Genomic DNA, 56,669 nt, shown 5'->3' with positions numbered 1-56,669 from the left:
TTTGCATTTTTAACAAAATTGTTTTGAGAAATACGCTGTGTTTCTTCTCCTTAAATTAGATGAAAATTACCCCACATTAATTATTGAGGAACTACAAATGCCTTTAGCATTATTGGCGCTTACACTCAGCGCATTCGCTATAGGAACAACTGAGTTTGTAATTGTTGGCTTAGTACCAACTATTGCAGCAGACTTAGGTGTTTCACTACCATCAGCAGGCTTATTAGTCAGCTTATACGCACTCGGTGTCGCTATTGGAGCGCCAGTGCTAACAGCATTAACCGGTCGTTGGAATCGTAAATCTGTTTTATTAGTTTTAATGGCTTTATTTGTCGCAGGTAACCTACTTGCTTGGCAAGCCCCAAGTTATGAAACCCTAATAGTAGCCCGAATCCTAACAGGATTGGCTCATGGTGTGTTTTTCTCTATTGGTTCAACCATTGCAACGAGCTTAGTTGCTAAAGAAAAAGAAGCCAGCGCAATCGCAATCATGTTTACGGGCTTAACCGTAGCCTTAGTGACCGGTGTGCCTTTAGGTACGTGGATTGGGCAAGAGCTGGGCTGGAGAGCAACATTTTTAATCGTTTCTATATTGGGCTTAATCGCACTTATTGGTAGCGCGATTCTTGTACCATCAAACTTAAAAAAAGCGGTACCGGCAAAAATCTCAGAGCAACTAAAAGTGCTAACACAGCCTAGATTACTTTTAGTTTACGCTATTACAGCTGTTGGCTACGGCGGCACTTTCGTAGCCTTTACCTATTTAGCCCCAATTTTAGAGCAGGTTTCTGGTTTCGAATCCAGTTCAATTGGCTTAATTATGCTTGTTTATGGAGTTTCAGTAGCAATAGGCAATATTTGGGGTGGAAAACTAGCTGACCGCATGGGACCAGTAAAAGCGTTAACAGGTATTTTTAGCGCACTCGCTATCATTCTTTTTGTATTTACATTTACGGCAGGCAATCAAATTGGCGCTGTTTTAACACTACTTATCTGGGGCGCCTTCGCTTTTGGTAACGTACCAGGTCTGCAAGTCTATGTTGTGCAGCTAGCACAAAAACATACGCCTAATGCTGTAGATGTTGCATCAGGTTTAAATATAGCGGCCTTTAATGTCGGTATTGCAATTGGCTCAATCATTGGCGGTGTTGTTGTAGAAGACATGGAGTTAATGGACACCCCTTGGGTGGGCGCATCAATTGTTATATTTGCCATTGTATTAACACGACTATCGGGTTTTCTAGATTCACGCGAACAAGTGAAAGCTATTTAAATTTAATCCCGAATTTTTTCTTCGAAAGAGGCTGATTATGACTATTGATAAATTAAAAAACTTGGGCTTTTCAATTGGTGTTGAACTGCCACTAGACAATGACTGGTCAAGAGATGGCCAACAAAAACGTATTAAAGAAGGCAAGCCTTTTGGTGTACCTGATATGTCACAGCATAAAGAGCGCATTATATTAGCCGATGAGCTTGGCTTTAGTACTGCATGGGTAAGAGACGTGCCACTGTACGACCCTAACTTTGGCGATGCTGCACAAGTATTTGAAGCGTTTACATACTTAGGCTACCTAGCGGGTATTACAAACAATATTTTACTAGGTACTGCGGCTATTGTTCTGCCATTAAGACAGCCTTGGCTTGTGAGAAAATCAGCGAACACAATGGCTGAGCTAAGCAGCAACCGCTTAATTTTAGGTGTAGCAAGTGGTGATAGACCCTCAGAATATCCTTTATTTAATGTTGATTACGCCGCTCGTGGCCAGCTTTTTAGAGAAGCTATTGAGGTGTTAAAGGATGAGTCTGACTCTAAATTACAATCAGGGCAAAAAATATACCCTCAAGTAGCGCAATACCCTATTTACGCCGCAGGCCTTGCACAACAATCGCCGCAATTTATAGGTGAAAACCTCGATGGATGGTTAGCGTATCCAGGTACACCTGACGATCATGTAAAACGTGTAGCTCTATGGCGAAGCGTTGCAGGTGACAAACCTTATGTAAGCTTTATTCATTTAGATTTTGTAGACAACCCAGACGCCCCCATTGAGAGACACCACTTTGGGGTTAGGACCGGAGTCAATGGCTTAATAAAAGAGCTAAACAGCATGAAGGCTGCTGGCGTAGATCATATTGGCCTTCATTTTAGACGCAATGAAATAAATATCGAACAAAGCATGGAAGACATAGCAAAAAATGTCTTACCCGTTTTTCATAAATAAAGGATAACTAATGAACATAAATTTAAACACTATGCCCAAATTAGGTATGGGTACTTTTCGCTTAGAAGACGAAGTGGCTTACAACTCTGTAAAAATGGCGTTAGAAGTTGGGTATAAGCATATAGATACTGCACAAATTTATGGCAACGAAGCGCAAGTAGGCCAAGCTATTAGCGACAGCGGCATACCTAGAGCCGATATTTTTATTACTACAAAAGTATGGAATGCTAACTTAAACAAAGCATCATTCATTGATAGTGTTAAAGAAAGCCTAAGTAAACTGCAAACTGATTATGTAGATTTGTTATTGATACACTGGCCATCTCCAGAGAACGATGAACCGATGGAAGAATATTTAGGTGAGCTAGTTAAAGCTAAAGAGCTAGGCCTTGCTAAAAATATTGGCGTATCAAATTTCACTATTGATTTGCTTAAACAGGCTATGGCTATTTTGCCTAACGGTGAAATTTTTACTAACCAAGTAGAAGTACACCCTTACTTAACAAACGAGTCATTACGCGAATTTTGCAGTGAAAATAACATTCATGTGACAGGTTATATGCCATTTGCTGTTGGTAAAGTTCTCAAAGATAAAACCATCATTGAGATTGCCAATAGTCATAATAAGGCGCCTTCTGAGGTTGTTATTGCGTGGGCACTTGCGAATGGATTAACAACGATTCCTTCATCAACTAAAAGAAGTAATCTGATTACAAATTTAGCTGGCCCTGATTTAACACTTAGTGCTAAAGAAATAACCGCAATTGATCAATTAAATAAAAACGATCGCCAAGCATCACCTGACTTTTCTCCACAGTGGGATAACTAAAATGAACAGCTGCGATTTAGCGTGGCAGTTTGAAGAGGCAGGCTCACCCCTGCTTCTATCTTCAATTGCGCCACCTTTAAACATAAACGAAAATGAAATTGTTGTTTTAAATAAAGCAATGGGTATAAACCCTGTTGATTGGAAATTTATAAAAGCCAATCCACTAGCTTGGCCGCCCGGTTTTACACCCGGTGTGGATGGCGCTGGAATTGTTATTGAAACAGGCGCAAGCGTACCTAAAGAGTTTATAGGCAGCTCGGTTTGTTATCATCAATCGCTGCTTTTACCTGGCAGTTTTGCAACATACACAGTGTTAAAATTTCAACGAGTAATGAGACTCCCGCAAAGCTTTTCTTTATCTAAAGCTGCAAGCTTACCGTGCCCCATGCTCACTGCAATACAGGCATTTAATAAATTGCCAAGCATGCAAAATAAAAAGGTGTTGGTCTCTGGTTTTGGTGCAGTCACCAAAATCCTTATACAGCTGCTTCATAAAAATGGTGTTAAAATCGATTTACTCAGCCCAAGTGCGAATAAAACAGAGGCCTTATCACTTGGTGTAAATAAAGTGCTGAGGGAGCAAAGCCGATGTCAGCAACAATACCACGCCGTATTCGATGCTAAAGGCCAACAAAGTGCTACTAAACTTGCAAGCTACCTTAAAGCTAATGGCCACTTAGTCTGTATTCAGGATAGAATTGAGGAACCGCTGTTTCCTGCATTTACCAACTCAATCTCTTATCATGAAGTTGCTCTTGGCTCTTTGCACAGTTATGGCGATGAGCAAGACTGGGCTGAACTCATAAAAGAGGGTGAGGCATTAATAAGCCAGTTAGATAACCAAACTCTAATCACTGATACACCTAAAGTATTTCCATTTGAAAAACTTAATGAGGCACTTACTTTTAGTGAACAATCAAACGCTAAAACCGTAGTTAGCCAAAGTGCGTTATAACGCTTGTTTATGGAGATCGCTTTTAATCGCGAACTCCATAAATCACATCCAAACTAAGCCTAGTAATTTAAACTTTTTTATTCGCTTTCACATTTTGCGCTTGTTCAAATATTTCTTTATATACTTCATCGCGGCTAATTGGTGGGAATTTAAATTTAGCGAGTATTAAAATCAGCTCTACTTTTAAAGCTGATTTAATATCGTCGCGGTGGTTCCAATCTACAAATTTTACCTTGTCGTCTACAATTACTTTTACCGCTTGGGCAAGCTCAATGAGCTTATCTTCGGGGTAGTCAAAGTCGTACTTAACCGCTAACATTTTTAGGGCGTCGTAAAAGCCTTTTTCTTCAATATCAATACCTAGCTCATCGCCGGCGTTCATTTCGTCGCGTACGCTGTAAATCATATCAACCATGCTTTCTATTAAGTTTAAAGCTGCTTTACAAAAACAACTGAGTATTAAGCCTCTCTTTAAGAAAGTTAATGAAAGAGCTAACACGACTAGACACTACGGAATTCTTGTAATACACAGCGTTAATTGATTGCATAGACTCAATTGTCACATCAGCAAAAAGTTGAACTAATTCTGAGTTTTGTCTTTCTGTTGCTGTCATAAAATCTGACAAACAAGCAATACCAACTCCTTCTAGTGCAAGTTTTTTTACTGTTTCTCCGCTTGAGGCTTTTATACTAGTGTTCACATGAAATAGCTTTTTTTCGGAATCTAATATAAGCCAGTAGTTTAATTTTTCTAGATTGCTGAAACCAATTAGAGAATGGTTTTTTAAATCCTGGATTGAGGTTGGTACACCATGCCGGCTAAGGTAATTTGGGCTTGCTAAAATGCGTATTTGACTTTTGGCTATAAGCGCAGCGTGCAGTGTCGAATCTTGTAACTCACCAATACGAATTGCGACATCAGTGCGCTTTTCTAAAAGATCTATTACTTGATCATTATTGTTGAGCTCTAATTGTATGTGGGGATATTTGTGAACGAACTCTTTAATTAGAGGTGCGATAACATTTAGCATAAATGGTGTTGCTGCATCTACACGTAACCTACCTGAAGGCATCCCTTTTTTTAAAGCCAACATTTCTTCAGCCTCATTGATATCATCGAGGATTTTTCTAACTTTTTCTAGATAGGCTTGTCCTTCAATCGTTAGCTCCATTTTGCGTGTTGTTCTACTTATCAATGTTGTACCTAACTTTTCTTCAAGCCTAGATAAACTCCGGCTTACTGCAGAAACTGTTAAGTCTAACTTATCAGCGGCGTGACTAATGGTTCCACAATCAATTACCGCAACAAAGGTATTTAATTCGTCTAAAGTAGCTTTCATTGTTGATAATAATTCAAATATAATTTTACTTACTGTGCCTTAATGTAAATAAAATTACCAGCTAATATGTATGTCTTATTTATACTAAATAACTATACGAGGTAATGATTATGGCAGTACCATCTTTCGGAGTGGGTACATTTAGGTTAACAGGTGATGTTGTTATTGAATCAGTAAGCAATGCGATAGAGCTTGGCTACAGGGCTATTGACACAGCCCAAATATATCAGAATGAAAGTGATATTGGTAAAGCACTAAAACGTGCAGATATAAATAGGAGTGACTTATATATAACTACTAAAGTGTGGGTAGACAATTACGAAAGAGATAAGCTGATTCAAAGTGTCAAAGAGAGCATTACAAAACTCGGGGTTGAATATCTGGATCTTGTTCTTATTCATTGGCCAGCACCTACAAGCAACGTTGCAATTGAAGAGTACCTCTTAGCCTTAGCTGAAGCTAAACGTTTAGGATTAACAAAAGAAATTGGCGTATCAAATTTTACTATTGAACTTATCGATAAAGCTGTTGATATTTTGGGCGCAGAAAATATTGCTACAAACCAAATAGAACTAAGCCCTTACTTACAGAATAATAAGCTCGTAGATCATATGAAAACTTTAGGTATAAAGGTTACTTCATACATGACACTGGCATATGGCAGTGTATTAAATGACTCTACTATTAATGACTTAGCATCAGAGTTACAAATCACCCCCGCTCAGCTTACATTAGCTTGGGCATTACATAAGGGTTATGCCGTTATTCCATCTTCCACAAAACGAGAGAATTTAGCGAGTAACTTGCAGGCGCTGAAAATTGTTTTGGATGAGAAAACGGTTCAGCTCATTGATAACTTGGAAAGAGATGGCCGACTAGTTAACCCAGAAGGGCTAGCACCAGAGTGGGATATATAAGATGCAAAAAATTAAAACTCTTTCATTATCAATTTTAGTCAGTTTTAATGCTTTGGCTAATGATTGGACTTCCTCAGAATTTGGCCAGAACGATGAAATTGGAGCTGCTAATTTATTAACTTCAAGTTTAGTAAAGCAAGCGGTAGATCTCGTTAGCACTGGTAAAGTTTACTCTTTAGCTGTTCCCGTTAGTAAAGATTTACCCGCTTTTAGACATAGATCTTTCAATCTTTACAATGTACAACCTGAAGGTCAAGCAGGTAAAACATTGGGTGTAAATAAATTTACATTTAATGATGAGCTTGTAAATGGATGGACTGGAATTGGGACTCAGCTAAACGGTATTGGCCATATAGGTATTGATAATGTTTACTATAATGGTAATAAAGCTGAAGATTTTGTCACTGTTGAAGGTGTAACTAAATTAGGTATAGAAAAAGTACCACCTATAGTAACGCGAGGAGTCGTTTTAGATATGACATCTCACTTTAATACCCCGGTGGTTGATGGAGGTACTGTCATTACAGTTAAAGATATTAAAGCGGTACTAGCCAAGCAGAAGATAACTATCAATGAAGGCGATGTTGTTTTATTTAATACCGGATGGTTAAACCTTATTGGCAAAGATAATAAAAAATTTTTAGAGACTGAGCCTGGTATCGATATGGAAGCAGCTGCTTGGCTAGCTAATAAGAAGATTGTAGCGTTTGGTGGTGATACTTGGGCTTCTGAGGTTTACCCTAACCCTAAGGGGCTAGAATTTCCTGTCAATCAGTTCATGTTAGCTAAGAAAGGGATTTATAACCTTGAATTGATAGATACAAGAGAGCTACTAAAAGACGGTATTTTCGAATTTTTATTCGTACTTGGTCATCCTCTATATAAAGGATCGACCCAAGTTAATATAAACCCAATCGCTATAAGGTGAAATATATGTCAAAATTCTTTGCAGAAAAGTTCGTTACTGTCTCATATGACGGTTTAGTTGCTACAAATAAATATAATACTGATGCCTCTCAAGTTGAATATGAGATTATTGAAGGACCAGGTAAGGGCTCAAAGGGAAAATCTTCATGTGAGTGGAACGAGGTATCTGAAGGCGTATATTTAATCTCGTGGCAAGAAGATTCGGGAGCCACAGTGGTTCATTTAGATGACTTTAAAAAGGGTACATCAATGACTTTTTTCTCAACGGCTAATAATGAGTTTTATAGGCTTAAAGGTACACTCGTAGTGAAAGATAATGGCTTATCGAGCTAAGCTCGATAAGGACACATATTCTATTTAGATACTATGATTTTACCGAAGCTAAATAAACAGCCACATCTATTGATGTGGCTGTTTATTAATATTTTTTATATTTACTTTAACCTAGATGGCTAGCTATAGCTTCCATTCATTAAACTTTTAACCCTAAAATGTATGTCATCAATTGCTAACTATGGCTAGATTAAAAACAATGACAATTATTTTCTTTAAGGAATCTCTATCTTAAATTTGAGATATGTAGTTAAAAGTATACGTGCTAGCGTACCAGTAGCTATAAAAGCTAAATTCTATATTAAACGGTGCCATTACAATGCTAGATCTAAAGCAACTTCATTATTTTATAACTGTGGCAGAATTAGAACATGTCGGCAAAGCCGCAGAAGTGCTGTTCATATCTCAGTCCCCATTAAGCAGACAAATATCTCAATTAGAAGATAGACTTGGCTTAATATTATTCGAAAGAAAAGCAAAGCGAATAATTCTGACAACAGACGGACATACTTTCCTTAAAGAGGCAAAAGCTCTTTTAACACATGCTACTCGTTTAGAGTCACTAGGAAAACGGTTGGGAAAAGGTGAAGAGGGTGGACTATGTATCGGGTACGTTAATAGCGCAATGTTCTCAAATATATTGCCGTCTAAGCTTCGAGAGTTAAGAAAAACGAAACCGAAAATTCATACAGCTTTATACCACTTGAAAAGTGACAAGCAATTCGAAGGGTTGATTCAAAGAAGTCTTGATATTGCAATTGTAGATGAGCTGTTAGAAAAACATACCACTATTAAATTTTCAAAAATTTATGAAGATCCAATGGTACTTGTTGTTGCTGACGACCATCATTTTACCAAAAAAGAAACTATTACCGAGGTAGATCTAAGCGAGGAGCTTTGGCTGACAGTAAAAGGTCCGTACAAAAAAGGCTTTATCAATGAGTGCGCTAAGAAAGGGTTTTCTCCTAATATCTTGATCGAAGTAGATGATCCTGTCAGTGCCCTTGGCTTGGTTGCTGCTGGCAATGGGATTACAATGATTCAGGAGAGCTTGAAACAACAACTACCAAAGAATGTAGTAACTATTAAACTCAATGCACTAAATTTCTCTATTACTCTATGGGTCGCTTGGCATGCTGAAATACTGAGACCGATAGTAAGAGAATTTAGAGAGCAACTAATGAGTTAGCTATACCGTACAACCTTAGCCTTCAACTATTGAAACATTAAAAACCCCAATACAAGATGAATGTACTGGGGTTAGTGATTTCTTAGACGAAATTATTGCTTAACTCCTTTAGACCGTCTGAATATATAGTAGTAAACAGTTCAATCACATCAGAATCTTTTACGCTGTCGTCAGCCATGAATGAACCAAACCACGTTACTTGGCAGCTTTTATCATCTATAGCTTTTACACTTATAGTTGAAAGGTAGCTACTCACTGGCAATGGCGCGTTAATAATTGAATAGCTGTAAAACGTTTTATCTTCGCTAAAGCCTTCTAACCTTTCAATGATTTTATCACCTTTATGGCTTTGCAATGTTCGAACTCTACCACCTTCAGAAAGCTTACTTTCCCGAATGAACGGTAACCAATCTGGCAGGCTATTAAATCCACCAATTAGCTCCCATACATCGTTAGAGGGAGCTATTATTACAGTTTGAGCTTGAGCTTTTAGCATGTCGTTCTCCCTACTTAGTTGGTGTTGGAGCGAGTTCAGAAATAACACCCTCACGCTTTAATTCAAGCCATAGTTCATGAGGCACTTTTTCTTCTAAGGCTGAGATATCTTCAGCAATTCTAGAAGGTTTACTTGCACCAGGAATAACTGAGCTAACCGCATCATTGGCTAATACAAACTGGAGTGCTACAGCTTTAATACTGACCGAAAATTTCTCGCAAACTGCTTTTATTTTAGCTACTTTGTTAACAATATGAGTAGGAGCTTTTTGATATTCGAAATTAGACCCCCCTGCTAAAATGCCGGAGCTATATGGACCTCCGACAATAATATCAACTTTTTGTGCTGCGGCTTTAGGCATCAGACGTTGTAGTGCCAATTCATGATCTAACAGTGTATACCTTCCTGCTAGTAAAAATGCATCAGGTTTATCTTCTTCAAGATTTAAAGCAAGTTCAATTGGTTCAACTTTATTTACACCTAAACCCCAAGATTTAATAACACCTTCTTTTTTTAAATCAGCTAATACTTTAAATGCCCCATTTCTGGCCTCTTCAAATTTAGCTAACCAATTGTCGCCATAAAAGTCTTGTGCAATATCATGTACATAGACAATATCTAAGCTATCTGTGTCTAATCGTTTTAAGCTATCTTCAATAGATCTTAAAGTTGCACTAGCAGTATAATCATTAACAACTCTATTCTTCCTTCCATGCTCAAATAAAGCGCCTTTTTCACCGAACTCTTGAGACTCAACCTCCTCATCGAGGATAATACGACCAACCTTTGAACTTAATGTATATTCATCACGATTATAGTTTTTAAGCACTTGTCCCAATCTTATTTCTGCTAAACCAGCGCCATAAAATGGTGCTGTATCGAAATAACGGATACCCTGATTCCAAGCTTCTGTTATAGTGGCTAATGCCTCTTCCTCCGGTATATTTCTAAACATATTGCCTAAAGGAGCAGTTCCAAAACCTAACTTTTGATTTTCTAACAATTTACTTTTCATACTTAAACCTAATTTATTACTAAGAAGTAAGGCGATCATACAGCTCCCCAATTTGGTGTCTAAGACTTAATTGGCGCTAGTTGAGTCCTTACTTGCATTAATTAAATAGGGTCCATAGGAAAGTAGAGATGATCAGACGACGGACTAATATATTTTGTAGGATCCCTATTTACCGTAGATAGTGTAAATTAAGACTTGCTCTTTTATTCCACCTAACCAGAACTTAGGTTATACAGTTTATTTTACTATTTCGAACTTTCGACCTGTGAGCATATGTTCAGGATCTAATGCATTTGGGTTGTATGATGAGCTTTTGATTACCCCATAAATTTCAATATCTTTAATGTCTTGTTTAAAAGGATTTTTTGATTTTAGTTTTTCCTTATCATTAAAAAAATCAAACTTGTCATAAGCAGTAATAAAATGTTTATTTTCAAGATACTCATTACAACTTAGTGCTAATTTTAAAGCCTCCAACAGTAGATGTTTAAGAGCTCGATTCTCACCTCGACATGCAGCAAACAACGCTATTGTGGTATTTTTACTTTCAAGCTTAGGAGGTACATCAAATGGCATTTTCTTAGCTAACCCCATCAAATATTGGCGAAAGTACTTGCTGTCATTTTTTAGGCTAAAGTATTCAAGTTTTCTTTTTCTAACTAAGCGAGAAGCCCATTGAGGTTCTTCAGCTATTTTTGCAGCCCAAGGCATACCAACCAGTACTATTGGCACTTTGGCTTCTTCACTAATAAACTTTAACCCATTTGCAATTTGTTGTCGTTCTTGTACGCTTTTAAACTCTATTAACTCCTGAAACTCATTAATGATGAGTAGCTCTACTTGAGCTTTAATTATGTCAAACTATGGTTGTATTATGTCAAACTATGGTTGCAGCGACACTTTAACCTTTAACCTAAACCATCGCGGCTTTTACATATACATCAAAGCGGTTCTTTTTAGTTTTGATTTGCATGCTTGGAGTTTTATCATTTAAAAATGGTGCGTAATCGGGGCGTTTAACCACCACACGTTTGCTGGCAAGGGGGTAGGCAAACTCGAGTAAATCATCGGCGTCGGTATCGCCACCTACTAATTCTTGGAATACGCGCATTTCTTTTTTAACCAATGCTGATTTTTCACGGTGCGGAAACATAGGATCTAAATACACTACATCGGGCACGCTGTCACATTGAGCAAGTAAGGTATGGCTTGAGCCAAATATTAAGCTCATATTTTGCTGCATCCATGGGCCAATTTCACTATCGTTATAAGCACGTTGTAAACCGTCATATAACAGCGCGGCAACCACGGGGTGGCGCTCATGCAAAATCACTTTACAGCCTAGCGAGGCTAAAACAAAACCATCACGTCCAAGCCCTGCGGTTGCATCGAGTACCACTGGCGTTGCGCCCTTATTAAGACCAACGGCTTTAGCAATTGATTGCCCTTTACCACCACCAAATTTACGCCTATGTGCAACAGCACCAGTTACAAAGTCTACGTTAATTGCACCTAGTTTAGGCTCATCAGTTTTATATAGGCTTAGTCCTTTATCATCGTAATGCAAACTAAAGCCACGGCTTTGCTCCGCCCATTGAGCAAGCCCAAAGCGTGTTTCTAACTCATTCAAATATGGCCGACACTCTTTAAACGCACACTGTATAACCACTTCACACTCCGATGATAAATTTCACCGCTATTATACCCAAACAGCAGCAATATACGAAGTTCGCAAGGTGTATAGTTTAAAACAACTCAATATCGTTATTTTCACTCTCAGATTCTGGCTGCGCTTGTTGTTTACTTAGTTGTGTTTGAGTAATTAAGTCATCACGCTGTTGAGTAGTTGTTTTTAGTTGGTGCTTAATAAACGCTAAATCATTAGTGGTTGCAACCAGCTGCTGTGATGTATGGCTAAGCTGAGTTATTTGCTCATTAAGCTGCGAAGCTGGTAAGTCATTTTGTGTTTGCATTAACGATTGGAGTTGCTCGAGCTGCTCTGTAAGCTGGCTAATCGCATTCGTTTGCATGGCGTTTTGATTTTTAAGCTGGGCAACAATATCTTTAAAAGCAAGGGTTAGCTCATTGTCGCGCATTAGTCGATATTGGTGCTGCTGTATAGTAACTACTTTTTCGTTAGTTACTTCTAAAATATGCGGAAATAAATCTTTATAGCGACCATACAGTGATGGCGTATCTATTGGCATATTTTTAATTAACAGTGAAATATTAGGGTAATTAATAATAGTACTATGACCAATATCAACAAAGCGCTCTGCATTTTTATGCTGCATGAGTAGCTCTTGCTCTAATGGGCATACGCCCGTCTCTTGGCTATAAAACACTCCCTGGTTATTTTGCCAAAAAACAACCACGACATTGAGGTGTAATGGCGTAAAAAAGCCTAAAAAGTATTCACTTAATAGTTCTAAGTTATCAGCATGGTAGCTTTGACAAACAAAGCGCATAATGCGCCCCATGTCACCGGTTTCAATCATCGCCATTTCAGCTGTTTTATTGGCCTTTGCTATATCATACTGCAGTGCTGCGCATTGCTTGCGGTACTGGTAAAGAATTTTAATACGTGCCATCAGCTCCTGTGCGTTAAAAGGCTTTAAAATGTAGTCTGCCCCGCCAACACTGAAGCCTTTAATACGTTCAGCCTGCCCTACTTTGGATGATAAAAACATCACGGGGATATCTGTTGTGGCTTTATTTTGTTTAATACTTTGGCAGACTTCATAACCAGACATTCCTGGCATTTCAACATCAAGCAAAATAATATCAGGGTTATATTTATTTGCTTGTCTTATGCCATCTTCACCATTTTTGGCATGGAGCACTTTACAAAACCCAGCTAAAGACTCTTCAATAATATGGTGCATTAATTTATCGTCATCAATTGCCAGTATTAACTTTGCCATGCGTTAGTCCCTTTTAGTACTTTGTTCAAAGCATAGTACGCTATGTTGAAACTACTAAAATTTATTCAAAATATTCTTTAACAACACTGTGTTTTAGGCAATAAAAAAGCGCCACTGGGGCGCTTTTGTAATTATATTTTAATCCGCAAAGGTCAATAGACCCTAAGCGGCAATGCCACTGTGGCGCAGTAGTGCATCTACACTTGGCTCGCGACCACGGAAGTTTTTAAACAGTGCCATTGGCTCTTCGCTGCCGCCTTTTTCAAGAATGTGCTGCATAAACGCTTGGCCAGTTTGTGGATTAAAAATTCCTTCCTCTTCAAATTTAGAATAGGCGTCTGCCGAAAGTACTTCAGCCCATTTGTACGAGTAATAACCTGCACTATAACCGCCCGCAAAAATATGACTAAAGCCATGCTGAAAACGATTAAACGCTGGCGGCTTAATGACTGAAGTACGACTGCGTACATCATCAAGCACAGCTTGAATGTTACATGGTTTGTCTGCCACGTAATCGTGGTGGATTTTAAAATCAAATAACGAGAACTCAAGTTGTCTTAACATTTGCATACCTGAGTTATAATTTTTAGCCGCAAGTAGTTTATCAAGCAACTCTTTAGGTAGTGGCTCACCGGTTTCGAAGTGACCTGAGATAAAGCTAAGCGCTTCTTCCTCGTAACACCAGTTTTCTAAAAACTGGCTTGGCAACTCAACAGCATCCCACGCTACCCCATTAATACCGGCAACGGGGGCTGCATCTACTTGGGTAAGCATATGATGAATACCGTGACCAAACTCATGAAACAGTGTGGTTACTTCATTATGGGTAAATAACGCCGGCTTATCGCCAATCGCTTTATTAAAATTACACACCAGGTAAGCAACTGGTGTTTGAAGTTCACCATTAGCGCGCACTTTACGACCCATACAGTCATCCATCCACGCACCACCACGCTTGTGATCACGCGCATACAAATCTAAGTAAAAACGACCACGTAAAGTGTTATTGCTATCGTAAATTTCAAAAAAGCGTACATCTTTATGGTAGCTATCAAAATCAGCGACTTCTTTTACAGTAATACCAAATAGGCGATTAACCGTTTCAAATAAGCCACTGAGTACTTTATTTGCTGGGAAGTACGGGCGAAGAACTTCATCTGAAATCGCGTACTTTTCTTGCTTTAGTTTTTCACTATAATAACCAAAATCCCACGCCTGCAGTTCACTAATACCATGCTTTTGCTCTGCATATTGTTGCAGCTCTTTAAGTTCTTGCTCTGCTTGTGGTTTAGACTTAGCGGCTAAGTCTTCTAAAAATGAGAATACCTGCGCGGGTGATTCTGCCATTTTTGTAGCCAACGATTTTTCAGCGTAGTTATTAAAGCCAAGTAATTGTGCTAACTCATGACGCAGTGCCAACTCTTCACTCATGATCGCAGAGTTATCAAACTCTCCCGCATTAGGGCCTTGATCGGATGCACGGGTAGAAAACGCGGTGTATGTTTCTTTGCGAAGTTCACGATTATCTGCATAGGTCATAATCGGCAAATATGAAGGGAAATCTAGGGTAAATACCCAGCCGTCTAAGTCTTTACTTTTTGCCGTATCGGCCGCTAATGCAAGCGCTGATTCTGGTAAACCAGCCAATTGGCTTTCATCGGTAATATGCTTATGCCATGCAAGCGTGGCATCCATCACATTATTACCAAATTTTGAGGCCAGCTCTGATAAACGCGCACTAATTTCACCGTAGCGTTTTTGTTGCTCAGGATTTAACGCAATACCTGAAAGCTTAAAGTCACGTAATGCGTTAGTAATGGTTTTTTGCTGGGCAGTAGTGAGTGTTTTAAATTCGTCACTGTTATAAAGTGCGTTGTAAGCCTCATACAAACCTTGGTGCTGACCAACAAAAGTAGAGTATTCAGAAATAAGCGGTAAACATTGCTCGTAGGCTTCGCGAAGTTCATCATTGTTCATTACTGAGTTCAAATGCGATACCGGTGAAAACAATCGCGATAGTTTATCGTCAGCTTCTTCAAGGGGTAATACTAAATCTTCCCATGTGTATGATTGCTTTGCTAATACATCATTAATTGCACTGCGACAGTGCTCAATACCTTTTTTTAGTGCCGGGACAACATGCTCTGGCTTTATTTTTGAAAAAGGCGGTAAACCTTCAAGCCCGATTAGGGGATTAGTATGTGCATTGGTCATAGTGATTCTCGGTTTATGCAAAATATAAAAATTTAAGTTGGGGCAAAATACGTAAATACAAGGGCAAACCTGCTTTACTAGTTAACGAGTGCGTATCTGTAAATGATCACCTAGCAGCTTGATCTGAAATAGCATATCTTTCGTTTGATGAAGGATGTTTGATAGATTTTAGCAGCCCCGAACAAGTGACTTGCTCATCGCATATGCTATCATCGGCACAGAAAAGTTAAATTAATATTTAGAGGATTAAACATGGCTCAGCATTTTGATTACATTGCAATTGGTGGCGGTAGTGGTGGTATTGCATCAGCTAACCGTGCAGCAATGCGTGGCGCAAAAGTAGCATTAATTGAAGCTAAACACATGGGTGGCACCTGCGTAAACGTAGGGTGTGTTCCTAAAAAAGTAATGTGGCATGGCGCTCAAGTTGCTGAAGCAATTAATCTTTATGCTCCTGATTACGGTTTTGATGTTGAAGTTAAAGGCTTTGACTGGTCAAAGCTAGTAGAAAGCCGTGAAGCCTATATTGGCCGCATTCACAAAGGCTATGATAATGGTTTAGCTAAAAATGGCGTAACTGTGATCAAAGGCTTTGCAAAATTTGTGGATAGTAAAACCGTTGAAGTAAATGGTGAGCATTACACTGCTGATCACATTTTAGTTGCTGTAGGCGGACGCCCTACTATTCCTAACATTCCAGGTGCTGAACACGGTATTGATTCAAACGGCTTTTTTGAGCTGAACGAACAACCTAAGCGTGTTGCCGTTGTTGGTGCCGGTTACATTGCCGTAGAAATTGCAGGTGTGCTACACAGCCTAGGGACACAAACCCATTTATTTGTTCGTAAGAGCAAGCCGCTGCGCACCTTTGACCCATACATTATCGACACACTGGTTGATATTATGGCAAAAGAAGGCCCTACTCTGCACACTGAGTGTTCGCCAAAAGAGGTGGTAAAAGAGGCTGATGGCAGCTTAACTATTCATTTTGAAAACGGTTACAGCGAAAATGTTGATCAGGTTATTTGGGCGATTGGTCGTACACCTACAACCGATAAAATTAACCTTGCTGCAGCAGGCGTAGAAGTAAACGAAAGCGGCTATGTAAAAGTAGATGAATACCAAAACACCACGGCTAAAAATGTATACGCTGTGGGTGATATTATCGAAAATGGTATTGAGCTTACACCAGTTGCTGTAAAAGCGGGTCGTACTCTATCGGAGCGTTTATTTAATAAAGAATTGCCGAACGATTTAAAAATGGACTACAGCCTAGTACCAACCGTGGTATTTAGCCATCCACCTATCGGCACCATTGGCTTAACTGAACAAGAGGCGATTTCTCAGTACGGCGAAGAAAATGTAAAAGTATATAAATCAAGCTTTGCGGCTATGTACACCGCAGTTACTCAGCATCGCCAAGCATGTAACATGATGCTTGTGTGTGCAGGCGATGATGAAAAAGTTGTGGGCTTACACGGTATCGGTTTCACCGTTGATGAAATGATTCAGGGCTTTGCTGTCGCCATGAAAATGGGCGCGACTAAAGCCGATTTTGATGCGGTTGTAGCACTTCACCCGACGGGTTCGGAAGAGTTTGTTACCATGAGATAAGCTCGAGGTTCGAGAAAATAAAAAAACCTTGCGGTTAACATCGCAAGGTTTTTTTATTTTAAATGACCAACTTTACGCGGGGTAAACCCGCTGCTAGGTAATTTCAACTCGTAGCCCGTCGCCCGCTAACCTTCGTATTTTAAGCTAAATGCTCTCGGGCTAAATATTCTAACGATTGCATTTCTTGCAGGCGACTAATACAGCGTTTAAATTCAAAGTTTAAATTGCCTTGTGTGTACAGCTCAGTAATGGGTTTTTCTGCAGAGATAATTAAGGTAACGTTACGCTCATAAAACTCATCTACCAACGCAATAAAACGCCTTGCTGCATCATCATTATTTTGTCCAAGCTGTTTTACGTTTGATAAAATCACCGTGTTATATAATCGGCTTATTTCCATGTAATCCACTTGGCTACGCGCGGTTTCACACAGTTCGCTAAATTCAAACATAACGATGCAATCAGACACCTTGCGGGTTTTGATCATCCGCCCTTCTATTTCAATTGGGGTGTCTACTTTACCGGCCTCAGGGGAGAGCTTATCAAAGTATTCAAATAGGTTTTTATCAGCTTGATCATCAAGCGGGCTGTGAAAAATTTCTGCTTGTTCCAGTGTACGTAACCGGTAATCAACACCGGAATCTACATTAACTATTTCAGTATGCTTATTCACTAAGGCAATAGCCGGTAAAAAACGAGCGCGTTGTAAGCCATTACGGTATAAATCATCAGGTATAATATTAGAGGTTGCAACTAACACAATACCACGTGCAAATAGCGCTTCCATTAAACCACCGAGCAGCATGGCATCGGTAATGTCTTGTACAAAAAACTCATCAAAACAAATTATGTCTGTTTCTGCTTTAAAAATATCGGCAACTGTTTCTAATGGGTTTGCTGTGTTGTTTAACTTTTTAAGCTCGTCGTGTACTCGGTGCATAAAACGGTGAAAATGCACTCGCATTTTTCTATCGCCCGGCAAAGCTTCGTAAAAAGTATCAACTAGGTAAGTTTTACCTCGGCCTACGCCACCCCAAAAGTACAATCCTTTTATAGGTGCGGGTTCAGCTTTATTAAAAAGCTTTGCAAAAAAGCCTTTAGATTGTGGTTTTGCTTGTGTTAAATCGTCGTATAAACGCTGTAAATGACGAACTGCATTTTCTTGTGCTGCGTCATGTACAAAGTCATCGCGTTGAAGGTCTTGCTGGTATGTTTGCCAAGGAGTCATATCTATTTACAGTTAAAACACAGTTTAATTTGTAAAGCATATTAACACGCATCAATACTCAGGGTATATTAGACTTAGTATGAATTATTATTGAACTAAATTTTTTTAGTTATTTTCGCATAGAGGTGAATTTATGGGTACATTTACATGGGTAGGTTTAGTGATAGTGGTTGCTATTGCTGCATTTTTCGTTGGTGCCTTTGTCACTAAAAAACAATTTAAACAAGATGAGTTAGAGCAACAAGCAGAGCAAGCTAAGCATTCGCTTGAGCAGTATCGTCAAGATGTTGCCGACCATTTAGCGAACACTGGTAAGTTAGTAAACAAAATGAAAGAAAACTACGACCAGTTATTAAGCCATGTTGAAGAAACCAATCAACTATTACTTGAAGACAGAAATAAAGCCCCTGCTGAACCGTTTTTCTCTAAAGAAACCACAGAGCAATTACAAGCGTCATTAAAAGAGCGTAGTTCGGATCGCTCAAACGCCGATGCTCAACCAGCTGATTATGTGTCGGGTAAATCAGGATTATTTGCTGGTGATGTGAATACTTCTAAAGCATCTTGATGAACTTTTTTTTGACCCCATAGTCTTTAGATATAACAGCTTTGTTGTTTTATCTTATTGATATACTTTTTTGAGGCTGCTTATTGCAGCCTTTTGCTTTTTAAGTGGAGTAAACCCTGACTATGAAAATGAAATTATCACTTATCAGTGCTGCTATTTTATCTACTAGCTTATTACTAAGTCCAGCCGCTTCGTTTGCTAAATTGCCGGTTGCCGTTAATGGTCAACAATTACCAACACTTGCCCCTATGCTTGAGCAAATTACCCCAGGTGTAGTGAGTATTCAGGTTTCAGGCTCTAAAGAGGTTCGCCGACGCGGTGACCCGCTCGATTTCTTTTTTGGCAACCCGCAGCCACGTAGCCAAAAGCGCCAGTTTAGTGGTTTAGGCTCAGGAGTTATTATTGATGCTGACAAAGGTTATGTCGTTACTAACAACCATGTAGTGCAAGACGCTGAAAAAATGGTGGTCACCCTTGAAGATGGCCGCGAATATGAAGCAACAAAAATTGGTAGCGATAAAGAGTCTGATATTGCGCTACTACAAATAGACGCAGATGAATTAACCGCAGTAAAGCTAGCTAACTCAGATGACTTACGTGTCGGTGATTTTGCCGTCGCAATTGGTAACCCTTTTGGTTTAAGCCACACGGTTACCTCAGGTATTGTTAGCGCATTAGGCCGCAGTGGCTTAAATATTGAGGGTTACGAAGATTTCATTCAAACCGATGCCGCGATAAACCAAGGTAACTCAGGTGGGGCTTTAGTTAATTTAAACGGTGAGCTGATTGGTATTAATACCGCTATTTTAGGTGCATCAGGCGGAAATGTGGGGATTGGCTTTGCTATTCCGTCAAATATGATGAAAAACCTAATTGATCAAATTGTAGAGCATGGTGAAGTACGCCGTGGTTCGTTAGGTATTTCAGGCCGCCCTCTTGATGCAGGCCTTGCTAAAGCACAGCAGCTTGATGTTAAACAAGGGGCTTATGTTATGCAGGTAATGGATGACACCGCAGCCAGCAAAGCCGGTATTAAAGCAGGCGATGTGATTATTAGTATTAATGGTAGTGAAATTAGTGGCTTCCATGAACTACGCAGTAAAATTGCCACCTTAGGTGAGGGTCGTGAAGTACAGTTGGGGATTTACCGTGACGGTAAAGTTAAAAATGTGGAAGTAACCCTAGATGGTGCATCAGGCATTACCGCTGCGGGCGAAGAGTTACACCCAGCATTCCAAGGTGCAACGCTTGAAAACGTGAAGAAGAACAAAATGAAAGGGATTGAGGTGACCTCTGTAGACCCTCGTTCGCCATCAGCACGGGTTGGCCTTGAAGAAGGCGATGTTATTGTGCAAGTAAACCGTCAACGAGTAGAAAGCATTCGCGACATGAACAAAATTATCGAAGATATTCAAGGTAATATTGTGTTAGGTGTGAAACGCGGACGTGAATCTATTTTTGTATTAATTCAGTAATAATACAATAAAAGTAACAGCGGCACTTGCCGCTGTTATTTTTTTTGTGCCATCATAAAGGGATTGCTCACTAACAATAAGAATACCGTGCTAAAACTTCTAAAATTTGTACTTCCTCCTCTATTTGCCGGTTTAGGCATTGCTTTTTTAGTGGTTTTTTTTAGCCCTAACATGCGCACTGCATTGCTACCTAACGTGCCGCTACCCAGTGCAATGACTGCAAGTCATTTGAGCTTTTCTGACGCAGTTAAGCGCGCAGCGCCATCGGTTGTCACCATTTTTTCAGAAAGCATTTCTAAAGAGCCACGCTATAAACGCCAAAATACGGTGCAAGAGCTTGGTTCTGGGGTGATCATGTCACCTGACGGTTATATTTTGACTAATTACCATGTGATCAATAATGCCGATCAAATACTAGTTATTCTTACTGACGGCAGACGTTTTTTTGATGTGCAACTCATTGGCTTTGATACTATTACCGACTTAGCATTATTAAAAATAAATGCCAATCACCTGCCTGTTATACCCGTTAACGATAACTACAGTTCGAGTGTAGGCGATTTAGTATTAGCCATCGGAAACCCACTTAACTTAGGGCAAACCATTACTCAGGGGATCATTAGCGCCACCGGTAAGCAAAAAATTACCGACAGTCCTTACAATAACTTACTGCAAATGGACGCTGCTATTAACGTAGGTAACTCTGGTGGTGCACTGGTAAATTCTAATGGCGATTTAGTAGGGATCACCTCTGCCCAGTTTAAAACCCGTGAAAACTTAAATATACAAGGGATCTTTTTTGCGGTGCCTTACACCTTGGCAAAAGAGGTAATGGGTAAGCTTATACGCCATGGTCGTGTTGTACGCGGCTATTTGGGCTTTGAAGGCACAGCGGTAGACAGTACAGGCAAAGAGGTCAATGATAGCTTAACGCCTGTTGCAGGCATGCGTATTACCAACCTAGACCCTTTAGGTCCTGCATGGCAGGCGGGTATAGAAGAGCAAGATATTGTGATTAAAATTGCTGGGCTTTCAGTGGCTAATCCACAAAATGTATTGAAAAAAATAGGCAGTACCGAACCGGGGAAAGAAATTGAATTTGAGCTTTACCGTAACGGTGAAATACAAAAAATAATGGTGAAAGTAGCAGAGCTCGAAACCAAGCTATAAAGCGCTTATTTATACTTTGGCATTAGACATAAAAAACGCGATAGATCATCGCGTTTTTTATGTAACCTGAACTCTGGTTAAGAGATTTACTAACGTATTGAATCAAAAAATGATATTTATGTTTATTTTTCTCTAGCCAGAGATTTCCAGTGAAAACAAGGCGAAATTACGCGTCAATAGCTAGCCTATTGCAAGTAAATTCAACGCAGTTAGCGCTGAAAATAGCTGCTTGAGATAGATTTATTATCCAGAGTTCAGGTTACGTATTAGTATAACTAATTGCTTTTGCGTTTGATGTTAGCACCTAGCGCACTGAGTTTATCTTCAATACGCTGATAGCCTCTATCTACATGATAAATACGATCAACAACCGTTTCGCCTTGAGCCACAATCCCCGTTAGAATAAGACTTGCCGATGCGCGTAAATCGGTTGCCATAACCTGCGCACCCGATAAGCTTTTTGTTTCACCACAAAAGGCCGTATTGCCTTCTAAGCGAATATTAGCGCCCATACGTTGAAGCTCAGGCACATGCATAAAACGATTTTCAAAAATAGTTTCGGTAATCGTCGCACTACCATTAGCCACCACATTTAATGCGGTAAACTGCGCTTGCATATCGGTCGGAAAACCAGGATGAGGCATAGTTTTAATATTCACCGCTTTAAGCTCTCGGCCTCGCATGTCTAGGTAAATACTGTCATCGTGCACTTCTAATAATGCATTGGTTGCACGTAGTTTTTCTATTACTGGCTCTAACGAATGGAAGTCGGTCATTTTACACAGAACTTCACCGCCAGCCATCGCTGCAGCCACTAAAAAGGTACCCGTTTCAATGCGATCCGGTAATATGCGGTGTTCACAACCTGATAAACGCTCAACCCCTTCAATCTCAATACGGCTTGAGCCCGCACCAGTGATTTTAGCACCCATAGCAATTAAGCAATTGGCTAAATCGATAATTTCTGGCTCGCGCGCAGCATTTTCTAATACTGTTTTACCCTCGGCGAGCGTTGCCGCCATGAGTAAGTTTTCAGTGGCACCTACGCTGATCATTTCCATGAAAACTTCAGCGCCTTTTAAGCGACCATCTACTTTGGCATTAATATAACCGTTTTCAACGGTTATTTGAGCGCCCATACGCTCTAAGCCTTGAATATGAATATCAACCGGGCGCGCACCAATAGCACAGCCACCAGGTAAGGATACTTGTGCCTCACCAAATCGAGCGACTAAAGGGCCAAGTGCAAGCACTGACGCACGCATTTGCTTTACTAAGTCATAAGGCGCTAACGTGCTATTTACCGTTGCACCATCAATAATGAGTGAATCGCCCTGCCACTGAACATCAGCGCCTAACGTTTTTAATAAGGCTTCGGTTGTAATGATATCGCGAAGATGTGGTACGTTAGTAAAAGTACTTTTGCCATCAGCTAATAAAGCTGCAAATAGAATCGGAAGAGCTGCGTTTTTAGCGCCAGAAATAGTTACTTCACCAGCCAGTGAAGTGCCACCTTGAATTACAAATTGATCCATCTAAGGGGCCTTATTTATTGCGGTAAAATGAATTTTTGCTCACGTTTCCACTCTGTCGGAGTAAAAGCGCGGATAGAAACAGCATGAATGGTACCGTCTGAAATAGTGTTCATTAATGGCCCATATACTAGCTGTTGCTTTTTAACACGACTTAATCCGTCAAAGCATTCACCGACAGCGATTACTTCATAATGACTGCCATTGGCTTTTACATGTACTTCAGCTAACTGAAGTTCGTCGCGTAATAATGTTTCGACTTGACTCGTTTCCATAACTCTCACTCAAATAGGGTTGTAACCTGGCCTAACTGCATAAGGTTTTGCAGTTGTTCAGGTGGGTTTTGCAATTCAAGGCGAATGCCTTGTTGCTTAAATTCTGTAAAAGAGTGAATTAACCAAGCTAAGCCGGCTGTGTCAACCCTTGTCACCTCACTTAGGTCAAAATAAAGGGTTTTATGCTCAGTTTGTCGCTTAGTGTTCAGAAGCCGTTCATTGCCAATTGAATTATGAGTCAATTCACCACTGACTCGTAGATGCTGTTCATCGACTTGGCTGATTGCCAATTTAGTCATTTGTGTCACTGCCTCTAAACTGAACCGGTAACTTACTTTTTTGCTCTAACAGGTCGCTAACGTGGTCAATACCTTGTTGGCGTAAAATGCCCTGAAGCTCACTTTGTTTTGCATCAAGTAAGCTAATGCCTTCAGCAATCATATCGTAAGCGCGCCATTCGCCACTTCTATCTTCACGTACTTTAAAATCAATTTTAATATCAGGCTTACCGGCTTCTACAATTTTGGTTTTTACCACCACCACATCTTTGCCTTTAAAAGGCTGCTCGGCAGCAAATTCAACTTGTTGATTAGTATACTGGGTAAAAACGCCAGCATAAGTGGCAACAAGGTACTCTCTAAACGCGCCAATAAAACGCTGAATATCTTCAATTGCTTTTGCTTTTTCTGCTTTGTTGGTAATGGCGCGTACCTTAGATACTTCGCTACCTAACACTCTCAGTGCAGCATATTTGTAGTCAATGTAGGGCATCAGTTCTTCTTCAACGATGACCCGTAAATGCTCTTTGTTAGTGGTTATTAACGGCTGGTCTTTGGTAATACGCTCAAAGGTATTATCAGCAACCTGACGTACCATTTTATTAGGATCAGTCAATTTCACTTCACCGGCATGTACACTTTGTACTAGCGTGACAGTTACTAATGCGATACTTGCTAAAAATGTTTTCAACATAATAATTACTCACTACCTTGGTTGAATAAAAACTGGCCTATTAATTCTTCTAGTACCAATGCTGACTTGGTATCTGTAATAGAATCGCCGTTGGCTAATGCTTTACTTTGAACACCAAATAAATCGTCAATGGCTTGATCTTGTTCGCTGTTCGCTACATCTTCGCCTAAACATCGCTGTTTAGCTGAATCTGATGCGATAACGGGGTTAATTCCTAAATATTGTTCACCTAAAATACCCGAGGTTAAAATTGAGATAGAACTAGTGTCTGAAAAACGACACAAATACTGCGCATCAATGCTCATATTTACTACTGGTAAAAACTCTTGTGGATGCACATAAATTGACTCTACACGACCAATAACAACGCCGCCCACCTTAATGGGTGCACGTGTTTTTAATGATCCTATATTTTCAAACTTGGCGTTCAATGTGTAGGTTTCACCTGAGCCGCTAATACCCGAATTAGCCACTTTGAGCGCCAGCATTGAAAATGCCAAAATGCCCAATGCTACAAAAAAACCAACTAAAATTTCTAATTTCCGTGAATTCATTATTTAATACCCTATTAGCTGGTAAACATTACCGCTGTCAAAATAAAGTCAAAACCTAATACCGCTAGTGATGAGTGCACCACTGTCTCTGTTGTTGCCTTGCTGATCCCCTCTGATGTGGGAACACAGTCATACCCTTTGTAAAGCGCAATCCAGGTAACAACAATCGCAAATACGATACTTTTAATTAAACCGTTTAGTATGTCTTTTTCAAACGACACCTGAGATTGCATAATTGACCAGAAACTTCCCGTATCAACGCCTAGCCAATCAACCCCCACTAAATGAGCACCAATAATAGCTACAGCAGAAAAAATAAGTGCCAACATTGGCATACTAATCAAACCAGCCCAAAACCGCGGCGCTATAATTCGTCTAAGCGGGTCAATGGCCATCATCTCAAGCGACGATAATTGCTCGGTGGCTTTCATTAAGCCGATTTCAGCAGTCAACGCACTACCAGCCCTGCCTGCAAATAATAACGCAGTAACTACCGGTCCAAGCTCACGTAACAAGCTAAGTGCCACTAAAGGGCCTAGGCTGTCTTCAGCGCCATAATCAACTAAAACGGTATAACCTTGCAGCGCTAGAACCATGCCGATAAATAATCCCGACACAACAATAATCAACAGCGATTGTGAACCAACCATGTAAAGTTGGCGCACGAGTAAAGGTGTGCCTTTTTTAAAATTGGGTACATGCCATAACGCACTTGCCAGCATTTGGGTTGAACGCCCCAGTGCAGCAAATCGGCCCAGCGTTTTGTGGCCTATTTTTTGTAGTAAATCCAACATTACTGCTGCTCTCCTAACAGTTCATCTGCATAGGTTTGTGCTGGATAATGAAATGGCACTGGACCATCTGATAACCCTTTTAAAAACTGTTGAACAAGTGGTGATTCGTGCTCTCGCATCTGCTCTGGTGTACCACTGCCAATAACGCCTTGATCAGCAATAATAATAACGTGGTCGGCAATACTCATTACTTCAGTCACATCGTGCGTGACAATTAAAGAAGATAAGCCAAGTACTTCGTTTAAAGATTTGATCAGCTTAACTAAAACCCCCATTGAAATAGGGTCTTGTCCTGCAAAAGGCTCATCATACATAATAAGTTCAGGATCAAGCGCTATAGAGCGAGCCAAAGCTGCACGACGTGCCATACCGCCAGATAACTCTGAAGGCATTAAATCTTTAGCACCACGTAAGCCAACAGCTTGTAATTTCATTAATACCACTAAACGGATTAAATCTTCACTGAGTTGCGTGTGCTCTCGAATGGGGAATGCAATGTTATCGAACACCGACATATCAGTAAATAAGGCACCGCTTTGAAATAACATACTCATGCGTTTACGTGCCGCGTAGAGTTCTTTGCGCGACATAGCGACAATGCTGTCGTTTTTAAATAAAATATCACCGGAGTCTGGTTTAAGCTGGCCACCTATTAGGCGTAGCATCGTGGTTTTGCCAATTCCGCTTGGCCCCATAATGGCAGTAATTTTACCCTCAGGTACGTCAAAGCTCATATTTTTATATATGACCCTATCGCCTCTAGAAAAGGTAACATCCTTGACTTCTACTATTGATTGCGACAAGTCGCTCTCCATAACAATACTCTCTCATATTTCTATTTTAAGGGTTTTTTAACCAATATGGAAAAAACAATTCGTAAGATTTTGTAATAGTGTCGCAAAAACAGTTATAAGATTGATTCAAGCAGCCTTAACTTTGGCTTAAAATTTCATATAAAAAGCGCCATAGAATACTTAAAATAACCGCCTAATGTATTACACCTTATTCTTTTATTTATACTTTTATGGTGGCTTTTGTTACTATTCGCGCTATCTGAATTTACATTAATTGGCTTATCACAATGGTTACCTCGTTTGTCATTTTAATTCTTGGTTTTGCGGCTCTCGTATGGAGTGCAGACAGGTTTGTTTATGGTGCAGCAGCACTGGCTAAAAACTTTGGCGTGCCAACGCTAATTGTAGGTTTAACCGTGGTAGCTATGGGCTCTTCAGCGCCTGAAATGATGGTATCGGCTTCAGCAGCTTTGGCAAATAAAACCGATACTGCCGTGGGTAATGCAGTTGGTTCAAACATCACTAACATCTTATTAGTTTTAGGTATTACCGCCCTTTTAAGACCCTTATCAGTATCTTCAAGTACGTTAAAACGTGAAATTCCACTGGTACTACTGGTCTCCATTGCAACTTGGTATATTTTTTCAGATAACTATTTTTCATTTTTTGAAGGTGCAGCCTTATTATCTGGCTTTGTTGTTTTTATTGGCGGACTTATTTTTGTCTCACTGCGAGCTAAAAACCAAGACGATCCGTTTGTGAGCGAAGCCTGTGACGAAGTACCTGACAACGTACCAACCAAAAAAGCTGTTTTTTGGCTGGTAGTGGGTATGATTTTACTGCCGGTTAGTTCACACTTTTTAGTTGGCTCAGCCGTTGATATCGCAAAATATTTTGGCTTAAGTGACTTAGTGATTGGTTTGACCATTATTGCTATAGGCACCAGCTTACCTGAACTTGCAGCTTCAATTGCAGGTGTACTTAAAAATGAAGATGACTTAGCGCTGGGTAACATAGTTGGTTCGAATATTTTTAATATTTTAGCGGTATTACCGCTGGCAGGATTAATTAATCCATCGGTTATCGATACTTCGGTTGCTAACCGTGATGTTATTATTATGATTGGCGCAACCTTGGCGCTAATTGCTATGTCATTGAACTTTAGAGGTCAAAGACGTATCAATAGAATAGAAGGTGGCTTGCTCATCGTCGCATTTATGATTTACCAAGGTTATATTTTTAGTCAAGTAGGATAGCCCATGTCAACGCTAAACTTTATTCAACAAGGGTTACGTGTTCTAGAGATTGAACGCCAAGCACTCAGCGATATTACACAATACGTTAATGAAAGCTTTAACCAAGCCTGTCAATTAATGTTTGACTGCTCAGGTCGTATTATTGTTATTGGCATGGGTAAATCAGGCCATATTGGTAACAAAATAGCCGCCACTCTTGCCAGTACCGGCAGCCCCGCATTTTTTGTTCACCCGGGTGAAGCAAGCCATGGTGATTTAGGAATGATCACAGCAAATGACGTGGTTATCCTCATTTCAAACTCTGGTGAAACCAGCGAAGTACTTAATATTATTCCAGTATTAAAGCGCATTGGTGCCAAAATGATTGCCATGACAGGCAACCAAGGCTCAACCATGGCAACATTGGCAAATGTGCATGTGTGTATTAAAGTTGAACAAGAAGCCTGCTCATTGGGCTTAGCACCTACTGCAAGTACCACTGCCACACTCGCTATGGGTGATGCCATGGCGGTGGCATTATTAGAAGCACGCGGCTTTACTGCTGATGATTTTGCACTATCGCACCCTGGTGGTAGCTTAGGCAAGCGATTACTCTTAACTCTTAAAGATGTTATGCACAGTGGTGCTGATACACCTATCATTAACGAGACGCAAACGATTAAAGATGCCTTAATTGAAATGTCGGCCAAAGGACTCGGCATGACCGCTATTGTTGATAGTGACCAGCAATTATCAGGCCTGTTTACCGATGGCGATTTACGCCGTATTTTAGAGCAACGTATTGACATTCATAGCACTGAAATTAATGTTGTGATGACCAAGTCGTGTACTACAGCCACCCAAGAGATGCTCGCGGCTGAAGCGTTAAATATTATGGAACAAAAACGTATTAATGGTTTAATTGTAATTAATGAGCATAATCAACCGATTGGCGCACTAAATATGCAAGACTTACTTAAAGCGGGAGTGCTATAAATGCAATTTGAAGATCTCTATCAACCGCTAAGTGATGATGCAAAGGCGCGCGCAAAAAAAGTAAAGCTATTAATTTGTGATATTGATGGTGTATTTTCTGATGGCCGTATTTACCTTGGAAACCAAGGTGAAGAACTCAAAGCATTTAACACCAAAGACGGATTTGGTATCAAAGCCCTGATTAACAGCGGTTTTGAAGTCGCCGTAATCACTGGGCGCCATTCTCATATAGTGCAGCAACGTATGAGCAGTTTAACCGTACAACATATATATCAAGGCCAAGAAGACAAGCTTATAGCCTATCAAGAATTAAAACAAAAATTAGCGCTTAGCGATGAGCAAATTGCTTATATAGGTGATGATGGCCCAGACATGCCAGTAATGGAGCAAGTCGGTTTTGCGGTTGCCGTAAACGATGCTCATCCACTTATTAAACGTTTATCACATTATGTAACCCAACTGCCCGGCGGTTTTGGTGCGGTAAGAGAGCTGACAGACTTACTTATGCTCGAAAATAACAAGCCACTAACTAGCCAAGGAACGAGTTCATGAATGTAGCGCGCATTATACTGAGCGTTTTATTCATAAGCTGTATGGTTTGGCTCTGGTATCCTTATTTTACTAAGGTTGATATTACTGCAAGCGAAGAAACACAAGTTATTGCTAAGCCTGATTATACCGCTATTGAGCTAAAACAAACGGCTTATAATGAACAAGGTAAAGTGAGCCATAAGGTAACTGCGGTAAAAATGGAGTTGTATCAACAACTCGGTTTTACCTTTTTTGAAAAGCCTATATTCACTTTATACAACGAGCAGCAAACATGGCGTATTAACGCCGATGAAGCCACCCTCTACGACGACCGTCAACTGGTGTTAGAGGGTAATGTAACCGCTCAAAACTTAGTAGATAACGCCATGATCGATACGATCAACGCCCAGACCATCAATGTTGATATAAAACTATTAACCATGCAATCACAGCAGCCTGTCGTTATTACAGGACCTAATTTAAAAATCACAGGTAAAGGCCTTGAGGCCGATTTAAAAACCGAGGTGATTAAACTTATTAACCATACGCGAACCCTATATTATGACCAATAACCTATTTAAAATTTTAATTTTTCCCTCACTATTAATTGCTTTTAACAGTAATGGCGCTGAACCTGCTGAAGCCCCCGCTGCTAATCAAATTTCAATTAGTGCAGATAAGCAAGAAGGTCAATTAAAAGAAAACGTAGGCATTTTTGAGAAAAATGTTGAAATTATTCATGGTAATCGCCGTATCACAGCTGACCGTTTAGAAGTGCATAAACGCGATGAGCTAGGCGATAACAAACAGTTATTAATTGCCACAGGCAGCCCTGCATATTTTGAAGAAACCCAAGCTGATGGCACCATAATGAGCGCCAGTGCTAATGAAGTGCGTTACGATGTGTCGCTGCGTTTTTTAACCTTAATCGGCGATGCAAGCATTGCTCAAGCAGGTCAACAAATAACAGCTAAAAGTATCACTTACGATATCGAGCAGCAGTTAATTAGCGCAGAAAAAGACGAAAACTCAACAGACCGTGTACACACTATTTTAGTGCCTGTTGAAAATAAAAAAGAAGATGATAAAGGCCAACCATGAGCACATTAAAAGCAGAGCTATTAGCTAAAAGCTATAAAGGTCGTGAAGTTGTAAAAAACGTTGGCCTAGAGGTTGAAGCTGGCAGTATTGTGGGGTTACTTGGCCCTAATGGTGCAGGTAAAACCACCACCTTTTATATGATTGTAGGCCTTGTCCCTAGCGATAAAGGCAAAATATCAATTGATGATAAAGATATTACTTTATTACCGATGCACAGCCGAGCGCGTTTAGGGATTGGTTATTTACCGCAAGAGTCGTCTATTTTTAGAAAGCTGACTGTTTATCAAAACTTAATGGCTATCTTAGAAACACGTAAAGAATTAAATAAACAACAACGCGAAGATACCTTAAATAATTTACTTGATGAATTTAGCATTCAGCATATCCGCGATAGTCAAGGTATGGCTTTATCAGGTGGTGAACGTCGCCGCGTTGAAATTGCTCGCGCGTTAGCAGCAAACCCTAAATTTATCCTTTTAGACGAACCCTTTGCGGGGGTTGATCCTATCTCAGTATTAGATATTAAAAAGATTATAGAGCATCTTAAAAACCGAGGAATTGGCGTACTTATCACAGATCACAACGTACGCGAAACTCTTGATGTTTGTGAAAAAGCCTACATAGTTTCTCATGGAGAGTTAATTGCATCAGGCACTCCAGAATATGTATTAAACGATAAAACAGTACGCGATGTTTATTTAGGCGAGCAGTTCAAGCTCTAATATGTGTGTTATTACACTAAGCATCTGCTAATATTAATTATAATAATTTAAAAGGATTGTTAGAGATACATGAGGCAATCATTACAGCTGCGCATGGGCCAGCAACTTACAATGACTCCACAGTTGCAACAAGCAATTCGCTTATTGCAACTCAGTACATTGGATCTCCAGCAAGAAATTCAAGAAGCGCTCGATAGCAACCCCTTGCTTGAAGTTGAAGAACACGATTACAGCGAAGACACTGCAGGTAAAAACGAACAAAAAGCCGATAACGATGACATAACGCTAAGTGCCTCAGCTGACGATAAACCTAGCGAGTATGAGCAAGATAGCGGCGAAGCAATGACCAAAGACACTATTAGCGATGATATGGCTATGGATGTTACTTGGGATGAATATATGAGCGCTGCGCCTGCCTCTTCATCGGGCCCAATGCCAGAAGATGAATCTATTTATCAAGGCTCTTCGACTGAAACGCTGCATGAGTATTTAATGTGGCAACTTCAACTGACGCCGTTTAGTCCTACCGATGAAGCGATAGCTATTGCAATTGTAGAAGCTGTAGACGACTCAGGGATTCTAACCCTTAGCTGTGAAGAAATATTAGAAAGCTTTAACCAAGAAAACGACGGCGAAGATGAAGTTGAACTTGACGAAATAGAAGCGGTACTAAAGCGTATTCAACTATTTGATCCAGTGGGAATAGCCGCGCGTAGTTTACAAGAGTGCTTGTGTATTCAGCTAAATCAATTTGATAAAGACACACCTTTTTTAAACGAAACAAAAATGATCTTAACCGATCATATTGATTTACTTGCTGCACGTGACTATCGCACGTTAATGAAAAAAACAAAGCTTAAAGAAGATGAGCTAAAAGAAATCATGACGTTGATTCATACGCTCAGCCCAAAACCGGCAGACACTATTGTCAGAGAAGAGTCTGAATACGTTATTCCTGATGTGTCGGTTAAAAAAGTTAAAGGTCGTTGGGTAGTTGAATTAAACCCAGATAGCATGCCTAAGATCAGAGTAAATAGCCAATATGCAGCTATGTCGCGTACGGTTAAATCAAGTGGTGATAGCCAGTTTATTCGCTCGCACTTACAAGAGGCTAAATGGTTTATAAAAAGCTTAGAAAGTAGAAATGACACGCTACTTAAAGTAACCAACTGTATTGTGCAGCAGCAACAGGCCTTTTTTGAACACGGTCCTGAGGCTATGAAGCCTATGGTGCTTAACGATGTGGCTGAAATGGTGGAAATGCATGAGTCGACTATATCGCGTGTTACTACGCAAAAATACATGCATACACCACGTGGCATTTTTGAGCTTAAATATTTCTTTTCAAGCCATGTAAGTACTGAAAATGGTGGCGAATGTTCATCAACAGCAATACGTGCATTAATTAAAAAATTAATCGCTGCAGAAAACTCAGCTAAACCATTGAGTGATAGTAAAATTGCAGATATATTGGCAGAGCAAGGAATTAAAGTAGCGAGGAGAACCATTGCAAAATATCGCGAATCTCTAGCTATTCCCCCGTCTAATCAACGTAAAAGTTTGATTTAAGGCGTACAACAAAGAGGAAAATGTTTATGCAACTGAATTTAACTGGTCGCCATGTAGATATTACCGACTCGCTTAGAGACTACGTAAATAGTAAATTTTCGAAGTTACAGAGGCACACTGATCACATAACGAATGTGCACGTTATTCTCGATGTAGAAAAACTAAACCAAAAAGCTGAAGCAACCGTTCATGTTAGTGGCGCTGAGATTTTTGCCTCTACTGAGCATCAAGATATGTATGCCGCTATAGACTCGCTCATTGACAAGCTAGATCGTCAAGTAATTAAACACAAAGAGAAACTTGCTCGACACTAACACTATGAAACTAAGCTCACTTATCTGTCAGGACTGCAGTAAAGCTGCGGTCCTTTTTAATAGTAAAAAAAGAATTTTAGAATTTATCAGTGAATTGGCTCACAATAAGCTGCCCTATTTAACACAACAAGATATTCTTAATGCATTAACTGCAAGAGAAAAGCTAGGAAGTACAGGCATTGGTCGAGGCATTGCTATTCCACATGGTCGCATGAGTGGTGCTCAAGAGCCCCTAGCTTTGATTTTAGTGAGCGAAACAGCTATTAATTTTGATGCGATTGATAACCGACCGGTTGACATTTTTGTCGCGTTAATTGTTCCCGATGGCGATAATCAGCAGCATTTGAAGACGCTAGCCACGATTGCTGATAAGCTCAATGATAAAGAATTTTGTAAACAGTTACGCGCCGCCAAATCGGATAGCGAACTGTATCAGGTTATCGTCAGTCAATCGTAGTAATAAAGAAAGGTGATAAATGGAATTAATAATTATAAGCGGTCGTTCAGGGTCAGGTAAATCTGTGGCGTTACGCGTTGTGGAAGACTTAGGTTATTATTGTGTAGACAATATTCCTCTTAATTTATTACCATCATTAGTGCGCAGTGTTTCCGACAGTTATAATAAAATTGCCGTGAGTGTTGATGTACGTAACCTACCTAAAGAGCAACAGCAGTTTAATGAAATCATTGAATATTTACCTGGTTTTACTAAACCAACGGTATTTTATTTAGACAGTGACGATCAAACATTAATAAAACGTTTTTCAGAAACGCGACGTCTCCACCCTTTATCTATTGATTCTTTGCCGCTTGATTTAGCCATAAAAAAAGAAAAACAACTACTTGATGTATTGATTAACCGTGCTGATTATATGATTGATACCACAGATTTAAGTGTGCATCAGCTTGCTGAGTCTATTCGTGAAAAAATACTCGGAAAAAAAGATAAACAACTGATCATTACCTTTGAGTCATTTGGTTTTAAACACGGCATCCCTAAAGAAGCAGATTACGTATTTGATGCCCGCTTTTTACCAAACCCACATTGGGAGCCTGAGCTTAAGCCACTTACAGGGCTGGACCAACCAGTAAAAGACTACCTAGCAAGTCACAGTATAGTGCAAAAATTTACATGGCAAATTCAAACATTTGTGCAAACATGGCTGCCGCATTTAGAACGAAATAACCGCAGCTACTTAACCATTGCAATTGGCTGTACCGGTGGGCAACACCGCTCTGTTTATTTAGCGCAAACCATTGGCGAAAGCTTTGCAATGAGCCATCCTAATGTAAAAATTCGCCACCGAGAACAAGAATAATACCGAGTGAGAACATGCAATGCGCTTAGAAAATACATTTTTAATAAAAAACAAATTAGGATTACACGCTAGAGCGGCGACAGTATTAGCTCAGCTTTCTGTGCAATTTGATGCCACAATCACTTTATTTCAAGATGACAAACAAGCCGCTGGCGATAGCGTGCTGGCACTTATGTTACTCGAAAGCAGCCAAGGCAAAGAAGTTAAGGTGGTATGCGAAGGCCCCGACGCTGAGCCTGCACTTAGCGCAATAGGTGAGCTCATCGACCAACGATTTAATGAGCAAGAATAAAAAAGTTCATTATTAACTCATCATCCTAAGCTTAGGTTAATAGTGGTTGAGGTAGTTTGCTCACATAAAGTAAGATAAACTAAAATTGAATAGCATTTATACCCTTCCAGCATGTAATACAATTTAATTAAGGACGCCAATGCCTGAAGCTTTAGAACAAGATATTCCACTACAACAACTAAAACAGGTGACTAAGTCACTAAATAGTGGTCAATTTGTTCAAGTTAGACGCATGCTGGCAAAGACGGCGCCTTGTGATACCGCACTTCTTTTAGAATCATCCCCGCATAAAATTCGCCGTATGCTCTGGCAGCTTGTTGATCCTGATGTACAAGGTGATGTGCTTGAAGAGCTGTCTGAAGATGTACGTTTGGGCATTATTGCGCAAATGGCACCCGAGCACATTGCTGCCGCAACCGAAGACATGGGCCATGATGACTTAGGGGAAGTACTACGTAGCCTACCTGACACCGTTTATAAAGACGTTGTTAGCGCTATGGATATTCAAGATAGAGAACGTGCAACGCAGGCTTTATCGTATCAAGAGCGCTCTGCTGGCGCATTGATGAATATAGATACCGTTACTATTCGCCCCGATGTGACTCTAGATGTGGTACTGCGTTATATTCGCTTACGCGGCGAATTACCTGAGGGTACAGATGACTTATATGTGGTTGATGAAAATAACTGCTTTTTAGGCGCCCTATCGCTGAGTACTTTATTAACTAATCCCCCTGAAAAAATTGTTCATGAGTTAATGGATGAAGACTGTGAGTCTATTCCTATTTCAATGGATGAGAGCGAAGTTGCACAATTGTTTGAGCGTCATAACTGGATATCGGCACCGGTTGTTGATGACAACGCACACTTGCTTGGGCGGATCACCATTGATGATATCGTTGATGTTATTCGTGAAGACGCTGAGCACAGTTTACTGGGTTTAGCGGGTTTAGATGATGAAGAAGATACCTTTGCACCTGTGTTGAAAAGCTCTAAAAAGCGCTCAATTTGGCTGGGTGTAAACTTACTAACTGCATTGCTGGCTGCAATTGTGGCGAGCTTTTTTGAAAACACCTTAGCTATATTACCAATTCTTGCTGTGCTCAATGGCATTGTCCCGTCAATGGGTGGGGTTGCAGGCAGCCAAACCTTAACTTTGGTTATTCGCGGTATCGCGGTGGGTCATATCAACCAAACTAACCAACGTTTTTTATTATTAAAAGAACTCGCTATCGGTGCGATTAACGGTATGGTTTGGTCTATCCTAATTGCCGGTGTTGTTGCGCTTTGGCAATGGGATTTCAAACTCGGTGGTGTTTTAGCGTTTGCTATGTTTATGAATTTAGTTGCAGCAGGTATTGCGGGTGCTAGTATCCCACTATTGCTTAAAAAAATGAAAATAGATCCAGCACTTGCAGGCAGTGTGGTACTAACCACGGTAACTGATATTGTTGGTATATTTGCCTTCTTAGGTACTGCGACTTGGTTATTGATTTAATCTTTTTATAAACGTTTTTAAACAAAAACACCGCATCAATACGCGGTGTTTTTGTTTAAGCCGATAGTTACTTTACATAAGTTAAGGCTACTTAGCGCGCTGGCGATTACCACCTACCTTAGGTTTAGTGTTGGCTTTTTTAAACTGGCTAAAGCCAGTATGACGAGTAAGCGCAGGACGACCGCCCTTGTTACCTTTTCCGCCTTTGGTTTGTCTTTCATCTCGTCCTTCTTCAGGGACTAAACAGTTAGGTCCTTTACCAATAAGCTTGGCTTTGCCCATGTTACGCAGGGCTTCGCGGACCATTGGCCAACCGGCAGGATCGTGATAGCGTAAAATTGCTTTATGCAAACGACGTTGACGCGCTCCCTTAGGCACAGCAACTTGCTCAGTATTATTTTTAATATTACGAAGCGAGTTCATTTCTGTGTGGTAAATGGTGGTTGCGTTGGCCATCGGTGATGGATAAAAATTTTGTACCTGATCAAGCTTAAAATCATTCGATTTCAACCATAAAGCCATGTTTACCATGTCTTCATCTTTAGTCCCCGGGTGAGCAGAAATAAAGTATGGAATTAAATACTGCTTTTTACCCGCTTCTTTTGAGTACTTATCAAATAACGCTTTAAATTCATCATAGGCGCCCATACCTGGTTTCATCATTTTTGATAATGGGCCATCTTCTGTGTGTTCAGGTGCTATTTTTAAATATCCACCAACATGATGGGTTACTAGCTCTTTAACGTAACGAGGATCACGTACTGCAAGGTCATAACGCACGCCCGAAGCAATTAAGATCTTTTTGATCCCTTTAACCTCACGCGCCTTTTTATATAAGTCGATAGTGGGTGTGTGATCGGTATCCATATGCTTACAAATATCAGGATACACACACGACAAGCGACGGCACGTACTCTCTGCTTTTTTACTGGTACAACGCAGTTTGTACATATTTGCAGTTGGCCCACCTAAATCAGAGATAACCCCAGTAAAGCCCGGCACTTTATCTCTAATTTGTTCAATTTCTTCGATAATCGATTCTTGAGAACGGCTTTGTATTATGCGCCCCTCATGCTCGGTAATAGAACAAAACGAACAGCCGCCAAAACAGCCGCGCATAATATTTACCGACGTTTTAATCATATCGTAAGCAGGGATTTTATTATCGCCATAACTTGGATGTGGAATACGCTGGTAAGGTAAACCAAACACGTCATCCATTTCCTGAGTTTCAAGCGGATAAGCCGGCGGATTCACCCAAATAGAACGATCGCCATGACGCTGAAATAACGCCCTTGCACAACCTGGGTTGGTTTCTTGATGTAAAATACGTGATGCATGGGCATACAAAGGCTTATTAACGCTAACCTGCTCAAATGCCGGCAGTTTAACGTAAGTTTTTTCCCACGGCTTAGGACGAGCAGGCTGGATGGTAATTGGTTTTGCAGCTTCTGCTTGTAAATCGATGCCGGCTTGCTTAAATTCTGATTTAGCACAACCCACATCATCCGCCCCATAAGGATTAGGAATAGGGTCTATTTTACCAATTTTATCAATGGCTGTTGAATCACTGCCGCGCCAACCGGGTAAAGGCTCTTTACGAATAACCGCCGTGCCTCTCACATCTTGTATGGTATCCATGGTTTCACCCGCAGCGATACGGTGCGCTACTTCAACCAATGGACGTTCGGCATTACCATAAATTAAAATATCACCCTTAGCGTCAAACAATACACTACGGCGTACTTTTTCTTGCCAGTAATCATAATGAGCAATACGGCGCAGGCTAGCTTCAATGCCCCCTAACACTAATGGCACATCTTTGTAGGCTTCACGACAGCGTTGTGAATAAATGATCACTGCGCGATCTGGGCGTTTACCGCCGACATTTCCTGGTGTGTATGCGTCATCATGGCGCATTCGTTTTTCAGCGGTGTAACGATTGATCATCGAGTCCATATTACCGGCTGTAATACCAAAAAATAAGTTAGGCTTACCCAATGCCATAAACGCATCTTTAGAGTTCCAATCTGGTTGAGCAATAATGCCCACTCTAAAACCTTGCGCTTCTAGCACTCGGCCAATTACGGCCATCCCAAAACTAGGATGGTCTACATAAGCATCACCGCTAATAATAATAATATCGCAGCTATCCCAGCCAAGCGCGTCCATTTCTTCGCGTGTTGTTGGTAAAAATGGAGCTGTGCCATAACACTCAGCCCAATACTTGGGGTATGAGAATAAGGCGCGTTCAGCTTTTAATGTGCTCATAAAATTGGCCGTTCAATAACAAAAGGCGCGAATTATACCCTATCGACATCCCCGTTGATATAGCACAAAATGAAAGCGCTGATTAAAAATTGTTTACCTTTATTGCATTACTAAAACTAATAAATCATCTAAACTTATTACGGCTAATGTCTGCTTTTGGAATAATACAAGGTAGATAAAATAGATCAAAAGCAACCGCGACTTCGTTAAACTATTAAATAATTAATAATTGATAGACGCTGTAAATTAAAATAGATGAGGAATACCTATTAAACTACTTAAAAAAATAATGCAGTTTTCAATCATTTTACTCCTGGTTTTTGTTGTCGTTGGATTATTGTTACCACAAAATTATCATGTGCAAAAAAGTATAAAGATTAACGCACGCGCTCCCGTAATAAAGTCATTAGTTGAGGACTTTACCCAGTGGTATAAATGGTCACCCTGGCAACAAATAGACCCTAATATTAAGTTTAATATTGGAGAACCGAGCTCTGGCGCAGGAGCCTACCAATCTTGGGAAGGTAAATGGGGCAAAGGCGAAATGACAATATCGTCATTAAGCGATAATGAAGTTGTATTTAGTGTGTTATTTAATCAAGAGCATATTATCACTAGCAAATTGCTATTTAGCCCGCACACAAAAACCGTCACGTGGCATATAGAAGGACAAGCAACGATGCCGCTTATTTCTGGGTACGTTGCTATATTTGCTGAAAATATATTAGGTAATATAGTGACCCTAGGGCTAAATAACTTAAAAACGGTCGCTCAACTCAGTGATGCACAAGCAATAATGGAAAGCCATGACAGTCAAAACCGCACAAGCCAGGATTAAACTTGCCAATATTATTGAGTCACTGCTAGGTTACTCGGTCACAAAAGTGAGTAATACGCCTGCCATTGATGAAAAAACCTATAATCCTCAAGGTAAAGCCAAATCGCTTTATAGTATTAATAGCGAGCATTCAATTTTAGCGCGTGCTCAAAAAAGACAAGACTTACTACTGATTAAACAGCAACAAAATATTGAGACTATTTTAGCCTTAGCAATGGAGTTTTGTCCTGATGTTGCTTGCGCCAAACAGCCCGATGCTGATTGGGTAGAGCACTTTATAGCCTTATGTGAAGATACCTCAAATCAATCTATGCAAGTGTTGTGGGCAAAAATTTTTACTGGCGAAACCATTAGCCCAGGTACTTTTTCTATTAAAAGTTTACAAACACTCAAGCACATGACCCAGCGCGAAGCCGATTCATTAAGAAAGTGCGTGTCTATTTCTGGGTATAACGAAAAGGATAGCAGCCACCTAATATTCTTGGGGTATTACAAAAAACCCTCGTTATTTGATTTACTAGGTAAAGGCAATAAAGTGTCATTAAGCATAGGTAAAAGCGGCGTGAGCTTTCCAGACGTACTAACTTTAATGGATTTAAACTTGCTGTATCGTAAAGAAATAGAGTCAGCGGCATTAAAAGTAGGACAAGAGTTCACCCTATCCTTTTTATCACAAAAACTAACCTTAAAAGCAAAAAGTAACGATTTGGTGCTTAGCTATTATAAGTTTACTCAAACAGGTGATGAACTATTTAGATTAATGAACTACCCAATTAACAAGGTGTACAAACAGTTAATTGGTTCAGCATTTGAAGGGGAGTTTGAATTAGTTTGGCATTCTTTAAAATAGCAAACAGAGATGACTAATAATAAAAGCGTGTGTTAGCTTTTAAAAATAAGAGCCACACAAGGTGGCTCAAAATAAAACTTTAATTAAAAGTGAACCTGAATACCGGCAAACGGCCCCGATGCATCAATATCAGTATTAATATCATCGACATCATCAAGTTCTAAAACCATAGAGCGGTAGCCCGCTTTAACCGCAACATCAACTGCTAGGTTATCAATAAATTCCCAAGCAATACCCATTTGGTAATCTTGTACTTTACTGTCATCGATGGCTAAAAAGCTGCCTTCAGCAAAAACACTTAAACCACTAAATGGTAAACCCGCTTCAAAACGTCCATATACTAACGGCACAACACCAGAGAACTCTTCGATTTCAGTAAAGTTAGCGCCACCTTGTTGTGATGTACCTGTTACAACAAGCTCACCATCAAACTGCTTAGCATTAAGACCTAAATCAATTGAGATTAAATCGTTATCAAAAATCTCGTAGTAAAGAATATAATCAATGTGCGATAAGTCAGTCACTGAATTAACATCAGTGCCAACAATATAATCAGTACCGTTAAAACTAAATGTGTCTTCAAGCACTGTTGAGCCGTTTAATTCAAGCTCAGTGTATTTTAACTTTAAGTTTGGCACTAATGGCACTGGGTGCTCAAGCGCAGCGTAATAACTTACAAAAGTTTCATCTTCAAAGTTGAAGTTTTGCAGGGCGTTATTGTTATCAGAAAAGCTACCGTCATTATCTGCTTTCCAACCATCAACCCCTACATATAAACCCAATACAGTGTCGGCTTGTGCTACAGGGGCTAAACATGCCATTGATAAGGCTGCTGCTATACAATACTTTTTCATTTTTTATCCTTGCGCTAATAATTCGCTAAGTTCAATTAGTGCCGCATTGGCTCTAGAAATATAATTTGCCATAACAAGTGAATGGTTGGCGACATAACCAAATCCATTACCGTTTAAAATCATTGGGCTCCATACCGTTTCTTGGGTTGCTTCAAGCTCGCGAATAATTTGTTGCAAGCTGACACGGGCGTTCTTTTTATCAAGCACATCGGCAAAATCATATTCAACCGCCTGTAAAAAGTGCAGTAAAGCCCAAGTGGCCCCACGTGACTCATAAAATACATCATCAATTTCCCACCATGATGTTTTTATTTGTTGTTGTAAAGGCGTATAGGTGGCCTGTGTATTTGAAGAGTTACCGGCGAGGTCAGTGTTAACCTTATCTTGACCCACGCTTGCACTTAAACGCTGACTTAAGCTGCCTAAACGCTTTTCAGCTTCTTTTAACCAACTGCGTAGGTTATCTGCACGAGAGTAAAATTGGCTATCGCGCTCATGCTGATTGGCTATTTGAGAACGATATACCATTAAATAATCAATTCCTTTTTGGTATTCACCCTCAGCACTTGGCCATGCCCATGCTTCAGAGCTGATATTAAATTGTGGCTGAGCTTTTTTGAGCGCTTCGTGTTCAGTTGATTGCGATTGTGAGCGGCTAAAATCTTTTCGAATAGACAACGCTAAATCACGCACCATTTCCAGCGCACCATACTCCCAGGCCGGCATATTGTCCATTATTACGCTCGGTGGTAGCACATCATTTGATAAGTAACCGCCTGATTTAGTTAAAAGCGTATCAGCTACAGTGATGAGTGTTGAAGTTGTTACATAACCTGTGACTAGTTTTTCACTGCGTTGCTGCGCTTGTTGCTTAGCATTTTGCACAACATCAAAACGTGAAGGCTCTATACTCCAGTACACTGCAATGGCGTAAAACACGACAAATAACAGTACCAGTGCCGTTATTATTTTTCCTTTATGCTGTGACATTTATCCTCCTAATGATGACTATGATCTTTCGATGCTTTTACCGGCTCTGCTTGTGAGGCTAACGAAACGACTTTTGCATTGGTAAATACTCGGTTCCCGTCTTCAAAATATAGCGTGAGTTTACGTTCTTGACCTACTTTTAACGGTTCTTGTGGTTCAAACACCATTAAATGATAGCTGCCTGGCTTAAAATCGAGTTGTTGGTGAGCTTTAATAAGCAATGATTCGACTTTTTGCATTTTCATCATACCGTCAGCGTGAACGTGCTCATGAATTTCAACACGCCCTAGGCCATCAATTGTCCCTTTAGTCAACGTTGCTGGTACATTGCTGTGGTTTTTAATACTAAAGTAAGCCACACTGGCTTTGGTTGCCGGCAAAAACTCTCTTACTTGCGCATGTGTTACTTGTAGCTGCGCAACAACACTATCGTGTTCATGTCCTTCGTGCGCCATTAACGAAGACGAAAAAACACCCACCATTAATGCACTTGCTATCAAAATACATTGTTTAATCATCAGTAAAATCCTTGTTAAAACAAAAAAATATAGTTTAAATTTATCATAATTCCCCTATGTTAGGCAGCTAATTTAAGCTCAAGAGACGACTTTTTTGTTATCTGCGATTAACCAACACAGCCCTGCTACAAACAATAACGGCCAAGCAATCATCAATGATCCGAATAAAAAAGCTAAAATAGTACCAGCCAGTGCCACCATCGCCGCGCCAACTAACCCCATCGTCACTAAAGCAACAATCGCAATAACAACGATAATAGCAACTAATGCACCAATGAGCTCTATACCTGTCCAGCTAATATCTGAGATCCATAGCGGAAACTGCCACACATCAAAGTGAATAATTGAACCGCTATTAATTAAAAACAACGCAACAATAACTAGGCACACGGCGAATGTTTTCATGCTACTCTCCTTACACTGCTTTTTCTTCAAGGCAACAGTGAGCAATTAAATAACCTAGCGCCACTGCAAACGGAAAACTTAAAAATAATAAAACAGTCACTAAGCGAGTAGACCATACCGGAAAGTCTAGTCGGTAAGCTAACCCACTACAGACGCCTGATATTTTTTTGTTAAGCGTATTTTTGTACCAACGACGGTGTGTATTAAAACTATTCATAACAATCTCCTTAAGCTGTTTGTTTCTTAGCAGTATTTAAACTTGCTTTTAAACTAGCCAGTTCTGCATCAATTTTTTCATTTTTAACCAGTGACTCAATTTGCATAGCTGTATTGCTCGCAGTATCTGTGAGCTCATACGCTTCAACTTGCGACTCTACACTTTCAACGCGGCGCTCTACTTGCTCAAATCGTGATAAGGCAAAAGCCACTTTATCGCTTTGTAGTTGCGTATTTATTTTTGCCCTTGCCTCAACTACGTTTTCACGCTTTGCAAGTTGTGCTTGCTTTGCTTTTGCCTGCGTCATTTTTTGCTGTAAGCGCTCGCAGTCTTCAGTGATTTTTACAATTGATTGCTGCAATGTTTCAAGCTGCGTTTGCAAGCACCCTATGCTTTGTTCAACTGTGTGTTTTTCGGCTAATGCTGATTTAGCTAAATCGTCACGTTTTTTTGTCACAGCATGCTCAGCTTTTAATTGCCAATTTGCGATCGCTTGCTGTTTGTTACTTATTTGACGTTTAATGCTCTTTTCTTCACATAAAAGTGCAGCTGCCGTACTACGACACTCATTAAGCGCTTCTTGCATTTCAGTAAGCATTAAATTGAGTAACTTTTCTGAGTCTTCTGCTTTATCAAGCATAGCTACAATATTTGCTTGAATGACGTCGTTTACGCGGTTAAATATGCCCATGTTATTCTCCTGATGATTTTTATTTATACATCAACAGGATTCCAAGAGTTATGCCAACAACTTAAAATGGTTTTATTTTCATTAAATATCATGTGGTTAAGTTATTTTAAGTAGGTAAATTAATGACTCGCCACTGAATGAAATTAAGTCGAATTGGCTAATAAATTAAACTTTTGACCAAAATTTGGGATCAAAAAAAGCCACCTGAGGTGGCTTTTTTCTATACAGAGGATCTGTTATTCGGGTACGTAACTTAGTGCTTTATCCATAACACTTAGATCAGCTTGCTTGCCATGGCCATTTTCAGATAAATGGCGTCTAAAACCACGCGCACCGGGTTGTCCCTGAAAAATACCCAACATATGGCGAGCAACATGCCAAAAGTTAGCGCCTAAACGCATCTCTTCTTCAATGTAATCATACATAGAGCGCACAACATCATGACGTGACTGAGTATTAGCAGCGTCACCATATATTTTTTCATCCACTTCATTTAGCATAAATGGATTACTGTAAGCCTCTCGCCCAACCATCACCCCATCTATGTACTGTAAATGCTCAAGACTTTGCTCAATGGTTTTAACACCGCCATTAATACTTAAATCAAGTTGTGGATAATCTTTTTTAAGCTGGTAAACACGGGGGTAGTTAAGCTCAGGAACTTCGCGATTTTCTTTTGGACTCAACCCCTTTAGCCATGCCTTACGGGCATGAATAATAAAATCATCACAGCCTACTTTATGCGATGCTTCAATAAGCGCACATAAAAATTCATAGGAATCTTGCTCATCAATACCAATGCGCGTTTTTACCGTAACAGGAATACTGACTTCACTTTTCATTGCAGCAACACACTCTGCCACAAGCTCGGGCTCTGCCATTAAACAGGCACCAAAACGCCCATTTTGCACACGATCTGATGGGCAACCTACGTTAAGGTTTATTTCATCATAACCGCGCTCACCTGCAAGCTTGGCACACTGTGCTAGCGCTTGCGGATCTGAGCCCCCCAGCTGCAGCGCTACTGGGCCTTCATGTTGATTAAAGTGCAAATAGTCACCACGGCCAAACAAAATAGCACCTGTGGTGATCATTTCAGTGTAGAGCACGGTGTGCTTTGTCATTTTACGATGAAACGTACGACAATGGCGATCAGTCCAATCGAGCATGGGGGCCACGCTAAAGCGTCGATTTAAAGTACGTTTATCCAAAATGTAGTCCTCAAAAATTTATAATTTAAGCACAGCTTAAAAGGCGCTGCATTTTACACAAAAGCCCCATGCGCAGCAATATTAAGCAAACACCTGCAAGCCAAAGTATTGTGCGATACCATTTAAAATATTCGTTACTGCGACTGAGCTTAAAATTAACCCCATAATTCGGCTAATAATACTTGCCCCACTATCACCTATTATTTTATGTACATGCGTAGCAAGTAATAACAAAATAAGTACCACCACTAAAACGGCCAGCATCATTGATGAGGTAATCATTTGTTCAACCCAAGTATATTCTTCATTACGCGTCATTAATACCGCACCTAACATAGCGCCTGGGCTTGCAATTGAGGGTATAGCCAGCGGAAAAATAGCGGTTTCAGTGCTATCGCGAACACTTTTAATTTCAGCTTCGGGTTTACTTTCACCAAACGTCATGGAGAGTGCAAAAATTAATAAGATCAATCCACCGGCTATTTGAAATGCCGATAGTGGAATCTCAATCACATTGAGTAATTGCTCACCGGCAACCACAAAAAATAACAGTACTAAAGCAGATACACCCACTGCTTTAAAAATTACTTTACGCTTAAACTTGTCGTCATCACCCCGAGTTACGGCGATAAAAACCGGAATTGTGCCGATTGGATCGATAACTGCAAAAAAGAAAATAAATATGGCTAATAGTTCATGCATTAATGAATACCTTTTCACAAAAGCGGTTAATAAAACGCTGCAACTACAATACAGTATGTTAGTATATCACGGCAAAGTAAGGATGAGAGAAGATGAATATAGAATCACTCGTAAGTAAAGCAAAACAAGTATGCGACAACCGTGGTGCGCGATTCACACCTATTCGCGAAAAGGTATTTCGTTTATTAGCAAGCGCTCAAGGTGGTGTGGGTGCATACGATTTGCTAGAGCAATTAAAAGTCACTGAAACAGGCGCAAAACCTGCGACAATTTATCGTGCTTTAGACTTTTTAGCAGAACTCGGTTTTATTCATAAAATTGAAAGCACTAATGCATTCATGTTGTGTCATCACTTTGATCATATTCATCCTGTTCAATTACTAATTTGCGATACATGTGGGTTTGTTAAAGAGCTGCATTCAACAGTAATTTCACATGAGCTCAATAACTTAGCAGCCGAAAGTGGCTTTGTAGTTTCTGGGCAAACCATAGAAGCACACGGTAAATGTGACGCTTGTCGAGCATAGCTGAGCGACTATAGCTATACTTTACGTATACCCTCTATCAGTACCAATTTAAGGATATATAATATGAATGTAGAGTTCATTAATCCCTTTTTATCTTCTTTGATGAATGTATTGAGCACCATGGCTCAAACTCAGTTAAAACCAGGTAAACCTCGCATTAAAACCGATGAAGTAGCCTGTGGTGATGTATCGGGATTAATTGGTATGGTTGGCCCCCAAACTCGCGGTTCATTTTCAATAACCTTCGACGAAAGTTTAGCGCTGACTATAATGGAACGTATGTTAGGTGAGCGACCTGACAGCGTAAATGAAGAAGTCACTGACATGGTCGGCGAAATAACCAATATGGTCACCGGTGGTGCTAAAAACCTATTAGGTGAAAAAGGCTATGACTTTGCCATGGCAACCCCCATTGTTGTGTCTGGTAAAAACCATACTATTACGCATAAAAGTGACGGCAAAAAAATTATTATGCCATTTACCAGTGATGCAGGTAATGCAAACATTGAAGTGAGCTTCGATAAGCTATGAGCTGGTCGCAAACCACGATTACATTAAAGCCTCGCTCGCGGGGCTTTCACTTAATTGATAACGACATACTGACTAAACTCCCACAGCTGAGCCAACTAAAAATAGGTTTATTACACTTATTTATTCAACACACCTCTGCCAGCTTAACCATTAATGAAAATGCTGATCCGACCGTGCGTATGGATATGGAAAGCCACTTCAATCAGTTTGTACCTGAGCGCCAGCCTTATTATCGTCATGACTATGAGGGCGATGATGATATGCCTGCTCATATCAAAACCAGCACTTTAGGTTGCGAGTTAACGATACCTATTAATGATGGTCAATTAGCGCTGGGGACTTGGCAAGGAATATACTTAGGCGAACATCGCGACCATGGCGGGGCTAGGCGTATTATTGCCACTTTGCAAGGCGAAACGTTTTAGAGCTAGGTTTTAGGTTTTACAACACAGATCGTTCGCATCCATTGAGCACTTCAAATCTAATAAAAATTATATAAATTAAATTTATAATGATTCACATGTGGATTATTGTTTGCTATTTGAAAATGAATATCTGGAAAGTAAATAAGATTGGAGCGGTACACGAGGCTCGAACTCGTGACCTCGACCTTGGCAAGGTCGCGCTCTACCAACTGAGCTAGTACCGCATTATATGAAGATTCTAGGTCCTAGGTTCTGTCAAAATTAAACCTTGTTCCTTTCGCCTTTCATCTTGAATCTTTATTTCTACTACAATTTCTTTTGGTGAGAAATTGGAGCGGCACACGAGGCTCGAACTCGTGACCTCGACCTTGGCAAGGTCGCGCTCTACCAACTGAGCTAGTGCCGCATTCAAAATAGTCAGTAATTCGTCCGTTAGTGCGCGACGGGTCGCGTCCTACATTCTGGCAACTGAGCTAGTGCCGCATTCAAAATAGTCAGTAATTTGTCCGTTGGTGCGCGACAGGTCGCGTCCTACATTCTGGCAACTGAGCTAGTGCCGCATTATATCAATTTTAACTTTTCATCTTGAACTACAATTTCTTTGGTGAGAAATTGGAGCGGCACACGAGGCTCGAACTCGTGACCTCGACCTTGGCAAGGTCGCGCTCTACCAACTGAGCTAGTGCCGCATTCAAAATAGTCAGTAATTCGTCCATTGGTGCGCGACAGGGCGCGTTCAACATTCTGGCAACTGAGCTAGTGCCGCATTCAAAAGTCAAAGCTCAAACACACTAACCCCGCGGGGGTTATCGTCTTGAGCGGGGCAGGATTCTACAATAATTAGGGTGCTTTGCAAGTATTTTTTATAAATTAAAAAACTTTTCTCGGTAAACCTTTAATTCCATAATCGAATCTTTAATGTCGTCTAACGCTAAATGTGACCCTTTTTTATTCACTTGAGCCAATACATCTGGTTTCCAACGACGAGCAAGTTCTTTAATGGTACTTACATCTAAATTACGGTAATGAAAAAAGTCTTCAAGCTCACGCATATACTTATTCATAAAACGACGGTCTTGGCCAATCGAGTTACCACACATAGGTGAAGCACCCGCTGGCACCCATTGCTTTAAAAACGCGAGGGTTTGATCAACGGCATAAGCTTCATCGAAAGTACTTGCCTTACAACGCGCTGTAAGCCCTGATTTGCCATGCTGAGTTGTACACCACTCATCCATACCATCAAGTAGTTCATCACTTTGATGAATGGCAATGGTTGGGCCTTCGGCTAATATATTCAGATCAGCGTCAGTGACAACAGTTGCAATTTCAAGTATTTTGTCAGTCTCTGGTTCAAGTCCGGTCATTTCCAGATCGAGCCAAATTAAATTTGATTTATTAATAGTCATAATTACCTTAAACGGTGCTTTTCTTTAGATCCAACGCATTTCGATATATCATATTAGCATCAACCGTCGAGCTAAAGCTTTTTTTGGCAAACTCGGCATTTAACTCAGGTTATAGGCCTCAAGTGGCAAAACAGAAAAAATTAAGTAAAGGCCAATCCCGTAGGATCAAGGCCAATCATCAAAAGCGCTTATCGAATGCCGATACAAAACCGGCAAAAGTCGGCGCGCAAGAATGGCAAACAGATAATTTAGGTCAAGTGGAAAATGCGATTGTTATTAGCCGCTTTGGACAACATGCCGATGTAGAAACACAAAACGGTGATGTATTACGTTGTAATATTCGTCGTACCGTATCGAACTTGGTTTGCGGCGATGAAGTATTGTTTCGCCGTGCAAAAGTAAGTGAAGGTGATTTAGCGGGTGTTATTGAAGCAACTCAAGAGCGCCGTTCACAACTCACGCGCCCCGATTTTTATGATGGGGTTAAAGTGATTGCCGCTAACATTGATCAAATTTTAATGGTTTCAGCGGTACTGCCAGAGTTTACCCCGAGCATTATTGACCGCTATTTAATTGCCTGTGAAGACATGGGTATCGAACCCATTTTAGTACTGAATAAAATTGATTTAATTGATGAAGCTGGTTTAAACGAAATACAACAAATCCTCGACATTTACCGTAAGCTTAATTATCAGGTGCTGCTAGTTAGTAATATAACTGGCGAAGGCATTAATGAGTTAAAAGAAGTACTTGCGGGCAAAAATAATATTTTTGTTGGTCAAAGTGGCGTGGGTAAATCTACCTTAGTTAACACTGTACTGCCGGATGCTGAAATTTTGACTAAAGAAGTATCTGAAAACAGCGGGCTTGGCCAGCACACCACCACGGTATCGCGCCTTCATCATTTACCGAGTGGGGGTAATTTAATTGACTCACCGGGAATTCGTGAATTTGGCCTATGGCATTTAGATGTTGAACGCGTCACTTGGTGCTTTAAAGAATTTAGAGAATTTATAGGCGGATGCCGGTTTAGAGATTGTAAACATTTAAACGATCCGGGCTGTATAATTAAACAAGCGGTAGCCGATGGCGATATTTCAAAATTACGCTTTGAAAGCTACCACCGTATTTTAGAAACCATGGCCGATGGCCGTGCAGGCGCTCGTGCGCCCCGCGTATAATAAGGGAATAACCTGTGAGTTTAGATAAATTTAAAATCGCCATGCAGTATGCCATGCCAAAACACTTTATTTCTCGTGTGGTAGGTAAACTTGCTGCAGCAAAAGCCGGTGCGTTAACAACCACATTAATTAAATTATTTATTAAACAATATAAAATAGATATGAGCGAAGCTAAATATTCAGATCCGGCTCATTACAAAAGCTTTAATGAATTTTTTACCCGTCCGTTAAAAGACGGTGTGCGTCCTATGGTTGAAGATGACGATATTATTATTCATCCAGTAGACGGCGCAATTAGCCAACTAGGCGACATTGTTGATGGTCAACTTATTCAAGCTAAAGGCCACGATTACAGCTTACAAGCATTGTTAGGTGGATCACAAGACGACACAACCCCGTTTTTAGGCGGTAAATTTGCAACTATTTACTTAGCCCCAAAAGATTACCACCGTATTCATATGCCAATTGATGGCACGCTAAGCAAAATGATTTATGTACCGGGCGATTTATTTTCAGTAAACCCACTTACCGCTCAAAACGTACCAAATTTATTTGCCCGTAACGAGCGTGTAGTGGCTATTTTTGAAACTGAAATTGGCCCGCTAGCTATGGTTTTAGTAGGCGCAACCATTGTTGCCAGCATAGAAACTATTTGGGCTGGCACAGTGACTCCACCAGCTGGCAGTGATGTGTTTAGCTGGAACTACCCAACTAAAGGCGAAAACGCGATCACCCTTAAGAAAGGGGAAGAAATGGGTCGCTTTAAATTAGGCTCAACGGTTGTGCTCGCATGGGGTGCGAACAAAGCAGAAATATTAGACGATCAACTCCCAGAGGTAGTTACTCGTTTAGGCACTGCCTTTGCAAAAATTGATGATTAATAGGTAGTGTCAGTTCGAGCTTAAAAAAACACCGCGTTTATTTTCAATAACCGCGGTGTTTTTTTCTTGTAGACGGAGAGCTTACTCACGTTAAAAGCCAAGCTTTTCATTACTCATACCCGCCACACTCTTTACACGCTAAATCCTTAGTCATCTTAAAATGCTGTTGCTTTAAGCTTAATGCGTCAAGCGTTATAAACACATTCCCCTTAAAATGACCTAACAACATATTGAGGGTTAATTGTGCCTGCATTGACCCAACAATCCCAAGTAAAGGGCTAATTACCCCGGCATTACTACAATTTATAACCGGTGCATCGCTACTTTGAGGGAAAACACAGCCGTAACATGGGCTGTCACTTTGCCTAAAATCAAACCCCATTAATTGCCCTTGAGTTGCCAGCGCAGCCCCTGTAATTAAGCTAGTGTTATTAGCAATGCAATAGCGATTAACCGCATAACGGGTACTAAAGTTATCAGAGCAATCAAGCACTATGTCGGCGTTTTTTAAGAGCAACGCACTGTTGGTATCATCCAGCTTTTGAGTGTGGGTTATTATATTTATTTGATTGTTAAGGCTCACAAGCACTTTTCCAGCCGCGCGAACTTTGTTTTGCCCCAAATGATTTACTTTATAGAGCACTTGGCGCTGCAAGTTAGACAGTTCAACTACATCGTCATCAATTAAAATAAGCGACCCAATGCCAGCTGCCGCTAAATACAGCAGCGCAGGACTACCTAAGCCACCTGCGCCAACTACGGCAACCGTTGAGCGTTTCAGCGTTAACTGCCCTTCAAGCCCCACTTCATCAAGTAATATATGGCGGCTATAACGCAAGGTTTCTTTGTCGCTGAGCTGCTGCGTTTGCATGTTAGCAGGCATTCTCATTTATCACCGATTTTAAGGTATTGATTGCCTCTACATAATCATCAGCCTCGGTAATAGCACGTACCACGGCTACACTGCCCACGCCCGTTTTAGCAACCTCTTGCGCCCTATTTAAATCAATTCCGCCAATAGCCACTGTAGGATAGCTTTGCATTAATGGCACAAACCGAGTTAGCTTTTCAAGCCCTTGTATCTGGCCAGTCATGTCTTTGGTCGTCGTTGGGTAAATAGCACCAAACGCCATGTAGCTTGGGCGATAATTATGCGCGCGTAGCATTTCATAAAACCCATGGGTAGAGAGACCAAGTCGCAGGCCTGCTTCTTTTATAGCAACTAAGTTTGCACTCTCTAAGTCTTCTTGTCCTAAATGCACCCCATAGGCGCCATGTTTGATGGCAAGTTGCCAGTAATCATTTATAAATACCTGCGCATTATACTGCTCACCCAAAGTGACCGCTTTGGCAATCAGTTCATCTAGCTCATTCTGCGTTTTATTTTTAACACGAAGCTGAGCTGTTTTAATTCCTTGCTGTAAGCACTTTTCTAGCCATTCAATGCTATCAACCACACCATAGAGGCCAAGCTTTTTACTTTCACAGGCTGCAAAATCAGCAGCCATATTAAAATCAAGCGGCACATCAAAATCCAACTCATCACCTAACCAGCTACCCGGTTCAATCACCTGAGGGTAATGTGCTAAATCGGTAGGAAACTGCGTTTGTGCGACTGGCCCTATGCCCTCGCCATAGCGAACTGATTGCTTTAAACCTTGGTTTATATAGGCTTTAGCTAAAATAAACGCATCTTTTAACGGATAGTCTTTTGCAAGACACGCAGCAATTACTGACGCCATACTGCACCCTGTACCATGGCTATGAGGAACTTGAATTTTTTCATTACCTAGCCAATAGTCTTCAGCGTTTTGTGTGCAGTAATCAATGCAATACCCGCTTGGGTAATCCCAATGTCCGCCTTTAATCACCACCGCTTTTGCGCCCCACGCCATCAGCTTACTCGCCGCTTCTTTAATCGCTGCAGGGCCAATTAAATACACACCCGTTAATAACTGTGTTTCGTGGGTATTTGGGGTAATTACATCTACCAGCGGTAGTAAACATTCTTTTATCGCGCTTACGGTGTCTTCTTCTGTTAGTAAGTCACCGCTTGAGGCAATAGCAACAGGGTCATACACAATAACCGGCGGCGTTGGCCATTTGGTTTTGTAGTGGCTTATGTGCTCACTAATTAACTGAATTTGCTGCACATTGGCAAGCATGCCAATTTTTATCACTTTGGCTTTCATGTCTTTTTCAAGTGCAAGCAACTGAGATTCAATAATATCGGTAGACACTGCATTAATAGCCTCTACACCTAAGCTATTTTGAGCGGTAAGCGCGGTGATTGCTGTACAAGCATGTACACCAAAACTTTGCATTGCCTTAATATCGGCTTGAATACCCGCGCCGCCGCCAGAATCAGAGCCAGCAATTGTCCACACTACGTTTGTCATATTTTTATTTCCTTACTGCTGATGCCAAAATGGCATACCCATTGTTGGGGTTGAGGGGGTTGCAACGTCTTTTTCGGGCATTGCTTTGGCATTGTATGCAAAGCGCCCTGCCTCTACCGCAGCTTTAAATGCACGGCTCATAGTCACTGGGCAACCCGCCCCTGCAATGGCTGAATTTAATAATACCGCATCATACCCTAATTCAAGTGCTTGGCAGGCATGCGATGGTAAACCTAACCCGGCATCAACAATTAATGTTGTATTAGGCAGGCGTTCTCTAATGGTTTTTAAATTATAACTATTTAACAATCCTTTACCGGTGCCAATAGGCGCGCCCCACGGCATTAGCACCTCACAGCCTAATCCATTCAAGCGCTGACACAGCACTAAATCATCAGTGCAATAAGGCAGTACTTTAAACCCATCATCAATCAATATTTTTGTGGCTTCAAGTAATGCAAAGGGATCGGGCTGTAAATTATAGTCATCGCCTATTAATTCAAGTTTTATCCAATCGGTAGCAAATACTTCTCGGCACATTTTAGCTAGGTTAATAGCCTCTTTGACGCTGTGGCATCCGGCAGTATTAGGCAGTATTTTTAAACCGGTGTTTTTAATTAATTGCCAAAAATCATTCCCTGCCGCCGCGTTTTGTTGTCGTCTAAGTGACACGGTGACTATCTCAGCACCTGAGGCTTTAATCGATTGCGTCATGATATCTGGTGACGGATATAACGCAGATCCAATTAACAAGCGACTATTGATTGGTTCACCATAAATTGTTAAACAGTCTTTGCTTTGCATAGCACTATCCACCTTGGATAGGTGACAATAACTCAATACTGTCACCTTCATTTATAACAACGTGGCTATGGCGACTCTGAGGAATAAACTCTCCATTTACAGCCACGGCATAAGGCGCCATCGCACCCACGTTTTTTACTATTTCCAGCAGCGCATGGCTAGTCACATTTAAAGGCTCACCATTAATTGTAATGTTCATTTAATACTCACTCTATTTGCGATAATGCTTGTGCCACAAGCGCGGGTGCCAACATATAGCCGTGGCGATATAAGCCATTGATACTGATAACCTTGCTCGTTTTTTTTACCTGTGGGCGATTATCGCTAAACGCTGGGCGTAAGCCTGTTTGAATATTTAATAATCGCGCTTCGGCAAAGCCACTATGAACAGTGTAGGCCGCTGATAATAGTTCAAGGGTTGAGCGCACAGTTGCAGGACCTGTATCTTGCGATTCGATCTCCGTTGCCCCTATGACATATTCATGATTAGGTTTAGGTGCAATATAAATAGGGTAACGCGGATGCATTAAACGCACAGGCCGCGTTAAGTTAACCTCAGGGGCGTATAACCTTGCCACTTCCCCGCGCACGCCTCGAAGTGGCTGATCTTGTTTGGCTCCAAGCCCTCTGCAATCAATAATGTAATCAAACTCTCGATTATTCACTTTATTATCAAAGATGCTGGCGCGTTGATTAAACACAAACTTTACTTTGCGCTTATTTAGCAACCTAAAGCTGGCTTTATAAAAGGCTTGGTTATCTATTTGCGCTTCACCGGATAAAAATAGCCCTTGATTAAAACGCCCTGTAAGCTCAGGTTCTAAATCCGCTATTTGCTGCGTATTAACCGCTTTGGCACTAAAATTTAGTAACGGCTTTATTCGCTGTGCAAAACTTTGTAAGTCGCCTTTATCCTGCGGGTGAGCAACCACTAAGGTGCCCTGCTGTTGAAAGAACACCTCACTGTTTAACTCATCTAAAATAGCAGGCCAGCGAGCAATAGAATCTACTCCCAATAGTGCTAAATCATGTTCACACATAACCGACTCAGCTAGTGGTGCCAGCATAGCCGCCGCCACTTTACCCGCACTATTTTGAGTATGCTCGTCATCAGCTTCAAATACAGTAATACGGTGCTGCTTACTTAACTCAAGCGCCGCCAACCGCCCCGCTAAACCAAAGCCCACCACAGCAATGTCATAAAACATAAACACTCCTACATTTAGCTGCGAGCTGCGGGTCTCTGGCTTCGAGCAACAAGATGTTAAGATAAACATTTCGCTACTCGATGCTCGCAACTCGCAACCTATTTTATATTGCTTTATGGTAAATCTCTGAGCCTGTTTGTTTAAACTCTTCAGATTTAGCTTTCATCTCGGCCTCTACATCAACCATTTTGATTTCAATGGCATCACCCACGTTATTAGGATCAATACCGCGCGCTTCTAGATCTTTGGCGTAGTCACGTACTTCTTGGGTTATTTTCATCGAACAAAATTTAGGACCACACATGGAGCAAAAGTGGGCTACTTTTCCTGATTCTTGCGGCAGTGTTTCATCATGGTATTCACGAGCGCGAACAGGGTCTAAACCAATGTTGAATTGGTCGTGCCACCTAAATTCAAAGCGTGCTTTTGATAAAGCATTGTCTCGCTCTTGTGCACCGGGGTGACCTTTGGCTAAATCGGCGGCATGAGCAGCAATTTTATAGGTGATAAGGCCTTCTTTAACGTCTTCTTTATTTGGCAAACCTAAATGTTCTTTCGGTGTTACATAACACAGCATGGCACAGCCATACCAAGCTATTTGCGCAGCCCCAATCCCTGAGGTTATATGGTCATACCCTGGTGCAATATCTGTGGTGAGTGGGCCTAAGGTATAAAAGGGCGCTTCGTCACAATGTTTAAGTTGCTCTTCCATATTGGCTTTGATCATATGCATAGGCACATGCCCAGGGCCTTCTATGAACACTTGTACATCATGCTTCCAAGCTATTTTAGTCAGTTCGCCTAAGGTACGAAGCTCACTAAATTGCGCTTCATCGTTAGCATCAGCAATAGAGCCTGGGCGAAGGCCATCGCCTAATGAAAAACACACATCGTATTGTTTTAAAATTTCACAAATATCTTCAAAATGCGTGTATAAAAAGTTTTCTTTGTGATGAGCTAGGCACCATTTAGCCATAATAGAGCCACCGCGCGATACAATGCCTGTTACGCGTTTTGCTGTCATAGGCACATAGCGCAGCAGTACACCAGCATGAATAGTAAAGTAATCAACACCTTGCTCGGCTTGCTCAATCAGCGTGTCACGAAATATTTCCCACGTTAAGTCTTCAGCTACGCCATTTACTTTTTCAAGGGCCTGATAAATGGGTACAGTACCAATAGGGACTGGCGAATTACGCACTAGCCATTCGCGGGTTTCGTGAATGTAGCGCCCAGTTGATAAATCCATTACGGTGTCGGCACCCCAACGGGTTGACCACACCATTTTTTCAACTTCTTCCTCAATGGATGAACCCACTGATGAATTACCTATATTGGCGTTAACTTTAACTAAAAAGTTGCGACCAACAATCATAGGTTCGGTTTCTGGATGATTAATATTGTTAGGTAAAATAGCGCGACCACGCGCTATTTCAGCACGCACAAATTCAGGAGTAATAAACTCAGGAATACTCGCGCCAAACGATTCCCCTTTATGTTGTGCCGCGAGAAGCTCTTCACGTATTTGCGCACGCCCCATGTTTTCACGTATCGCTACATATTCCATTTCTGGGGTAACTATCCCTTGGCGGGCATAGTGCATTTGCGTTACGTTTTTACCCGCTTTTGCACGGCGAATTTTTGGTAAATGCTCAAAGCGAATATGATCAAGCCCATCGTCAGCCATACGCTGCTGCGCAAACTGTGAGGTAACTGACTCAAGTACTTCAGTATCACCACGGCTTTCAATCCACTGCTCACGGTATTTATCAAGCCCTTTACGTACATCTAATTCAAAATTAGGATCGGTATACGGGCCAGATGTATCGTAAACACGCAG

Annotated in this window: 63 protein-coding genes and 3 tRNA genes (1 of these 66 cut by a window edge); 31 read left to right on the top strand and 35 right to left on the bottom strand. The window is 40.6% G+C overall.

The window, feature by feature from the left end; all coding sequences use genetic code 11:
• Positions 1–97: 97 nt before the first annotated feature.
• Genes AAGD16_RS02145 through AAGD16_RS02130 form a run of 4 tightly spaced genes read left to right on the top strand, consistent with a single transcriptional unit; the run spans position 98 to position 4,009 of the window.
• The gene (locus AAGD16_RS02145) at positions 98–1,273 is read left to right on the top strand and encodes an MFS transporter (protein WP_058154130.1); all 1,176 of its coding nucleotides are present in this window, start codon (positions 98–100) and stop codon (positions 1,271–1,273) included.
• A 37-nt stretch (positions 1,274–1,310) separates the two neighbouring features.
• Positions 1,311–2,225, top strand: coding sequence for an LLM class flavin-dependent oxidoreductase (locus tag AAGD16_RS02140; protein ID WP_215521921.1), 915 nt, complete (start codon positions 1,311–1,313; stop codon positions 2,223–2,225).
• 10 nt (positions 2,226–2,235) lie between these two features.
• A complete protein-coding gene (gene dkgB / locus AAGD16_RS02135) occupies positions 2,236–3,054 on the top strand; it encodes a 2,5-didehydrogluconate reductase DkgB (RefSeq protein WP_215521920.1) in 819 nt (272 codons plus the stop codon).
• Position 3,055: 1 nt separating this feature from the next.
• Positions 3,056–4,009, top strand: a complete 954-nt coding sequence (locus tag AAGD16_RS02130; protein WP_215521919.1) for an alcohol dehydrogenase catalytic domain-containing protein — start codon at positions 3,056–3,058, stop codon at positions 4,007–4,009.
• Positions 4,010–4,076: 67 nt separating this feature from the next.
• Here AAGD16_RS02130 and AAGD16_RS02125 read toward each other — a convergent pair whose 3' ends face one another.
• Both AAGD16_RS02125 and AAGD16_RS02120 read right to left on the bottom strand, forming a co-directional pair.
• The gene (locus AAGD16_RS02125) at positions 4,077–4,424 is read right to left on the bottom strand and encodes a type I restriction enzyme endonuclease domain-containing protein (RefSeq protein ID WP_244186368.1); all 348 of its coding nucleotides are present in this window, start codon (positions 4,422–4,424) and stop codon (positions 4,077–4,079) included.
• Positions 4,425–4,449: 25 nt separating this feature from the next.
• Positions 4,450–5,349: a LysR substrate-binding domain-containing protein gene (locus tag AAGD16_RS02120; RefSeq protein ID WP_377113319.1), complete on the bottom strand. Its 900-nt coding sequence runs from the start codon at positions 5,347–5,349 to the stop codon at positions 4,450–4,452.
• A gap of 110 nt (positions 5,350–5,459) precedes the next feature.
• Between AAGD16_RS02120 and dkgB (AAGD16_RS02115) the strand changes: the two genes are divergently transcribed.
• The 4 genes from dkgB (AAGD16_RS02115) to AAGD16_RS02100 all read left to right on the top strand — a co-directional run bounded on the left by dkgB (AAGD16_RS02115) (position 5,460) and on the right by AAGD16_RS02100 (position 8,715).
• On the top strand, positions 5,460–6,266 hold the full coding sequence (gene dkgB / locus AAGD16_RS02115; RefSeq protein WP_029609932.1) for a 2,5-didehydrogluconate reductase DkgB: 807 nt from the start codon (positions 5,460–5,462) through the stop codon (positions 6,264–6,266).
• Position 6,267: 1 nt separating this feature from the next.
• Positions 6,268–7,194 (top strand): cyclase family protein, encoded by a 927-nt coding sequence (locus tag AAGD16_RS02110; RefSeq protein ID WP_016899540.1) that lies wholly within the window; start codon positions 6,268–6,270, stop codon positions 7,192–7,194.
• Positions 7,195–7,199: 5 nt separating this feature from the next.
• Positions 7,200–7,526 (top strand): hypothetical protein, encoded by a 327-nt coding sequence (locus AAGD16_RS02105; protein WP_016899539.1) that lies wholly within the window; start codon positions 7,200–7,202, stop codon positions 7,524–7,526.
• A 319-nt stretch (positions 7,527–7,845) separates the two neighbouring features.
• Positions 7,846–8,715, top strand: a complete 870-nt coding sequence (locus tag AAGD16_RS02100; RefSeq protein ID WP_016899538.1) for a LysR family transcriptional regulator — start codon at positions 7,846–7,848, stop codon at positions 8,713–8,715.
• Between the two features lie 82 nt (positions 8,716–8,797).
• Here AAGD16_RS02100 and AAGD16_RS02095 read toward each other — a convergent pair whose 3' ends face one another.
• The 6 genes from AAGD16_RS02095 to prlC form a co-directional block, all read right to left on the bottom strand.
• The gene (locus tag AAGD16_RS02095) at positions 8,798–9,211 is read right to left on the bottom strand and encodes an SRPBCC family protein (RefSeq protein ID WP_273001652.1); all 414 of its coding nucleotides are present in this window, start codon (positions 9,209–9,211) and stop codon (positions 8,798–8,800) included.
• A 10-nt stretch (positions 9,212–9,221) separates the two neighbouring features.
• Positions 9,222–10,265 (bottom strand): aldo/keto reductase, encoded by a 1,044-nt coding sequence (locus tag AAGD16_RS02090; RefSeq protein WP_016900269.1) that lies wholly within the window; start codon positions 10,263–10,265, stop codon positions 9,222–9,224.
• Positions 10,266–10,463: 198 nt separating this feature from the next.
• Positions 10,464–11,030, bottom strand: coding sequence for a TniB family NTP-binding protein (locus AAGD16_RS02085; protein WP_377114754.1), 567 nt, complete (start codon positions 11,028–11,030; stop codon positions 10,464–10,466).
• A 109-nt stretch (positions 11,031–11,139) separates the two neighbouring features.
• Complete coding sequence (locus AAGD16_RS02080) at positions 11,140–11,895, bottom strand: class I SAM-dependent methyltransferase (RefSeq protein ID WP_273001716.1); 756 nt, start codon at positions 11,893–11,895, stop codon at positions 11,140–11,142.
• Positions 11,896–11,971: 76 nt separating this feature from the next.
• A complete protein-coding gene (locus AAGD16_RS02075; RefSeq protein WP_013463997.1) occupies positions 11,972–13,150 on the bottom strand; it encodes a PleD family two-component system response regulator in 1,179 nt (392 codons plus the stop codon).
• Positions 13,151–13,312: 162 nt separating this feature from the next.
• Positions 13,313–15,364 (bottom strand): oligopeptidase A, encoded by a 2,052-nt coding sequence (gene prlC / locus AAGD16_RS02070; protein WP_013463996.1) that lies wholly within the window; start codon positions 15,362–15,364, stop codon positions 13,313–13,315.
• Between the two features lie 252 nt (positions 15,365–15,616).
• Here prlC and gorA point away from each other — a divergent pair, with 252 nt between their 5' ends.
• A complete protein-coding gene (gorA, locus tag AAGD16_RS02065) occupies positions 15,617–16,978 on the top strand; it encodes a glutathione-disulfide reductase (protein WP_013463995.1) in 1,362 nt (453 codons plus the stop codon).
• Between the two features lie 139 nt (positions 16,979–17,117).
• On the opposite strand, the gene zapE is transcribed toward gorA, so the two are convergent.
• Positions 17,118–18,206: a cell division protein ZapE gene (gene zapE, locus AAGD16_RS02060; protein WP_013463994.1), complete on the bottom strand. Its 1,089-nt coding sequence runs from the start codon at positions 18,204–18,206 to the stop codon at positions 17,118–17,120.
• Positions 18,207–18,339: 133 nt separating this feature from the next.
• Between zapE and AAGD16_RS02055 the strand changes: the two genes are divergently transcribed.
• The 3 genes from AAGD16_RS02055 to AAGD16_RS02045 all read left to right on the top strand — a co-directional run bounded on the left by AAGD16_RS02055 (position 18,340) and on the right by AAGD16_RS02045 (position 21,419).
• Entirely contained in the window at positions 18,340–18,774 is a 435-nt protein-coding gene (locus tag AAGD16_RS02055) for a YhcB family protein (protein WP_008115546.1), read from the top strand.
• A 122-nt stretch (positions 18,775–18,896) separates the two neighbouring features.
• On the top strand, positions 18,897–20,249 hold the full coding sequence (locus AAGD16_RS02050) for a Do family serine endopeptidase (protein WP_058154121.1): 1,353 nt from the start codon (positions 18,897–18,899) through the stop codon (positions 20,247–20,249).
• 87 nt (positions 20,250–20,336) lie between these two features.
• Positions 20,337–21,419: a trypsin-like peptidase domain-containing protein gene (locus AAGD16_RS02045; RefSeq protein WP_013463993.1), complete on the top strand. Its 1,083-nt coding sequence runs from the start codon at positions 20,337–20,339 to the stop codon at positions 21,417–21,419.
• A 275-nt stretch (positions 21,420–21,694) separates the two neighbouring features.
• Here AAGD16_RS02045 and murA read toward each other — a convergent pair whose 3' ends face one another.
• The 7 genes from murA to AAGD16_RS02010 are packed head-to-tail and all read right to left on the bottom strand — an operon-like array spanning position 21,695 to position 26,361.
• The gene (murA, locus tag AAGD16_RS02040) at positions 21,695–22,954 is read right to left on the bottom strand and encodes a UDP-N-acetylglucosamine 1-carboxyvinyltransferase (protein ID WP_036955851.1); all 1,260 of its coding nucleotides are present in this window, start codon (positions 22,952–22,954) and stop codon (positions 21,695–21,697) included.
• A gap of 14 nt (positions 22,955–22,968) precedes the next feature.
• Positions 22,969–23,226, bottom strand: a complete 258-nt coding sequence (locus AAGD16_RS02035) for a BolA family protein (RefSeq protein ID WP_007378312.1) — start codon at positions 23,224–23,226, stop codon at positions 22,969–22,971.
• Positions 23,227–23,231: 5 nt separating this feature from the next.
• Entirely contained in the window at positions 23,232–23,525 is a 294-nt protein-coding gene (locus AAGD16_RS02030) for a lipid asymmetry maintenance protein MlaB (protein WP_008465119.1), read from the bottom strand.
• A complete protein-coding gene (locus AAGD16_RS02025) occupies positions 23,518–24,198 on the bottom strand; it encodes a phospholipid-binding protein MlaC (RefSeq protein ID WP_013463991.1) in 681 nt (226 codons plus the stop codon). Before AAGD16_RS02025 ends, AAGD16_RS02030 begins: the two co-directional genes overlap by 8 nt.
• A gap of 5 nt (positions 24,199–24,203) precedes the next feature.
• Positions 24,204–24,752, bottom strand: coding sequence for an outer membrane lipid asymmetry maintenance protein MlaD (gene mlaD / locus AAGD16_RS02020; RefSeq protein WP_013463990.1), 549 nt, complete (start codon positions 24,750–24,752; stop codon positions 24,204–24,206).
• Between the two features lie 14 nt (positions 24,753–24,766).
• A complete protein-coding gene (mlaE, locus tag AAGD16_RS02015) occupies positions 24,767–25,546 on the bottom strand; it encodes a lipid asymmetry maintenance ABC transporter permease subunit MlaE (protein WP_013463989.1) in 780 nt (259 codons plus the stop codon).
• Entirely contained in the window at positions 25,546–26,361 is an 816-nt protein-coding gene (locus tag AAGD16_RS02010) for an ATP-binding cassette domain-containing protein (protein ID WP_013463988.1), read from the bottom strand. Before AAGD16_RS02010 ends, mlaE begins: the two co-directional genes overlap by 1 nt.
• Before the next feature lie 266 nt (positions 26,362–26,627).
• Here AAGD16_RS02010 and AAGD16_RS02005 point away from each other — a divergent pair, with 266 nt between their 5' ends.
• The 12 genes from AAGD16_RS02005 (at position 26,628) to mgtE (ending at position 35,917) form a co-directional block, all read left to right on the top strand.
• Positions 26,628–27,596, top strand: coding sequence for a calcium/sodium antiporter (locus AAGD16_RS02005; RefSeq protein WP_013463987.1), 969 nt, complete (start codon positions 26,628–26,630; stop codon positions 27,594–27,596).
• A 3-nt stretch (positions 27,597–27,599) separates the two neighbouring features.
• The gene (locus AAGD16_RS02000; RefSeq protein WP_013463986.1) at positions 27,600–28,571 is read left to right on the top strand and encodes a KpsF/GutQ family sugar-phosphate isomerase; all 972 of its coding nucleotides are present in this window, start codon (positions 27,600–27,602) and stop codon (positions 28,569–28,571) included.
• The gene (kdsC, locus tag AAGD16_RS01995) at positions 28,572–29,123 is read left to right on the top strand and encodes a 3-deoxy-manno-octulosonate-8-phosphatase KdsC (RefSeq protein ID WP_013463985.1); all 552 of its coding nucleotides are present in this window, start codon (positions 28,572–28,574) and stop codon (positions 29,121–29,123) included.
• On the top strand, positions 29,120–29,674 hold the full coding sequence (gene lptC, locus AAGD16_RS01990) for an LPS export ABC transporter periplasmic protein LptC (RefSeq protein ID WP_013463984.1): 555 nt from the start codon (positions 29,120–29,122) through the stop codon (positions 29,672–29,674). Before kdsC ends, lptC begins: the two co-directional genes overlap by 4 nt.
• The gene (lptA, locus tag AAGD16_RS01985) at positions 29,664–30,203 is read left to right on the top strand and encodes a lipopolysaccharide transport periplasmic protein LptA (RefSeq protein WP_013463983.1); all 540 of its coding nucleotides are present in this window, start codon (positions 29,664–29,666) and stop codon (positions 30,201–30,203) included. The genes lptC and lptA overlap by 11 nt, the downstream gene beginning before the upstream one ends.
• Positions 30,200–30,925, top strand: a complete 726-nt coding sequence (gene lptB / locus AAGD16_RS01980) for an LPS export ABC transporter ATP-binding protein (RefSeq protein WP_013463982.1) — start codon at positions 30,200–30,202, stop codon at positions 30,923–30,925. The genes lptA and lptB overlap by 4 nt, the downstream gene beginning before the upstream one ends.
• Positions 30,926–30,994: 69 nt before the next feature.
• A complete protein-coding gene (locus AAGD16_RS01975; RefSeq protein ID WP_036955840.1) occupies positions 30,995–32,494 on the top strand; it encodes an RNA polymerase factor sigma-54 in 1,500 nt (499 codons plus the stop codon).
• 26 nt (positions 32,495–32,520) lie between these two features.
• Positions 32,521–32,808: a ribosome hibernation promoting factor gene (gene hpf, locus AAGD16_RS01970; protein ID WP_010390562.1), complete on the top strand. Its 288-nt coding sequence runs from the start codon at positions 32,521–32,523 to the stop codon at positions 32,806–32,808.
• A 4-nt stretch (positions 32,809–32,812) separates the two neighbouring features.
• On the top strand, positions 32,813–33,265 hold the full coding sequence (gene ptsN, locus AAGD16_RS01965) for a PTS IIA-like nitrogen regulatory protein PtsN (RefSeq protein ID WP_013463980.1): 453 nt from the start codon (positions 32,813–32,815) through the stop codon (positions 33,263–33,265).
• 19 nt (positions 33,266–33,284) lie between these two features.
• On the top strand, positions 33,285–34,127 hold the full coding sequence (rapZ, locus tag AAGD16_RS01960) for an RNase adapter RapZ (protein WP_010390558.1): 843 nt from the start codon (positions 33,285–33,287) through the stop codon (positions 34,125–34,127).
• Between the two features lie 19 nt (positions 34,128–34,146).
• Positions 34,147–34,419, top strand: a complete 273-nt coding sequence (locus AAGD16_RS01955; RefSeq protein ID WP_013463979.1) for an HPr family phosphocarrier protein — start codon at positions 34,147–34,149, stop codon at positions 34,417–34,419.
• Positions 34,420–34,558: 139 nt separating this feature from the next.
• A complete protein-coding gene (gene mgtE / locus AAGD16_RS01950; protein WP_013463978.1) occupies positions 34,559–35,917 on the top strand; it encodes a magnesium transporter in 1,359 nt (452 codons plus the stop codon).
• A gap of 87 nt (positions 35,918–36,004) precedes the next feature.
• Here the strand turns inward: mgtE and AAGD16_RS01945 are convergent, their stop codons facing one another.
• Positions 36,005–38,188, bottom strand: a complete 2,184-nt coding sequence (locus AAGD16_RS01945; RefSeq protein ID WP_013463977.1) for a YgiQ family radical SAM protein — start codon at positions 38,186–38,188, stop codon at positions 36,005–36,007.
• 289 nt (positions 38,189–38,477) lie between these two features.
• Here AAGD16_RS01945 and AAGD16_RS01940 point away from each other — a divergent pair, with 289 nt between their 5' ends.
• Positions 38,478–39,026 carry an SRPBCC family protein gene (locus AAGD16_RS01940; RefSeq protein WP_028834533.1) on the top strand — a complete coding sequence of 183 codons (549 nt, stop codon included), beginning with the start codon at positions 38,478–38,480 and terminating at the stop codon, positions 39,024–39,026.
• On the top strand, positions 38,995–39,876 hold the full coding sequence (locus tag AAGD16_RS01935; protein WP_013463975.1) for a TIGR03899 family protein: 882 nt from the start codon (positions 38,995–38,997) through the stop codon (positions 39,874–39,876). Before AAGD16_RS01940 ends, AAGD16_RS01935 begins: the two co-directional genes overlap by 32 nt.
• Before the next feature lie 83 nt (positions 39,877–39,959).
• On the opposite strand, the gene AAGD16_RS01930 is transcribed toward AAGD16_RS01935, so the two are convergent.
• From AAGD16_RS01930 to AAGD16_RS01895, 8 genes are all read right to left on the bottom strand, one after another.
• Entirely contained in the window at positions 39,960–40,730 is a 771-nt protein-coding gene (locus tag AAGD16_RS01930; protein ID WP_013463974.1) for a TIGR04219 family outer membrane beta-barrel protein, read from the bottom strand.
• A 3-nt stretch (positions 40,731–40,733) separates the two neighbouring features.
• Positions 40,734–41,720: a DUF2333 family protein gene (locus AAGD16_RS01925; protein WP_377113291.1), complete on the bottom strand. Its 987-nt coding sequence runs from the start codon at positions 41,718–41,720 to the stop codon at positions 40,734–40,736.
• 8 nt (positions 41,721–41,728) lie between these two features.
• A complete protein-coding gene (locus tag AAGD16_RS01920; protein ID WP_377113288.1) occupies positions 41,729–42,238 on the bottom strand; it encodes a copper chaperone PCu(A)C in 510 nt (169 codons plus the stop codon).
• A gap of 78 nt (positions 42,239–42,316) precedes the next feature.
• Positions 42,317–42,643: a hypothetical protein gene (locus AAGD16_RS01915; RefSeq protein WP_016900286.1), complete on the bottom strand. Its 327-nt coding sequence runs from the start codon at positions 42,641–42,643 to the stop codon at positions 42,317–42,319.
• A gap of 10 nt (positions 42,644–42,653) precedes the next feature.
• Positions 42,654–42,860 carry a PspC domain-containing protein gene (locus AAGD16_RS01910; protein ID WP_013463970.1) on the bottom strand — a complete coding sequence of 69 codons (207 nt, stop codon included), beginning with the start codon at positions 42,858–42,860 and terminating at the stop codon, positions 42,654–42,656.
• Positions 42,861–42,870: 10 nt separating this feature from the next.
• A complete protein-coding gene (locus AAGD16_RS01905; protein ID WP_377113284.1) occupies positions 42,871–43,551 on the bottom strand; it encodes a PspA/IM30 family protein in 681 nt (226 codons plus the stop codon).
• 236 nt (positions 43,552–43,787) lie between these two features.
• Positions 43,788–44,720 (bottom strand): tRNA dihydrouridine(20/20a) synthase DusA, encoded by a 933-nt coding sequence (gene dusA, locus AAGD16_RS01900; protein ID WP_036955956.1) that lies wholly within the window; start codon positions 44,718–44,720, stop codon positions 43,788–43,790.
• A 123-nt stretch (positions 44,721–44,843) separates the two neighbouring features.
• Positions 44,844–45,464, bottom strand: coding sequence for a MarC family protein (locus AAGD16_RS01895; protein WP_008115498.1), 621 nt, complete (start codon positions 45,462–45,464; stop codon positions 44,844–44,846).
• 92 nt (positions 45,465–45,556) lie between these two features.
• On the opposite strand from AAGD16_RS01895, the gene AAGD16_RS01890 reads away from it, so the two are divergent.
• From AAGD16_RS01890 to AAGD16_RS01880, 3 genes are all read left to right on the top strand, one after another.
• A complete protein-coding gene (locus tag AAGD16_RS01890; protein WP_013463967.1) occupies positions 45,557–45,991 on the top strand; it encodes a transcriptional repressor in 435 nt (144 codons plus the stop codon).
• A gap of 63 nt (positions 45,992–46,054) precedes the next feature.
• Positions 46,055–46,522, top strand: a complete 468-nt coding sequence (locus AAGD16_RS01885) for a chemotaxis protein CheX (protein ID WP_013463966.1) — start codon at positions 46,055–46,057, stop codon at positions 46,520–46,522.
• Entirely contained in the window at positions 46,519–46,947 is a 429-nt protein-coding gene (locus AAGD16_RS01880; RefSeq protein ID WP_024601659.1) for a secondary thiamine-phosphate synthase enzyme YjbQ, read from the top strand. Before AAGD16_RS01885 ends, AAGD16_RS01880 begins: the two co-directional genes overlap by 4 nt.
• Before the next feature lie 148 nt (positions 46,948–47,095).
• Here the strand turns inward: AAGD16_RS01880 and AAGD16_RS01875 are convergent.
• The 4 genes from AAGD16_RS01875 to orn all read right to left on the bottom strand — a co-directional run bounded on the left by AAGD16_RS01875 (position 47,096) and on the right by orn (position 48,356).
• A tRNA-Gly gene (locus tag AAGD16_RS01875) sits at positions 47,096–47,171 on the bottom strand.
• 106 nt (positions 47,172–47,277) lie between these two features.
• Positions 47,278–47,353: transfer RNA gene (locus AAGD16_RS01870), tRNA-Gly, on the bottom strand.
• Between the two features lie 207 nt (positions 47,354–47,560).
• Positions 47,561–47,636 (bottom strand) — tRNA-Gly (locus tag AAGD16_RS01865).
• Between the two features lie 174 nt (positions 47,637–47,810).
• On the bottom strand, positions 47,811–48,356 hold the full coding sequence (gene orn, locus AAGD16_RS01860) for an oligoribonuclease (protein WP_028834530.1): 546 nt from the start codon (positions 48,354–48,356) through the stop codon (positions 47,811–47,813).
• A gap of 122 nt (positions 48,357–48,478) precedes the next feature.
• On the opposite strand from orn, the gene rsgA reads away from it, so the two are divergent.
• The gene (gene rsgA / locus AAGD16_RS01855; RefSeq protein ID WP_013463964.1) at positions 48,479–49,537 is read left to right on the top strand and encodes a small ribosomal subunit biogenesis GTPase RsgA; all 1,059 of its coding nucleotides are present in this window, start codon (positions 48,479–48,481) and stop codon (positions 49,535–49,537) included.
• 14 nt (positions 49,538–49,551) lie between these two features.
• The gene (gene asd, locus AAGD16_RS01850; protein ID WP_016900290.1) at positions 49,552–50,418 is read left to right on the top strand and encodes an archaetidylserine decarboxylase; all 867 of its coding nucleotides are present in this window, start codon (positions 49,552–49,554) and stop codon (positions 50,416–50,418) included.
• Between the two features lie 109 nt (positions 50,419–50,527).
• Here asd and AAGD16_RS01845 read toward each other — a convergent pair whose 3' ends face one another.
• The 6 genes from AAGD16_RS01845 to thiC form a co-directional block, all read right to left on the bottom strand.
• A complete protein-coding gene (locus AAGD16_RS01845; protein ID WP_377113277.1) occupies positions 50,528–51,307 on the bottom strand; it encodes a HesA/MoeB/ThiF family protein in 780 nt (259 codons plus the stop codon).
• Entirely contained in the window at positions 51,291–52,817 is a 1,527-nt protein-coding gene (thiE, locus tag AAGD16_RS01840) for a thiamine phosphate synthase (protein WP_215521913.1), read from the bottom strand. Before thiE ends, AAGD16_RS01845 begins: the two co-directional genes overlap by 17 nt.
• A gap of 12 nt (positions 52,818–52,829) precedes the next feature.
• The gene (locus tag AAGD16_RS01835; RefSeq protein ID WP_013463960.1) at positions 52,830–53,621 is read right to left on the bottom strand and encodes a thiazole synthase; all 792 of its coding nucleotides are present in this window, start codon (positions 53,619–53,621) and stop codon (positions 52,830–52,832) included.
• A 4-nt stretch (positions 53,622–53,625) separates the two neighbouring features.
• A complete protein-coding gene (gene thiS, locus AAGD16_RS01830) occupies positions 53,626–53,820 on the bottom strand; it encodes a sulfur carrier protein ThiS (protein ID WP_013463959.1) in 195 nt (64 codons plus the stop codon).
• Between the two features lie 7 nt (positions 53,821–53,827).
• Positions 53,828–54,829: an FAD-dependent oxidoreductase gene (locus AAGD16_RS01825; protein WP_013463958.1), complete on the bottom strand. Its 1,002-nt coding sequence runs from the start codon at positions 54,827–54,829 to the stop codon at positions 53,828–53,830.
• 103 nt (positions 54,830–54,932) lie between these two features.
• Positions 54,933–56,669: the 3' portion of a phosphomethylpyrimidine synthase ThiC gene (thiC, locus tag AAGD16_RS01820; protein ID WP_013463957.1), read on the bottom strand. The gene runs 216 nt beyond the window's last position; only the last 1,737 of its 1,953 coding nucleotides appear in the window; the start codon falls outside the window, past its right edge — the gene reads right to left on this strand; the stop codon is at positions 54,933–54,935.

The organism is Pseudoalteromonas sp. M58 (genome assembly GCF_042604605.1).
GTDB lineage: Bacteria > Pseudomonadota > Gammaproteobacteria > Enterobacterales > Alteromonadaceae > Pseudoalteromonas > Pseudoalteromonas tetraodonis.
The sequence above is the reverse complement of the archived record's forward strand: the minus strand, read 5'-3'. Positions and strand labels throughout refer to the sequence as shown.

Coding starts and splice junctions, on each gene's coding strand:
- AAGD16_RS02145 (WP_058154130.1), top strand. CDS start 98: ATGCCTTTAGCATTATTGGCGCTTACACTCAGCGCATTCGCTATAGGA.
- AAGD16_RS02140 (WP_215521921.1), top strand. CDS start 1,311: ATGACTATTGATAAATTAAAAAACTTGGGCTTTTCAATTGGTGTTGAA.
- dkgB (WP_215521920.1), top strand. CDS start 2,236: ATGAACATAAATTTAAACACTATGCCCAAATTAGGTATGGGTACTTTT.
- AAGD16_RS02130 (WP_215521919.1), top strand. CDS start 3,056: ATGAACAGCTGCGATTTAGCGTGGCAGTTTGAAGAGGCAGGCTCACCC.
- AAGD16_RS02125 (WP_244186368.1), bottom strand. CDS start 4,424: ATGGTTGATATGATTTACAGCGTACGCGACGAAATGAACGCCGGCGAT.
- AAGD16_RS02120 (WP_377113319.1), bottom strand. CDS start 5,349: ATGAAAGCTACTTTAGACGAATTAAATACCTTTGTTGCGGTAATTGAT.
- dkgB (WP_029609932.1), top strand. CDS start 5,460: ATGGCAGTACCATCTTTCGGAGTGGGTACATTTAGGTTAACAGGTGAT.
- AAGD16_RS02110 (WP_016899540.1), top strand. CDS start 6,268: ATGCAAAAAATTAAAACTCTTTCATTATCAATTTTAGTCAGTTTTAAT.
- AAGD16_RS02105 (WP_016899539.1), top strand. CDS start 7,200: ATGTCAAAATTCTTTGCAGAAAAGTTCGTTACTGTCTCATATGACGGT.
- AAGD16_RS02100 (WP_016899538.1), top strand. CDS start 7,846: ATGCTAGATCTAAAGCAACTTCATTATTTTATAACTGTGGCAGAATTA.
- AAGD16_RS02095 (WP_273001652.1), bottom strand. CDS start 9,211: ATGCTAAAAGCTCAAGCTCAAACTGTAATAATAGCTCCCTCTAACGAT.
- AAGD16_RS02090 (WP_016900269.1), bottom strand. CDS start 10,265: ATGATCGCCTTACTTCTTAGTAATAAATTAGGTTTAAGTATGAAAAGT.
- AAGD16_RS02075 (WP_013463997.1), bottom strand. CDS start 13,150: ATGGCAAAGTTAATACTGGCAATTGATGACGATAAATTAATGCACCAT.
- prlC (WP_013463996.1), bottom strand. CDS start 15,364: ATGACCAATGCACATACTAATCCCCTAATCGGGCTTGAAGGTTTACCG.
- gorA (WP_013463995.1), top strand. CDS start 15,617: ATGGCTCAGCATTTTGATTACATTGCAATTGGTGGCGGTAGTGGTGGT.
- zapE (WP_013463994.1), bottom strand. CDS start 18,206: ATGACTCCTTGGCAAACATACCAGCAAGACCTTCAACGCGATGACTTT.
- AAGD16_RS02055 (WP_008115546.1), top strand. CDS start 18,340: ATGGGTACATTTACATGGGTAGGTTTAGTGATAGTGGTTGCTATTGCT.
- AAGD16_RS02050 (WP_058154121.1), top strand. CDS start 18,897: ATGAAAATGAAATTATCACTTATCAGTGCTGCTATTTTATCTACTAGC.
- murA (WP_036955851.1), bottom strand. CDS start 22,954: ATGGATCAATTTGTAATTCAAGGTGGCACTTCACTGGCTGGTGAAGTA.
- AAGD16_RS02035 (WP_007378312.1), bottom strand. CDS start 23,226: ATGGAAACGAGTCAAGTCGAAACATTATTACGCGACGAACTTCAGTTA.
- AAGD16_RS02030 (WP_008465119.1), bottom strand. CDS start 23,525: ATGACTAAATTGGCAATCAGCCAAGTCGATGAACAGCATCTACGAGTC.
- AAGD16_RS02025 (WP_013463991.1), bottom strand. CDS start 24,198: ATGTTGAAAACATTTTTAGCAAGTATCGCATTAGTAACTGTCACGCTA.
- mlaD (WP_013463990.1), bottom strand. CDS start 24,752: ATGAATTCACGGAAATTAGAAATTTTAGTTGGTTTTTTTGTAGCATTG.
- mlaE (WP_013463989.1), bottom strand. CDS start 25,546: ATGTTGGATTTACTACAAAAAATAGGCCACAAAACGCTGGGCCGATTT.
- AAGD16_RS02010 (WP_013463988.1), bottom strand. CDS start 26,361: ATGGAGAGCGACTTGTCGCAATCAATAGTAGAAGTCAAGGATGTTACC.
- AAGD16_RS02005 (WP_013463987.1), top strand. CDS start 26,628: ATGGTTACCTCGTTTGTCATTTTAATTCTTGGTTTTGCGGCTCTCGTA.
- AAGD16_RS02000 (WP_013463986.1), top strand. CDS start 27,600: ATGTCAACGCTAAACTTTATTCAACAAGGGTTACGTGTTCTAGAGATT.
- kdsC (WP_013463985.1), top strand. CDS start 28,572: ATGCAATTTGAAGATCTCTATCAACCGCTAAGTGATGATGCAAAGGCG.
- lptC (WP_013463984.1), top strand. CDS start 29,120: ATGAATGTAGCGCGCATTATACTGAGCGTTTTATTCATAAGCTGTATG.
- lptA (WP_013463983.1), top strand. CDS start 29,664: ATGACCAATAACCTATTTAAAATTTTAATTTTTCCCTCACTATTAATT.
- lptB (WP_013463982.1), top strand. CDS start 30,200: ATGAGCACATTAAAAGCAGAGCTATTAGCTAAAAGCTATAAAGGTCGT.
- AAGD16_RS01975 (WP_036955840.1), top strand. CDS start 30,995: ATGAGGCAATCATTACAGCTGCGCATGGGCCAGCAACTTACAATGACT.
- hpf (WP_010390562.1), top strand. CDS start 32,521: ATGCAACTGAATTTAACTGGTCGCCATGTAGATATTACCGACTCGCTT.
- ptsN (WP_013463980.1), top strand. CDS start 32,813: ATGAAACTAAGCTCACTTATCTGTCAGGACTGCAGTAAAGCTGCGGTC.
- rapZ (WP_010390558.1), top strand. CDS start 33,285: ATGGAATTAATAATTATAAGCGGTCGTTCAGGGTCAGGTAAATCTGTG.
- AAGD16_RS01955 (WP_013463979.1), top strand. CDS start 34,147: ATGCGCTTAGAAAATACATTTTTAATAAAAAACAAATTAGGATTACAC.
- mgtE (WP_013463978.1), top strand. CDS start 34,559: ATGCCTGAAGCTTTAGAACAAGATATTCCACTACAACAACTAAAACAG.
- AAGD16_RS01945 (WP_013463977.1), bottom strand. CDS start 38,188: ATGAGCACATTAAAAGCTGAACGCGCCTTATTCTCATACCCCAAGTAT.
- AAGD16_RS01940 (WP_028834533.1), top strand. CDS start 38,478: ATGCAGTTTTCAATCATTTTACTCCTGGTTTTTGTTGTCGTTGGATTA.
- AAGD16_RS01935 (WP_013463975.1), top strand. CDS start 38,995: ATGACAGTCAAAACCGCACAAGCCAGGATTAAACTTGCCAATATTATT.
- AAGD16_RS01930 (WP_013463974.1), bottom strand. CDS start 40,730: ATGAAAAAGTATTGTATAGCAGCAGCCTTATCAATGGCATGTTTAGCC.
- AAGD16_RS01925 (WP_377113291.1), bottom strand. CDS start 41,720: ATGTCACAGCATAAAGGAAAAATAATAACGGCACTGGTACTGTTATTT.
- AAGD16_RS01920 (WP_377113288.1), bottom strand. CDS start 42,238: ATGATTAAACAATGTATTTTGATAGCAAGTGCATTAATGGTGGGTGTT.
- AAGD16_RS01915 (WP_016900286.1), bottom strand. CDS start 42,643: ATGAAAACATTCGCCGTGTGCCTAGTTATTGTTGCGTTGTTTTTAATT.
- AAGD16_RS01910 (WP_013463970.1), bottom strand. CDS start 42,860: ATGAATAGTTTTAATACACACCGTCGTTGGTACAAAAATACGCTTAAC.
- AAGD16_RS01905 (WP_377113284.1), bottom strand. CDS start 43,551: ATGGGCATATTTAACCGCGTAAACGACGTCATTCAAGCAAATATTGTA.
- dusA (WP_036955956.1), bottom strand. CDS start 44,720: ATGCTCGATTGGACTGATCGCCATTGTCGTACGTTTCATCGTAAAATG.
- AAGD16_RS01895 (WP_008115498.1), bottom strand. CDS start 45,464: ATGCATGAACTATTAGCCATATTTATTTTCTTTTTTGCAGTTATCGAT.
- AAGD16_RS01890 (WP_013463967.1), top strand. CDS start 45,557: ATGAATATAGAATCACTCGTAAGTAAAGCAAAACAAGTATGCGACAAC.
- AAGD16_RS01885 (WP_013463966.1), top strand. CDS start 46,055: ATGAATGTAGAGTTCATTAATCCCTTTTTATCTTCTTTGATGAATGTA.
- AAGD16_RS01880 (WP_024601659.1), top strand. CDS start 46,519: ATGAGCTGGTCGCAAACCACGATTACATTAAAGCCTCGCTCGCGGGGC.
- orn (WP_028834530.1), bottom strand. CDS start 48,356: ATGACTATTAATAAATCAAATTTAATTTGGCTCGATCTGGAAATGACC.
- AAGD16_RS01845 (WP_377113277.1), bottom strand. CDS start 51,307: ATGAGAATGCCTGCTAACATGCAAACGCAGCAGCTCAGCGACAAAGAA.
- thiE (WP_215521913.1), bottom strand. CDS start 52,817: ATGACAAACGTAGTGTGGACAATTGCTGGCTCTGATTCTGGCGGCGGC.
- AAGD16_RS01835 (WP_013463960.1), bottom strand. CDS start 53,621: ATGCAAAGCAAAGACTGTTTAACAATTTATGGTGAACCAATCAATAGT.
- thiS (WP_013463959.1), bottom strand. CDS start 53,820: ATGAACATTACAATTAATGGTGAGCCTTTAAATGTGACTAGCCATGCG.
- AAGD16_RS01825 (WP_013463958.1), bottom strand. CDS start 54,829: ATGTTTTATGACATTGCTGTGGTGGGCTTTGGTTTAGCGGGGCGGTTG.